The organism is Niabella beijingensis (assembly GCF_020034665.1).
Classification (GTDB): domain Bacteria; phylum Bacteroidota; class Bacteroidia; order Chitinophagales; family Chitinophagaceae; genus Niabella; species Niabella beijingensis.
Genome location: NZ_JAIQDI010000002.1, coordinates 2,422,202 through 2,479,872, shown reverse-complemented (window position 1 = coordinate 2,479,872; position 57,671 = coordinate 2,422,202). Strand labels below are relative to the sequence as shown.

At 44.3% G+C, this 57,671-nt stretch carries 45 protein-coding genes; 34 read left to right on the top strand and 11 right to left on the bottom strand.

The features are described from left to right. The first annotated feature begins 124 nt into the window (after positions 1–124). The 17 genes from K7B07_RS26380 (at position 125) to K7B07_RS26300 (ending at position 27,691) form a co-directional block, all read left to right on the top strand. On the top strand, positions 125–808 hold the full coding sequence (locus K7B07_RS26380) for a FadR/GntR family transcriptional regulator (protein WP_223713546.1): 684 nt from the start codon (positions 125–127) through the stop codon (positions 806–808). 234 nt (positions 809–1,042) lie between these two features. Next, on the top strand, positions 1,043–2,701 hold the full coding sequence (locus K7B07_RS26375; protein WP_223713545.1) for a sialidase family protein: 1,659 nt from the start codon (positions 1,043–1,045) through the stop codon (positions 2,699–2,701). A 1-nt stretch (position 2,702) separates the two neighbouring features. Continuing rightward, positions 2,703–3,653, top strand: a complete 951-nt coding sequence (locus K7B07_RS26370; protein ID WP_223713544.1) for a dihydrodipicolinate synthase family protein — start codon at positions 2,703–2,705, stop codon at positions 3,651–3,653. 46 nt (positions 3,654–3,699) lie between these two features. Beyond that, positions 3,700–4,758, top strand: coding sequence for a galactose oxidase (locus tag K7B07_RS26365; RefSeq protein ID WP_223713543.1), 1,059 nt, complete (start codon positions 3,700–3,702; stop codon positions 4,756–4,758). 80 nt (positions 4,759–4,838) lie between these two features. Further along, positions 4,839–6,239: a sialate O-acetylesterase gene (locus K7B07_RS26360; RefSeq protein ID WP_223713542.1), complete on the top strand. Its 1,401-nt coding sequence runs from the start codon at positions 4,839–4,841 to the stop codon at positions 6,237–6,239. A gap of 38 nt (positions 6,240–6,277) precedes the next feature. After that, positions 6,278–7,504: an MFS transporter gene (locus tag K7B07_RS26355; RefSeq protein WP_223713541.1), complete on the top strand. Its 1,227-nt coding sequence runs from the start codon at positions 6,278–6,280 to the stop codon at positions 7,502–7,504. Positions 7,505–7,934: 430 nt separating this feature from the next. Then, positions 7,935–9,875 (top strand): fasciclin domain-containing protein, encoded by a 1,941-nt coding sequence (locus K7B07_RS26350; RefSeq protein ID WP_223713540.1) that lies wholly within the window; start codon positions 7,935–7,937, stop codon positions 9,873–9,875. Positions 9,876–9,897: 22 nt separating this feature from the next. Then, positions 9,898–13,119, top strand: coding sequence for a SusC/RagA family TonB-linked outer membrane protein (locus tag K7B07_RS26345; RefSeq protein ID WP_223713539.1), 3,222 nt, complete (start codon positions 9,898–9,900; stop codon positions 13,117–13,119). A 24-nt stretch (positions 13,120–13,143) separates the two neighbouring features. Continuing rightward, a complete protein-coding gene (locus K7B07_RS26340) occupies positions 13,144–14,697 on the top strand; it encodes a RagB/SusD family nutrient uptake outer membrane protein (RefSeq protein WP_223713538.1) in 1,554 nt (517 codons plus the stop codon). Next, complete coding sequence (locus K7B07_RS26335; RefSeq protein ID WP_223713537.1) at positions 14,697–16,157, top strand: fasciclin domain-containing protein; 1,461 nt, start codon at positions 14,697–14,699, stop codon at positions 16,155–16,157. The genes K7B07_RS26340 and K7B07_RS26335 overlap by 1 nt, the downstream gene beginning before the upstream one ends. Before the next feature lie 17 nt (positions 16,158–16,174). Beyond that, positions 16,175–18,988, top strand: a complete 2,814-nt coding sequence (locus K7B07_RS26330; protein WP_223713536.1) for a SusC/RagA family TonB-linked outer membrane protein — start codon at positions 16,175–16,177, stop codon at positions 18,986–18,988. A gap of 17 nt (positions 18,989–19,005) precedes the next feature. Next, a complete protein-coding gene (locus tag K7B07_RS26325; RefSeq protein WP_223713535.1) occupies positions 19,006–20,577 on the top strand; it encodes a RagB/SusD family nutrient uptake outer membrane protein in 1,572 nt (523 codons plus the stop codon). Between the two features lie 62 nt (positions 20,578–20,639). Beyond that, positions 20,640–22,547, top strand: coding sequence for an exo-alpha-sialidase (locus K7B07_RS26320; RefSeq protein ID WP_223713534.1), 1,908 nt, complete (start codon positions 20,640–20,642; stop codon positions 22,545–22,547). 60 nt (positions 22,548–22,607) lie between these two features. Beyond that, a complete protein-coding gene (locus K7B07_RS26315; protein ID WP_223713533.1) occupies positions 22,608–23,882 on the top strand; it encodes a sialidase family protein in 1,275 nt (424 codons plus the stop codon). Next, the gene (locus K7B07_RS26310; RefSeq protein ID WP_223713532.1) at positions 23,879–25,339 is read left to right on the top strand and encodes a sulfatase; all 1,461 of its coding nucleotides are present in this window, start codon (positions 23,879–23,881) and stop codon (positions 25,337–25,339) included. Before K7B07_RS26315 ends, K7B07_RS26310 begins: the two co-directional genes overlap by 4 nt. Positions 25,340–25,359: 20 nt before the next feature. After that, entirely contained in the window at positions 25,360–26,541 is a 1,182-nt protein-coding gene (locus K7B07_RS26305; protein WP_223713531.1) for a sialidase family protein, read from the top strand. Then, positions 26,525–27,691, top strand: a complete 1,167-nt coding sequence (locus K7B07_RS26300; RefSeq protein ID WP_223713530.1) for a sialidase family protein — start codon at positions 26,525–26,527, stop codon at positions 27,689–27,691. The genes K7B07_RS26305 and K7B07_RS26300 overlap by 17 nt, the downstream gene beginning before the upstream one ends. 21 nt (positions 27,692–27,712) lie before the next feature. Here the strand turns inward: K7B07_RS26300 and K7B07_RS26295 are convergent, their stop codons facing one another. Next, positions 27,713–29,695 (bottom strand): SdrD B-like domain-containing protein, encoded by a 1,983-nt coding sequence (locus tag K7B07_RS26295; RefSeq protein ID WP_223713529.1) that lies wholly within the window; start codon positions 29,693–29,695, stop codon positions 27,713–27,715. A gap of 729 nt (positions 29,696–30,424) precedes the next feature. Here K7B07_RS26295 and K7B07_RS26290 point away from each other — a divergent pair. The 3 genes from K7B07_RS26290 to K7B07_RS26280 all read left to right on the top strand — a co-directional run bounded on the left by K7B07_RS26290 (position 30,425) and on the right by K7B07_RS26280 (position 33,326). Further along, on the top strand, positions 30,425–30,571 hold the full coding sequence (locus K7B07_RS26290) for a dihydrofolate reductase family protein (RefSeq protein ID WP_223713528.1): 147 nt from the start codon (positions 30,425–30,427) through the stop codon (positions 30,569–30,571). A gap of 143 nt (positions 30,572–30,714) precedes the next feature. Then, positions 30,715–30,888, top strand: a complete 174-nt coding sequence (locus K7B07_RS26285) for a hypothetical protein (protein ID WP_223713527.1) — start codon at positions 30,715–30,717, stop codon at positions 30,886–30,888. A gap of 278 nt (positions 30,889–31,166) precedes the next feature. Continuing rightward, positions 31,167–33,326: a TonB-dependent receptor gene (locus K7B07_RS26280; protein ID WP_223713526.1), complete on the top strand. Its 2,160-nt coding sequence runs from the start codon at positions 31,167–31,169 to the stop codon at positions 33,324–33,326. A gap of 311 nt (positions 33,327–33,637) precedes the next feature. Here K7B07_RS26280 and K7B07_RS26275 read toward each other — a convergent pair whose 3' ends face one another. Continuing rightward, positions 33,638–34,549 carry a helix-turn-helix transcriptional regulator gene (locus tag K7B07_RS26275; RefSeq protein ID WP_223713525.1) on the bottom strand — a complete coding sequence of 304 codons (912 nt, stop codon included), beginning with the start codon at positions 34,547–34,549 and terminating at the stop codon, positions 33,638–33,640. 361 nt (positions 34,550–34,910) lie between these two features. On the opposite strand from K7B07_RS26275, the gene K7B07_RS26270 reads away from it, so the two are divergent. Further along, the gene (locus K7B07_RS26270) at positions 34,911–36,032 is read left to right on the top strand and encodes a serine hydrolase domain-containing protein (RefSeq protein ID WP_223713524.1); all 1,122 of its coding nucleotides are present in this window, start codon (positions 34,911–34,913) and stop codon (positions 36,030–36,032) included. A gap of 61 nt (positions 36,033–36,093) precedes the next feature. On the opposite strand, the gene K7B07_RS26265 is transcribed toward K7B07_RS26270, so the two are convergent. The 3 genes from K7B07_RS26265 to K7B07_RS26255 form a co-directional block, all read right to left on the bottom strand. Then, on the bottom strand, positions 36,094–36,735 hold the full coding sequence (locus K7B07_RS26265; RefSeq protein ID WP_223713523.1) for a DNA alkylation repair protein: 642 nt from the start codon (positions 36,733–36,735) through the stop codon (positions 36,094–36,096). A gap of 252 nt (positions 36,736–36,987) precedes the next feature. Next, positions 36,988–37,350, bottom strand: a complete 363-nt coding sequence (locus tag K7B07_RS26260) for a VOC family protein (RefSeq protein WP_223713522.1) — start codon at positions 37,348–37,350, stop codon at positions 36,988–36,990. A 24-nt stretch (positions 37,351–37,374) separates the two neighbouring features. Then, on the bottom strand, positions 37,375–37,749 hold the full coding sequence (locus tag K7B07_RS26255; RefSeq protein ID WP_223713521.1) for a VOC family protein: 375 nt from the start codon (positions 37,747–37,749) through the stop codon (positions 37,375–37,377). On the opposite strand from K7B07_RS26255, the gene K7B07_RS26250 reads away from it, so the two are divergent. The 3 genes from K7B07_RS26250 (at position 37,727) to K7B07_RS26240 (ending at position 39,201) form a co-directional block, all read left to right on the top strand. Next, entirely contained in the window at positions 37,727–37,948 is a 222-nt protein-coding gene (locus K7B07_RS26250) for a hypothetical protein (protein ID WP_223713520.1), read from the top strand. The genes K7B07_RS26255 and K7B07_RS26250 overlap by 23 nt on opposite strands. Before the next feature lie 361 nt (positions 37,949–38,309). Continuing rightward, positions 38,310–38,738, top strand: coding sequence for a PepSY-like domain-containing protein (locus tag K7B07_RS26245; protein ID WP_223713519.1), 429 nt, complete (start codon positions 38,310–38,312; stop codon positions 38,736–38,738). Positions 38,739–38,943: 205 nt separating this feature from the next. After that, positions 38,944–39,201: a hypothetical protein gene (locus K7B07_RS26240; RefSeq protein WP_223713518.1), complete on the top strand. Its 258-nt coding sequence runs from the start codon at positions 38,944–38,946 to the stop codon at positions 39,199–39,201. Between the two features lie 23 nt (positions 39,202–39,224). On the opposite strand, the gene eptA is transcribed toward K7B07_RS26240, so the two are convergent. The 3 genes from eptA to K7B07_RS26225 all read right to left on the bottom strand — a co-directional run bounded on the left by eptA (position 39,225) and on the right by K7B07_RS26225 (position 43,950). Beyond that, entirely contained in the window at positions 39,225–40,796 is a 1,572-nt protein-coding gene (eptA, locus tag K7B07_RS26235; protein ID WP_223713517.1) for a phosphoethanolamine--lipid A transferase EptA, read from the bottom strand. Further along, on the bottom strand, positions 40,759–41,667 hold the full coding sequence (locus K7B07_RS26230) for a phosphatase PAP2 family protein (RefSeq protein ID WP_223713516.1): 909 nt from the start codon (positions 41,665–41,667) through the stop codon (positions 40,759–40,761). The genes eptA and K7B07_RS26230 overlap by 38 nt, the downstream gene beginning before the upstream one ends. A gap of 192 nt (positions 41,668–41,859) precedes the next feature. Continuing rightward, positions 41,860–43,950 (bottom strand): TonB-dependent receptor family protein, encoded by a 2,091-nt coding sequence (locus tag K7B07_RS26225; protein ID WP_223713515.1) that lies wholly within the window; start codon positions 43,948–43,950, stop codon positions 41,860–41,862. Between the two features lie 518 nt (positions 43,951–44,468). On the opposite strand from K7B07_RS26225, the gene K7B07_RS26220 reads away from it, so the two are divergent. The 7 genes from K7B07_RS26220 to K7B07_RS26190 all read left to right on the top strand — a co-directional run bounded on the left by K7B07_RS26220 (position 44,469) and on the right by K7B07_RS26190 (position 52,841). After that, positions 44,469–45,146, top strand: a complete 678-nt coding sequence (locus K7B07_RS26220) for a response regulator transcription factor (RefSeq protein WP_223713514.1) — start codon at positions 44,469–44,471, stop codon at positions 45,144–45,146. Between the two features lie 10 nt (positions 45,147–45,156). Further along, complete coding sequence (locus K7B07_RS26215; RefSeq protein WP_223713513.1) at positions 45,157–46,443, top strand: sensor histidine kinase; 1,287 nt, start codon at positions 45,157–45,159, stop codon at positions 46,441–46,443. 279 nt (positions 46,444–46,722) lie between these two features. Further along, positions 46,723–47,391 carry a response regulator transcription factor gene (locus tag K7B07_RS26210; protein ID WP_223713512.1) on the top strand — a complete coding sequence of 223 codons (669 nt, stop codon included), beginning with the start codon at positions 46,723–46,725 and terminating at the stop codon, positions 47,389–47,391. 449 nt (positions 47,392–47,840) lie between these two features. Continuing rightward, positions 47,841–50,243, top strand: a complete 2,403-nt coding sequence (locus K7B07_RS26205; protein WP_223713511.1) for a TonB-dependent receptor — start codon at positions 47,841–47,843, stop codon at positions 50,241–50,243. 324 nt (positions 50,244–50,567) lie between these two features. After that, entirely contained in the window at positions 50,568–51,005 is a 438-nt protein-coding gene (locus K7B07_RS26200) for a GNAT family N-acetyltransferase (protein ID WP_223713510.1), read from the top strand. 119 nt (positions 51,006–51,124) lie between these two features. Beyond that, on the top strand, positions 51,125–51,628 hold the full coding sequence (locus K7B07_RS26195; RefSeq protein WP_223713509.1) for a hypothetical protein: 504 nt from the start codon (positions 51,125–51,127) through the stop codon (positions 51,626–51,628). A 472-nt stretch (positions 51,629–52,100) separates the two neighbouring features. Further along, entirely contained in the window at positions 52,101–52,841 is a 741-nt protein-coding gene (locus K7B07_RS26190; RefSeq protein WP_223713508.1) for a tetratricopeptide repeat protein, read from the top strand. Positions 52,842–53,194: 353 nt separating this feature from the next. On the opposite strand, the gene K7B07_RS26185 is transcribed toward K7B07_RS26190, so the two are convergent. The 3 genes from K7B07_RS26185 to K7B07_RS26175 all read right to left on the bottom strand — a co-directional run bounded on the left by K7B07_RS26185 (position 53,195) and on the right by K7B07_RS26175 (position 54,571). Continuing rightward, positions 53,195–53,413, bottom strand: coding sequence for a hypothetical protein (locus tag K7B07_RS26185; protein ID WP_223713507.1), 219 nt, complete (start codon positions 53,411–53,413; stop codon positions 53,195–53,197). A gap of 179 nt (positions 53,414–53,592) precedes the next feature. Continuing rightward, complete coding sequence (locus tag K7B07_RS26180; protein ID WP_223713506.1) at positions 53,593–53,979, bottom strand: hypothetical protein; 387 nt, start codon at positions 53,977–53,979, stop codon at positions 53,593–53,595. A gap of 304 nt (positions 53,980–54,283) precedes the next feature. Further along, complete coding sequence (locus K7B07_RS26175; RefSeq protein WP_223713505.1) at positions 54,284–54,571, bottom strand: hypothetical protein; 288 nt, start codon at positions 54,569–54,571, stop codon at positions 54,284–54,286. Between the two features lie 203 nt (positions 54,572–54,774). On the opposite strand from K7B07_RS26175, the gene K7B07_RS26170 reads away from it, so the two are divergent. From K7B07_RS26170 to K7B07_RS26160, 3 genes are all read left to right on the top strand, one after another. After that, the gene (locus tag K7B07_RS26170; protein ID WP_223713504.1) at positions 54,775–55,461 is read left to right on the top strand and encodes an FISUMP domain-containing protein; all 687 of its coding nucleotides are present in this window, start codon (positions 54,775–54,777) and stop codon (positions 55,459–55,461) included. A gap of 9 nt (positions 55,462–55,470) precedes the next feature. Then, the gene (locus tag K7B07_RS26165; RefSeq protein ID WP_223713503.1) at positions 55,471–56,118 is read left to right on the top strand and encodes an ankyrin repeat domain-containing protein; all 648 of its coding nucleotides are present in this window, start codon (positions 55,471–55,473) and stop codon (positions 56,116–56,118) included. A 343-nt stretch (positions 56,119–56,461) separates the two neighbouring features. After that, entirely contained in the window at positions 56,462–56,629 is a 168-nt protein-coding gene (locus tag K7B07_RS26160) for an ATP-binding protein (protein ID WP_276225298.1), read from the top strand. Positions 56,630–57,671 lie beyond the last annotated feature (1,042 nt).

Sequence of the window (57,671 nt, the reverse complement as noted above, 5' to 3'; positions counted from 1 at the left end):
TTGCCGGCTTTGTCCAGGTACCCTGCACAGCTTCCGGAACACCGGTTGCAGTGGTAAATATTTTTGAGCGGAAAGTGGTTGCCAAGGAATTTTTATTAGTATTATTGTACTACAATATTAAATAATGGCTACAGAACTTACTCCGATCAACAAAAAATCGATGGCTGAACACGTGGAATTCAGCCTGCAAAAATACCTGAGAGAAAATAATTTTAAGATTGGAGATGCATTGCCAACAGAGCTGGAGCTGGCCAACCGGCTTGGAGTAAGCAGGAATGTGGTACGGGAGGCGCTGAGCAAATTCAAGATGATGGGCATCATTGAGAGCAAGAAGAAGGTAGGAATGGTGGTATCCAATCCGGACTTTGTGGGAACCATGGAGAAACTGCTGCATCCGACCATAATGGACGACAGCACCTTGCAGGACCTGTTTGAACTGCGGCTGGTACTGGAGATGGGCATTGCAGAACTGTTATTTGCCCGCATTACCCGTCAGGATATAAAAGAGTTGGAAGAAATTGTTGAAAAAGAAGAAAAGACAACAGAGAAGGGACCTTTCCGGATCAAAAATGAGATCGCTTTTCACGGTAAGCTTTATGATATTACCGGGAATACCACGCTCCGGAAGTTTCAGCTGCTGCTGTTGCCTGTTTTTGAATATGTGATAAAGCTGGAAGGGGATCAGCTCATATCAGGTGCCGTAAACCACAAAGGATTGATCCAGATCTTAAAGAAGGGAACAATAGAAGATTTTAAAAAAGGGATGGTCAGCCACCTGCAGCCTCACTTCGACCGGATCAAGAAATAAGCCCCGGACCTGCATTTCACCTGCCCGGTTAAAAGTGCTGAAAAAAAATTTGCACAGATAAAATAATAGCCTACATTTGTTATGTAGAACATAAGAGCTAAAAAACGAATGCCTGCCGGATGAATAAGACCCGGTTGCCGGATTACCTGCTGACGGTTGCTTTATGAAGGATCGTAAGATATTCGTTGCTCAGTTGTGTTAGAATCGATCGTTGATCCTGTTTATTTTTTTATAATGCTCAGATTTTTACTTTTTGCCGTGTTATTGATTCAGGGTGCTCCGGGCTTCAGCCAGGGTAACCTGTCTGTACAACGAAATTTTATAGTTCCGGTAATAAAGGAAAGATCTTACACCAGCCTTATAAAAGTAGCGGTTACCCCTGGCGAAGACGGGAATGCGTCGTTCCTGAAGCAGGTCGTTCTGGAAATCGGTGCGGCAACCCGGCTGGAAATGCTTGATTCCGTGAAGGTCTATTGCAATACGGATAGTAATTACCTGACTGCAGAAAAAGCACCGCATGCGGAACTGTTCGGCGTTGCTGCCGTTACCCGGGCCAAAAGACGTTCGATCCTTATAAATGGAAACTTCCGCATGGCAAAGGGGACCCATTATATCTGGGTAGGGCTTTCCTTAAAGCCGTCTGCAATAGTGGGCGATAAAATAGGACTACGTGTTTCCTCGGTTTTGATCAATAACAAAAAGTTGAAAGCTGCTTCCTCCCGGTTTGGTATGTTCCGGATAGCCGGTGCCCTTCGTCAGATGATGCAGGATAACGTACATACTTCCCGCATACCTGGTCTGGCTACAGCAAAGAACGGCGACCTGCTTGCCATATATGATGCCCGCTATCAGTCGAAGCGGGACTTACAGGGCGATATTGATATCGGGTTAAGCAGGAGTACGGACAAGGGCAATTCCTGGTTGCCCATGCAACGGGTACTGGATATGGGTGAATGGGGAGGACTGCCCCAGAAGTTCAACGGCGTCTCCGATCCCTGCATACTGGTTGATGAAAAGACCGGGACCGTATTTATAGCCGGCCTATGGATGCACGGAGTGCTGGATGAAAAGGGCCGGTGGATCGAAGGATTAAAAGACAGCAGCACGAACTGGAACCATCAATGGAGGGCGAGGGGGTCGCAGCCGGGCTTTGGTGTAAAGCAGACGGCTCAGTTCCTGTTGATAAAAAGCACTGATAATGGAAAGACCTGGTCGGACCCTGTCAATTTAACAAAGATGTGTAAAAAAGAAACCTGGTGGCTTTGGGCGCCGGCACCTGGGCGTGGCTTCACCATGAATGACGGGACACTTGTTTTTCCGACACAGGGAAGGGATGCTGCTGGAAAAGCATTCTCAACTATTACATATAGTAAAGACGGCGGCAATACCTGGGTTACGGGCAACCCGGCCTCAGGAAGCAGCACTACAGAATGTGCAGCAGTCCAGTTGTCCGACGGAGCGGTTATGCTGAACATGCGCACCAATGCCAATAAAGGCATAACGGGTGCGGGCAACGGGCGGGCAGTAGCCGTTACTCAGGATCTCGGAAACACCTGGACCACCCATAAAACATCCCGGAACGCCCTTCCGGAGCCGGTTTGCATGGCCAGTCTTTACAAACATACCTATCAGACAAAGAAGGGGGACAAAAAAAGTATGCTGCTGTTTGTAAATCCAAATTCCAAAACCAAACGCAATCATATAACATTAAAAGTAAGCGATGATGACGGGAATTCCTGGCCTCCTGAAAAATTTATAGAGCTGGATGAATTTAGCGGAAGCGGATATTCCTGTATCACTTCAGCAGACAATGAAACGATCGGCATCGTTTATGAAGGGAGTCAGGCGCAATTGGTGTTTGAAAAAATTAATATACGAGAAATCACAAAATAAAATGGAGATACAAAAAACAACCGGGCTGCTGGCAGCCACATTTAGTGCATTTGATGCCAATAAAGAATTGCAACTTGATTTAATACCCTTGATTGTTGAACGGTTAATAGCGGACGGAGTGAAAGGTGTTTTTGTAGGGGGCACTAACGGGGAAGGACTGAGCCTTACGCTGGAAGAGCGTATGGCCGTTACAGAAGCGTATATAAATGCGGCCGCAAAAAGGCTGAAGGTCTTTGTACATGTAGGACACAGCTCTATTAAGGAAGCGCAGAAGTTAGCGGCGCATGCGCAGCGAGTGGGCGCCGACGCAATATCGGCTGTAGCCGCTTTTTACTTTAAACCTTCATCTGTTGAAAATCTTGTGGACTGCATGGCGGAAATAGCTGCTGCTGCTCCCGAAACACCGTTCTATTATTATCATATGCCGGCGGCTACGGGCGTTTCGTTAAGTGTGATCGATTTCTTAAAAACAGGAGAGTCGAAAATACCCAACCTGGCCGGCGTAAAATATACAGCAACCACCCTGAATGAATACCAGCTTTGTCTGAAATACAAAGAAGAAAAGTTTGATGTACTATTCGGTTATGATGAATTGTTGCTGCCTGCACTAAGCATGGGAGCGAAGGGTGCCATCGGAAGCACTTATAGTTTTGCTGCGCCGATGTATACGAAGATTATGGATCTGTTCCGGCAGAAAAAGCTGGAAGCCGCTGCTGCGGCGCAGTATGAATGTTGCCAGATGATCCAGGCACTGGGCCGGTATGCTCCGATACCGACTCAGAAAGAAATATTAAAAATGACAGGACTGGATCTGGGAGGATGCCGGCTGCCGTTGACAGCACTTACCGGGGAACAATCGGGGGCGCTAAAGACCTATCTTGAAGAAATTTCTTTTTTTGATAACCTGGGTAATGCCCGGAAAAGAATACCGGGGGATACCTTGGTATCGTAAGTGTATTATGACAAGAATACTGATATGGACCTTTTTATTATTTCCTATGATTTTGACTGCTCAAAATACAAGTCTGTTTACCTATTGGGGAACGTTGGATAAGATTCCTGACACTGTAGGATTCGCCGGTTCTTTTGCAGGTGTTTCCAACCAGGCACTGATCGTGGCCGGAGGTGCAAATTTTCCCGGTAAGGGCGCTCCCTGGCTGGGCACTAAAAAGGTCTGGTATGATGATATATTTGTTTTAAAAGATCCGGCGGGGAAATGGGAACGTGCAGGCAGACTGCCCCAACCACTGGGATATGGGGTTTCCATATCCTCAAAAGAAGGACTGATCATCATTGGCGGCAGTAATGCGTCCGGTCATTTTTCGGATGTATACAACCTCAAATACAAGCAGGGCTCGGTAACTGTAGCGTCACTGCCGTCTTTACCTGTTACACTGGCAAACAGCTGCGGTACACTGGCCGGTGATTGTATCTATGTGTTGGGAGGGCTGGTGGGGCCTGATGACCCCGAAACAAAGCGTCTGTTCCTGTGCCTGGATCTTAAGGATCTTAAAAAAGGCTGGATAGAGCTTCCGGAACTGCCGGGCCCTTCGAGAATGCTGGCTGTAGCAGCAGCTGTTGATCAGACATTTTTTGTTTTCAGCGGTACCACGCTGGAGCAGGGTAAACGGAACTATTTGCGGGATGCATATTGTTATAACAAAACCGATGGCTGGAAGCGCCTGGAAGACATGCCTGCTGCTACTGTTGCCGCCCCTTCTCCTGCATACAGTGACCGCAATGGCATTTATGTTTTTGGCGGAGACGACGGAAGCCTTGCCGGGAGCGATCTGAGGGACCGGCATCCGGGATTTTCCAGGGATATCCTGCAGTTTAGTTTAAAAACGCAACAATGGGAGGTTATCGGAAAGATACCGGTGGCGATCCGCTCCGATGCAGTTGAAGCACCCAACGAAAGCAGATGGGCCCCGGTTACCACAACGCTTGCGGTCTGGAACAATGCACTTATTATCCCGGGCGGGGAAGTGCGGCCGGGAACGCGAACGCCCAATGTACTGACCGTAAAATTAAAGGCGCGGAAGCAGGATCGGGAGTAACGATAGATGCCCTGTTTTGAACTGCGGATTTTTGGGAGGCCATTTAATGAACTGTTTTGATCTGATGTAAAATATATTTTATGAGAAATTCTTTCTTTCTGTTGCTTTTTGTTTGTGCATGTGGTTTAAGATCAAATGCGCGGATTCAGCTGCCTGCTATCATTGGGAATGGAATGGTATTGCAGCAAAAGTCCCTGGTTCCGGTCTGGGGGAAAGCGAAGGCCAACTACATGATAAAGGTGCGGCCTTCCTGGGAGTCGCACACCTATTCCGTGCGCTCCGATAGCCGGGGCGCCTGGAAGGTACTGATCAAAACCCCGGAAGCAGGCGGACCTTACACGCTTACATTCACTGATGATGAGGAAATAACATTAAAAGATATCCTGGTGGGGGAAGTATGGTTATGCTCGGGACAATCCAATATGGAAATGCCGATGACGGGTTACTCCAATCAACCCATACTAAACTCCAATGATGCGATTGCTGCTGCCGGAAACAAATCACTGCGCCTCTTCCATGTTCCGCATGCGGTTTCGCTGACGCCGGAGTATGATTGTGCGGGAGAGTGGGAAACGGCTGCACCGGCTGCTGCTGCAGGCTTCAGCGCGGTGGGCTTCCAGTTTGGAAAAAGGCTGCAGGAAATATTGAATGTTCCCGTAGGGATCATTCAGTCGACCTGGGGCGGCACTCCTGTGGAAGCCTGGATGAACCGGGAAGGCGTTCAGCTTTTTGGAGGCAGAACAATAGCAATACCGGCCGGAGAGGAAAAGCCCGACCGTCTTAAACCTACCTGTCTGTATAACGGGATGATCAGCCCGGTACAGGGATTCGGGATAAAAGGATTTCTTTGGTATCAGGGGGAGGCGAATGTTTCACGGCCGTCGGAATATGCCGCACTTATGCAGCTGATGGTTGAAGGATGGCGGAAGTCATGGCAAAATGATAGTTTGTTCTTCTATTATGTACAGATCGCTCCCTGGAACTATGGTGCGCGGAAAGATTCGACACCTTATCTGAGAGAAGCGCAATACAACGCCCTGTCAAAGGTCCCCAAAAGCGGAATGGTGGTGAGCATGGATAAAGGCAGCGCCACAACGATTCATCCGCCCGATAAAACGACCATCAGCAACCGCCTGCTGTACTGGGCCTTGGGGGATGCTTACCAGGTAAAGGGGATCGCTTACCAGAGCCCTTATTTCGAAAAGATGCAAATCCGGAAGGATACTATAACGCTTGCATTTAAAAATGCAGCCAACGGATTTTATTCTTCCGGTACGGCTATTGCCGGTTTTGAAGTTGCGGGAAAGGATAAAAAGTTCTTTCCGGCTACGGCCCGGATCTTCAAAAAGGCGATCGAGGTCAGCAGCGGATCTGTAAAAGAACCACAGGCGGTACGCTATGCTTTTACCGATCTGGTGGAGGGCAATCTTTATAATACGGAAGGATTGCCGGTAGCGCCTTTCAGAACCGATAACTGGTAACGGACAGCGACTCATTTGCCATATAATACTATCAATTTATGAAGACCAGGAATATAAACCCGTGGGTAGTTGTTGGATTGCTTTGGTTTGTCGGTTTGCTGAATTATCTGGACCGCCAGATGCTGGCAACAATGCGTCCTGCAATGGAAATGGATATCGCTTCCCTGCAAAGTGCGGAAAATTTCGGGATACTGATGTCCGTTTTTCTGTGGATATACGGGATAATGAGCCCGGTATCCGGTGTGATCGCAGACCGGCTGAACAGGAAATGGTTAATTGTTATCAGTTTATTTATCTGGTCGGCCGTTACCTACGGAATGGGGTTTGCAGATACCTTTGAAGAGCTGAAGTGGCTGCGGGCCGTTATGGGTTTCAGCGAGGCGATTTATATTCCTGCTGCGCTGTCACTGATCGCCGACTATCATGGTTCAAAAACCCGGTCGCTGGCTGTAGGTATTCACATGACCGGTTTATATGTAGGGCAGGCACTGGGTGGCTTTGGTGCTACAATAGCGCAGGCCTATACCTGGCACAGTACTTTTCATCTGTTCGGGATCGTTGGCATTGTATATGCATTGATCCTGGCGTTTTTTCTGAAAGAAAAAAGAACGGTTGCCGTGCAGGAGCCCACAACAGGCAATGGCGGGTTTAAACCATTGGGTGGAATCGCCTGGCTGCTGGGCAATCTTTCTTTCTGGGTGGTACTGCTTTATTTTGCCATACCAAGTCTGCCCGGGTGGGCTACAAAGAACTGGCTGCCCACGTTGTTTTCAGAAAGCCTGAGCCTGGATATGTCCGTAGCAGGGCCCATCGCAACAATAACCATAGCCTTGTCTTCCTTTATAGGCGTTATTCTCGGGGGCATTGTTTCGGACAGATGGGTGCAGCGGAATATAAAAGCACGAGTTTATACGAGTGCCGCAGGTGTATTGCTGACGGTTCCCGCTGTAATTATTTTAGGATACGGGCATACGTCATTTGCATTGATTGCTGCAGGAGTTCTTTTCGGGATCGGCTTCGGTGTCTTTGATGCGAACAACATGCCCATTCTTTGCCAGTTCGTTCCTTCAAGATTCCGGGCCACCGGGTATGGACTGATGAATATGACCGGTGTATTTTTTGGAGCGTTTATCACCAGCTTTCTGGGAAAATCGAGCGATGCCGGTCATCTGGGAAGGGACTTTGCATTAATGGCGGGTGTTGTATTGTTTGTGGTGGTACTGCAGCTGCTGGTATTGAAACCCAGGCACCAGGAGTTGCCTTAGTTACCGGAAAAAGTGGATATTTTTTAAGGCGATAAAATTTGGAAAAACTGAAAAAGCGAAATATATTTGTAGAACATTACTACAAATTTGATTGCTGAAGAAACCGGAAAGATTGCTTTTTTTCATAAGAATGCAGTTGGGGGAATATCATCGGGGGCAGTGGATGATCCGGAGTTAAAACAGGGCGTTTGGTAGGTGTGCTACTGTTCCGGTGCGGAACCCGGGAAACCGGCAACAGCCAAGTGTTGCGGACCGGTTGCTCAAGATCCCGGAAAATTTAAAGGAATAAGAAACAGACAGGTAACGACTATTCAAAATTTTGTAGAACATTACTACAAATATGACTGAAAATAAATGACGATTGCTTATTCAGATAGAACGGCCTGTATCGGCTGGTTAAAGGGTTTATTATAAAAGCAAATGGTTGCATATGAAAATGTATAAAGAACTGCTTACGCTCTGGTGCAGCTGGTTCCTGTCGGGTCTGCTGCTGGTTTCGTGCACAAAGGAGCTGAACGAGTATTATAATCCAAAGAGCGCGCTTGATAAGAACATCATTGAGGTGTTGGAAGCGGACGGACGTTTTTCGTTGTTCGTAAGTATGATCGATAAAGTGAAGCTGCGGAAAACCCTGGGCAATTCAGCGATCTATACCTGTCTGGCTCCGGTAGACGAACAGGTACAACTGTATCTTTCAAAACTGGGGTACAACACTGTTGACCAGGTCCCCGAAGCCCTGCTGAGAAAATATGTGAACTATCATTTTATAAACGGGATGTATTATGAGTATGATATCAACAAGATCTATAATGCCGCTGCATCGCCGATCAGTAAAAGCCGCGCAGCGAATTTTACAACACGGACGGAGGGGAATACACCGGGCAAGCACATCCAGCTTTTTTCATCGTCCTTTTTTAACAGCCAGCTGAGTGATTATTTAAGCCTTTATCCCTCCGGTAAAGGGGAGGCTTCATTTGTTGCAGAAGGCGTGGTGATCTCCGAACCGGATATTGATGCCAGCAATGGGGTGATTCATGTGCTGGGCGCACCACTGGAAGTGACCCTGCGGGCAGATGAAGCACTGGCCGCAGACAGTGAAACAACGATCTTCAGCTCCTGGCTGGAAAAGCATGTGCAATACGTATTGGGAGAGAAGGATGAGTTTGGCTGGGTGGATACCACTTTGTATAAATCCTATTCTGTAGGCCGCAACCTGGCGGACGAGGCGACGGTGACCACATTGCTGGTGCCCACCAATGAAGCCATCCGAACATATTTTGAACCGTATATGGGGGCGATCGATAACACGCTCGACTCCATTCCCAAGCCCGTGATGTATTCACTGATCCGGGCTGCGATCGTTGATAATATCTGGTACCAGAGTGATCTTAAACGTATGAACCCGGATTGGCGGACACTGGCGGGATATACACGTATGACGGCCGATGTTCCTTCCCTGATCTCCGGATCGGTCCGCGCCAGCAACAGCGTTATCTATAAAGTAAATAAGCTATTGCTGTCTCCTGAAATGCATAGTGTGATGGGAGGGATCCTTTTAAAATATAAGAAGTTCAGCCAATGGTACTGGATGGTTTCCAATGCCGGCGTGAACGAAGGATTGTACGATATACTCTATTACCAGCACAGTCCCAAAACGATGCTGATACAGTCGGATGAAGTATGGGGTATTCCGCTGGCGGAAGACCTGAACCAGACAGATCTGGAATTAAAGAAGCAGCAATGTAAAGCGGGTATTTTTAATATTGATGTCCGCGCCGACGGAGGCTTTCGCCGGAGGTTTTATCCTACCGGCTATGGCTATGTGTATTATGAGAACGGCCGGTTTTATGATTATACCGGTCATTCCGTTGGGCTCTCGTCATCGGTGCCGGAATGGGAAGGTGCTAACGGAGCGATCTATCAGATCGACGGTTTTCTGAAACCGATCGACAAAATAAGTGATACGCTTACCGTTTACAGCGTAATGAAAAAACAACCGGACCTTTCCCTGTTTACCACGGCACTGGACCGTTCGGGTATCGCCTCACAACTGCAGCTGACGGGCTTTTTCAGCTATACGGTACTGGCGCCTACCAACCAGGCGATAACAACCGCCGGGATCGACGTAGCAGGAATGAGCACCGATGCGGCCCGGACGTTTGTACAGTCATATGTGATCCCCAACCGGTATGTATTTACAGACGGAGAATTTAACGGTCAGATCGCCGATAAGAATAATGCAATGCTGCAGATCAGCGGCGCCTGGCAAACATTTACTGTCAGGAACGGGGCCGGTAAAACGATCACACCTGCTGTTGCCAATATCCAGGGAAATAATGGGGTTATTCATAAAGTGAACAGTGTATTTTAAAAACTAAACGATTGCTACGGCTATGCTTGATAACTTTTTAAGAAAAGGGATACTGATCTTTATCGTGATGCTCTCCGGCTTTATTTCGAATGCCCAGGAAGAGGCCGTTATAAGAGGCATCGTGTATGATAAAAAAGGCAACCGGCCACTTACAGATGTATCTGTAATGCTGGTGAATGCCAATAATCTTGCCCTGAAGGGAAATAAGACCAATGAAGAAGGCAAGTTTGAGATCCGCAGTGCCCCCGGCGCAGCAAGGATCGCCTTTTCCAGTCTCGGATATGAAACGCAGGAATTTACACTTTCTGATAAATCCTTTTTTACCGTATACATGGCCGCCGACAGCGGTGCTATGGATGAGGTGCAGGTGGTGGCAACGGTACAGAAGAAAGCCGACCTGGGCTTTTTATCGATAGACCGGCGTGAACTGTCCAGCGCTATTGCTTCCGTGGATTTAAGTAATGCGGAGAAAAGCCCGGTCACCAGTGTGGATCAACTGTTGCAGGGTATGGCTCCCGGTATACAGGTGGTTTCAGCAAGCGGCGACCCCGGCGCTGCCGCCAGCATCCGGATACGGGGGATCTCCAGCATTTCGGGGATGAATGATCCGTTATGGATCGTTGATGGTGCGGAAATTATCGGCAATGATTATAAGGTGGCGAGTATCACGGATTTTGGATTCAGCCCTATTGGAGATCTGGATCCTTCAGATATCGCATCTATCGATATCCTCAAAGATGCCTCGGCAACCGCTTTATATGGTTCACGCGGAGCCAACGGAGTGATCGTCATTCAGACGAAAAGAGGCAAGAAGGGAAAACCAAAATTTCAATTCAATACCAAATATACCCTGACCGAGGTGCCTCGCACGATCCCGATGTTATCCGGCGACGAACAACGGATCTATTATCTGGAGAAGACAACCGGCGGTATCGATAACGGAACCACCCTGCCTGAACTAAGAGGCGATCTTACCAGGACGGATGCATGGATCTTTAATAACAATACAGACTGGGTAGATGCCATTACAAGAAAAGGTTTTTATCAGCAGTATAACAGCGCCCTGAGCGGCGGGGGAGACCGGCTTAATTATTATTGGGGGCTGGGGTATGCCAATCAATACGGAACTACCAAGGGCACCGGTTATGACCGCTTCAATACCCGGTTCAACCTGAACTATAATGTGTCCGACCGGTTAAAGATCACAGCAGATCTGAACTATACCAATTCCCTTACGGATAAACGGGGACAGGACCATCCCATTACTTCAACAGATATCAACCCGATGCTTTTTGCACGGCAGACCCCTGCATATTTCCCGATTTATTCCAAAAACGGGTTGAACTATTTTGTGGACCGGAATGTGGGCGTTTCATCGCATTCCCGCTATAACCCGCTGGCCATTATCGATTATTCTACTTATAATACCCGGGCAAACCGGTTCATGGCCTCTACCTCCGTGGATTTTAAGATCCTCAAAAACCTGGACTTCAGGAGTCAGGTCTCCACTGATTTCAGGGAGTCTGCCGATGAATATTTTTTGCCGGGATATGCTACGGACGCCATTCCGAATGAAGTGCTGTACAATGCAGGTATGCAGACGGAAGGATACCAGCTGATGATCAATAATAACAACCGCCTGACCTGGTCGGCGATCCGCAGCGGTGATCACCGCCTGACCTTTACGGGGGTGCTTACCTACAATCTGGACCGTGATAATTCGACAGCGCTGGAATATTATAACGGGGCCTCTCCCGAGTTGAAGTCCGCAGATGCCGCGGCCATCATCTCAAGTGCCACGGGTACCTACAGCACCCGTAAATACCTGGGGATGTTTGTTCAGGGGCACTATGCACTAAAAGACCGCTATTTCCTGACGGTTACCGGAAAGTCGGAAGGAGATTCGAGATACGGTGCCGACAACCCCTATTCGGTATTTCCTGCTATCGGGGCAGCATGGGATCTCGGCCGGGAATCGTTTTTGAAAAATGCCAAATGGGTAACGTTTATTAAACCGCGTTTCGCTTTCGGTGTTACCGGCAACCTGCCTAATATCGACAATCTTTATGATATTGCGTACGGTACCGGAACGGGATACCTGGGAGAGACGTATACCTATCCCTCAAAATTTGCAAGCGACAATATCCGGGAGGAACGCACTTCGGAATATAACCTGGGGCTGGACTGGAGCCTTTTTAAAGACCGGCTGACCGGGCAGCTCGATTTTTATTCGCGCACTACCAATAATCTTTTATTGCAGGAGCGGTTGTCTTCGACATTGGGTTACGCCTCGGAATACATCAACTTCGGAACGGTCCGCAACTCCGGATGGGAGCTGGGGATCACCGGCGTGATCCTGAAGGGGGGCGACAACAAGATCCGGTGGAAATCGTTCTTCAATATTGCAACCAACAAAAATAAATTGCTGAAACTTCCTGCATTGTTTGATGAAAATGCATTCAGCGTCAGCCAGTGGGGATTCACCTCCAAACTCCAGGAAGGGGATGTGATCGGTGGCTTCTACGGATACCGTGCGCTGGGAGTGTATTCCAGGGATGAGGATGCTGTCTTGCGCGATGCTGCGGGTCATGTGATCTATGAAGCGGACGGGATCACTCCAAAATACATGCGGTTTGGATCGGTGACGGGTATCCAGCTGAAAGGGGGGGACATGATCTATGAAGATGTGAATGGCGATGGCGTCATCAATGAACTGGACCGTGTGCAGATCGGCGATGCCAATCCCCTGTTCTTTGGCGGCTGGAACAACACTTTTAATTATAAGAACTGGATCCTTACGGTTAACCTGCAGTACCAGACGGGTAATGATATTATCAACGCCACGCGGTTGTCGATGGAGCGGATGCTGTATTCACACAACCAGTCAAGATCCATCCTGTCGCGGTGGAGAAGACAGGGCGACGTAACGGATATGCCACGTGCACAGCCGGATAATGAACACAACAGCGCGGCATCCACCCGCTGGGTGGAGGATGGTTCCTACCTGCGCCTGAAGACAGTATCACTGACCTACAACGCCGGTAAGCGGTTCATCCAGAAACTGGGTTTGGGCATTCAGCAACTGGGATTTTTTGTAACGGGTTATAACCTTTATACCTGGACACATTATAAAGGGCTCGATCCCGAAGTACCCATTACAGGAAGTGTGGCCTTGTTTGGTATTGATAACAGCGCCACTGCTCCCGCGCGGCAGTTCACCGTGGGATTAAATCTTTCTTTTTAAAATTTTGGCAGTCAATTGTACGATATGAATACAAAATTAAAATCAGGTTTACTGGCGGTGGTCCTCGCAATGACAGGCAGCTTTTTGTCCTGCAATAAGATCCTGGAAGTGGATCAGCCGGATAACCTGGTGCACAGTGAATTCTGGCAGAACCGCGACCAGGTCTATGCTTCGCTTGTCGGACTTTATACCTCCATTCAAAGTAACGCTTCCTCTTTTCATGTCTGGGGGGATATCCGGTCGGCCCTGTACAAGCCGGGATCGGGTGATGCATTTACGGCAGATCACCGGCAGTTCCTTTCACAGGATCTGTACCCGGATAACGGCTTGTTGTCCTGGTCCAGCGTTTACAAATCCATCGGCTGGATCAATACGTTTATAAAAAATGCCCCCCTGGCACTCAGTGCTGATCCTACTTTTAAAGAGCCGGAACTGAACAGCATGCTGGGAGAGGCGCATGCTTTAAGGGCATTGAATTATTTTTATCTGGTACGGGCGTTTAGGGAAGTACCGCTTATCAAAGAACCGTATGAATCGGACAACCAGCAGGTAAACACCGCCGCTACTTCTGAAAGCGAGGTACTGGATTTTATTGAATCGGATCTGGAAGCAGCGCTCAACCAGTGCCCGGATACATTTGACGACGCGGACAAAAAGTATGGACGCGTAACAAAAAATGCGGTAAGGGCTTTATGGGCCGATGTGAAACTCTGGAGAAATGATTACCAGGGCGTTTTGAATCTTTGCGCTCCGCTCGATCAGCAGTATGAATCCCTGCTGGTCGGACCCTTTGAATGGTATACCCTTTTCAATCCCGGCAATTCGCCCGAAAGCATCTTTGAATTGCAATACAAGCCTACAGGCCCGGCCTCGCCGTTGTACGGCTGGTTTGCCTATTATTCGGGTCCGGCAACTGCAGGTACGATGTACCTGGCGAACTCCGTGAACGTTCAGCTGGCAAACGAGGAAGTATTGTATCCTACAACATTGCCCGAATATACCAGCTCGGATACCATACGGTATAAGGATTTTTCCGCATACCGCAGGAGCAGTAATGTTTCCGGCAGTTTCGGATCGGGTTGGGAGGTGTATAAATTTTTGGGTCAGGAAGCGTATCAGCAGTCGTACCGCCCGCCGAACGACCGCCGCCTGGTCAATTATATTCTTTACAGGTACCGGGAAATACTTTTTATGAAAGCGGAAGCCTATGCCATGCTGAATCGGTATCCGGAAGCAGAGCAGATGCTCAACCTGATCCGCCAGCATTGTAATATTCCTTTGCTGTCGACCGGCGAATCGGGAGAGGGCGCCGAATTTTTCTCCCGGCTCTTAATGGAGCGGGAAGCAGAGCTCGGTTTTGAAGGAAAAGAATGGTTTGCGGCGGTCCGAATTGCAAGAAGGCCGGGATTCGCAGATGTATTGCTGACAAAATCTGCCACCAATAATTCAATGGGATATTCCTACCAGGTGATCAGGGCACGGCTGCTGAATCCGGAAAGCTGGTTTTTGCCGTACAATAAAACCGAAATAGAGAACAATCCCTCCCTGGTTCAAAAGGAATACTATAAAAACCGATAATGAAAATTATTAAACTTAAGGATATGCACAGGATTTCTGTTTTAATAGGCCTGCTGATCTGCTTGGCAGCATCCTATTCCTGCAACCGGGAGCTGTCCGGGGCACGGTACGATTCCGATGATGAGATCCAGATCATGGATTACATCGATAAGCGGGAAGACCTGAGTGTCTTCAAGGAACTGATCGACTATGTAGGCCAGAGGAACCTGCTAAAGACCGCAGGAGCCTACACGGTATTTGCACCCAACAATGCGGCTTTTAACGCGCTGTTTAAAAACCTGAGCGCGGAAGGCACACCGGTATCATCGGTACAGGACCGGAGCAAAGATTTTTGGCTGAGCTATTTCCGGTACCATTTATTGAACCAGAAGATCAATTCCAATGAATTTGAGTTTGGCCCGTTGCCGGCTCCCACCGTTTATCAGAACAAGTATCTTATTGCTGATATCAGTGATTCATATAATGCGGTCCGGCTGAACAATACAACAACAATTCTGGAAAGCAATATCGAACTGACCAACGGCTATATTGATATCGTCGATAATGTGCTGAAACCACCTTTCAGCAATGTATATGAAACATTAAAACAGAGCGGACAATATAATACGATGCTGGATATTTTTGATGAGACCGGTTATACCCGGTACCTGAAGGACAGCATCATCACGCTTTTTGTGGAATCGGATCAGGCGCTGGCCAAATCCAACTTTTCCAAAGAGGCCCTTCCCGATCTGGAGGAATGGGTGAAATATCATATTGTTCCGGATTCCGGCTATTTTCTGAACCTGATGGCCGGGAAGCGTTTTTATCCGCTGCTGGAACGGCAGGCATTAAGTTTTAATGTGGATCAGTTCGGCCGGTATTTTATCAACGAAGTATACCCTTTCAGTCAGAGCAAAACCTGGGGTATTGACCAGGTTTGCAATAATGGTATTTTTCACACACTGGATACCCTGCTTGAGATCGTGGATGCCGTACCGGCCACCATCCGGTTCAACCTGTATCCGCCCGGCAGTCCCTACGGGGCACAGAATATATTTACCGTGGCGCCTGCTACCATTACCCTCAATACCGGTACCCAAAGCTATCATCAGAATAAGGAGGGAAAGATTGTGGCATTCAATGCCACCCAGGTGGGGGATTATTTTTACATGACTGTGCCGGATGTGCCGGCCGGCAGGTACCGGATCCGGATGATCCACCGGGGAGGAGGTACCCGGGGTAAATACATTGTGATCTACAATAATACCGTCGTTCATGAGATGGTGAATATGGCCAAGGCTGATGGCGCGTTTGAGGAATGGAACTATCTTTCCTATAATAACTGCGGGGAAGTTACGGTTGCCGAAAGATCGGATGTGACGCTTTATTTTGCCTTTGCCGGGTTCGGCTCCAACTCCAGTCCTTCCTATTGCTGCGACCTGCTGTGTGATATGCTGGAACTGATTCCGATAAAATGATTAATTAAACATTGCTAATGAAAGAGAATTCGAACGATCTGAAACTTTTCAAATGGGCAGGCATCTTCATGCTTGTAGCGGGCTCGTGGAGTGCAAATGCCCAGGAGGCCCATCGTGATACTTCGAAGGTGACGGGAATTGATAAACTGGGGATCCTGGATTCGGTTCCGGTGGTAAAACTCCCTGAACAAAATGATGCGATCTCCTTTGCGGAATTATTATCCGGAAATGAGGGCATCCATGTTACGGAGTCCGGTTCCATCGGGGCTGCCCCGCAACTGATGATCAGGGGAATTAATACGGTCAATCTGAGTGCCGGTCCGCAGATATATATTGACGGACTGCCCGTTAAGTATAACAGGTCCCTGACTCCCTTTCTTTCGACATATGAGCCAACCCGGTTCGGATTTCTGAACATTCATGATATCCGGTCGGTGAGTGTATTAAAGGATGCTGCGGACCTCTCTGCCCTTGGCGGAAGAGGAGCGAACGGCGCCGTTTTTTTAGCAACGGACCGCGGTACATTCGGCGGAACCACGATCGATGTGACCGCCAATACCGGGTTTATGCGGGCCCGGTACGATATTGACCATATGGACGGAACACAGTTTAAAAATTACCTGCAGCATTACCTGACGGAGAACGGGGCCACGCCGGAAGAGGTGGCTGCCAACCCGGTCTTTAATCCTGCGCTGACGCAATACAACCAGCAAACGGATTGGATCAGGATGATCGACCGCCCGGCAAGGTATAATGATTATCACATTAAATTAAAGGGCGGGTCTGCAGATGCCAATTATATGTTCAGTATCGGGTACACCGGAAAAGATGAAACACTGGAAGGGGCTAATTTTAAACGCACGACCATGCGCTTTAACCTGGACTACCACCTGTCGCAGAAGTTTGAGATCAGCAATAACCTCAGCTATTCGAATACAGGATCCCGTTACCTGGAAGAGGGAACAGACTGGGGGATACATCCGTTATTTGTTGCCGCATCAAAGGCGCCCTTTTTAGGCAAAGAAGCGTACAACAGTGAAGATGTGCGCACCAACCTGCTGGCCGATGTTGACGTGCTGGGCAAAAGTAACCCCTGGGCACTTGTGGATTGTATGAAGAATAAGAATGAAGAGAACCGGGTAGATGGGGTCATTGCAGCGAAATGGCATATCGACAAGACACTGGTGCTGAATTCGTCGTTATCGGTAGGGTATTATAATATGAAAGAAAGCCAGTACCGGCCTGCGCTGGGTATTGTAGCGGATGAATACCGGATCCGGCAGAACTCCAACCGGAACTCCAGTGAGTTTACGCTGATCTGGAATTCTTTCCTGAATAAATCCGGGCGATGGGCGCCGGCCATTCAATACAATGGTCAGCTGGGCGCCTGGGTAGAGACCTATGAAGATAAGGCGCTTTTTGGCCGAAAGGTGAACGCCGGAACGGATGATTATGAAACCCTGAAACAGGGGGTCGTGGACAGTGCTTCAAATGTCCGCTTCCGTTCCAATCTCAGCCGGTTTTACTTTTCCGGAAATGTAGATCTGTGGAACTGGTTGTATGTTGCCGCGAATGTGTCCGCTGAAGGTTCCTCCAATTTCGGGGCCGGAGGCCGGTGGGGGCTCTATGGCGGCGGCAAATTGCTGCTGGATCTGCTGGACCGTTCCGGACCTCATAATATCGCGCTGCGCGCAGGATTCGGAAGAACGGGGAATTATGATGTGCGGGGTTATTATCAGGATAATTTATATTACTCCGTCAGCTATTTCGGATATGGCGGTGTTTACCTTGGTAATGTTGGCAATGAAAATATACGGCCGGAAGTTACGGACGCCGTTGACGCCGGAATCCGGTTCAGCCTTTTTAAGAAGCGGCTTGAAGTTGATGCGGGCTACTACCAACGGGTGACCGATAACCTGATCACCTACCGCAACTATCCCGTGGAGCTGGGAATGGACCCCCAGTTTGAAAACAGCGGAAAGATCGCTTCAAAAGGAATCGAATTATCGCTGAATGCAAAGGTGATCGATGGAAGCAAGTTTTCCTGGGTAGTTTATGGAAATGCTTCCACGCTGAACAATAAGGTAAAGAAACTCTATAACGGGGATATCATACGAACACTGGGAAATGTGAGCGGCATTGCCCGGGAATCGGAAAGCATCGGCTCGTTTTACGGATACCGTATCAAAGGCGTATTCCGGTCGGCTGCAGAGGTGAACCTGAAAAAATCCGACGGAACCGATTACAAGCCGGGTGACTATATTATAGAAGACATCAACGGGGATGGTAAGATCAACGCAAACGACCGGCAGGTTATCGGCAGTCCGTTGCCGGATCTCTTTGGTGGTTTCGGGTCTTACTGGAGTTATAAACGATTATCGCTCGAAGCAAGATTTACGTTCTCTTATGGTCAGGATATCTATAACAGCTTTAACCAGCAAATGCATTTAATGAGCGATTATTCCAATCAGTCCACCGCTGTTGCAGGTCGCTGGCAATCTGAGTCAGCACCGGGCGATGGGAAACTGAGCAGGGCTGCCTATGGTGATCCGTCTTTTAACGGAGTGGCTTCTGACCTGTGGGTGGAGAACGGAAGCTATACGCGGCTGAAACTGCTGACATTGAGCTATGATGTGCCGCTGAAAAAGAATGCTTCATTTATAAAAGGGCTGAAAGTAAATATAACCGGGGAGAACCTGTTCACGTTCACCTCGTACAGCGGGCTGGATCCGGAAGTGGTAGCTGCTTCGGATGTGTTGTTGCGCGGGATCGATTTTGGTGCATCCCCGCTTCCGAGGTCCCTGATTGTTGGCGTTAAAATTTCTCTTTAAGTGCAAAAACAATTATTATGTATCAGGAACAAATAAGTGCATACAGCAGCAGATCAGCCGGAAAAATGAATGGCATGGCTTGCTTCGGGTATCTCTGTTTTTTTATAAGCATCCTCCTGGGGGGCTGTAAGAGCTTTTACGACCTGGATCCCTATTCGGTAATTAAGGAGGAAGACTTTAATAAGAACCGGGAAGATCTGAATGCCAGTGCTATCGGAATGTATGAGCCCTTAACAAAAGAGGTACACAAATTTTTGTTGTGGGGAGATGCGCGGGCAGATATGGTTACTGCCGGACAGGCAGAGCCGGATCCTTATATCAATGAATTTGTTGCCAATACGATCAGTAAAGAGAACCCGTATACCAGTTATGCCGGTATTTACAGAACCATTGCGCGCTGCAACCGGCAGCTGGAAAAAGTGTATACCGTAGCAAAACTTGATGACAAGATAATGGACCGCGATGCCGGCGCATTTTATGCAGAGGCGCTTTTGCTGCGGGCTTATTGTTATTATATACTGGTAAGAAACTTTGAACAGTTCCCGCTGATCCTGTCCGATCAGGCGGAGAAGATAAAGTATGTGAACGAATCGGGTGATACGGTTATCCGCAAAACGCAGTCGTTACCGGCAGACCAGATCCGGGATACGTATTATTATCCCAAAAACCGCGATGAGGTATGGAACATGATTTATAACGATGCACTGACCGTGCTGGGAATATTGCCGCTGAACTATCAATGGAACCGGAACTCGCTTCCGGCCCAGGAGCGCTATGGCAGGGTATCACAGGTAATGGCGGCCACCTTTGCCGCAGAGCTGGCTTTATGGCTGGGTAAATACCAGGCGGCTTCTGCTTTTGCCAATTCACCGGTAAGGAATTCCAATCATACGCTTGGCACCTCGGGAACCTGGATCAATCAGTTCACCGGCTCTTATGCCTCCCTGCACTCGCTGTTCCTGCTGGGGTATAAGTACAGCAACAGTTTTGAGACGAACCGGTTACAGGAGTTCACCTCCTCGGTTGCCCGGGACGGCGGCAGGTATTATTTAAAACCCTCCCCGGTGATCCGGGATATCTTCTCTTATGAAGGCGGCGATATCCGGACGGATTTTAGTTATAAAGTGATCAACGGGGATACGGTGATCTGGAAATATATCGGGCTGGATAATGTGATCAGTATGCGCCCCGGTTATCAAAGCGATGCCAGCTGGCCTTTTTACCGGAGCGCAGACGCTTTTCTCATTAAGGCGCTGGCCGATCTGATGCTGGAAGATTATGCTACAGCATTCAATTTTGTGAACATGCTGCGGGTAGCCCGGGGGCTGGAGGAGCTGGATCCCGCGCAGACCGACTACCGGAATAAGGAATACATGCTCGACCTGATCTTTAAGGAAAAAGCGCGGGAGTCTGCTTTTGAAGGGAAACGCTGGTACGACCTCATGCTCTGGTCCCGGCTGTCGGGAAAAAATCAACTGGCCGGCGCGGTCGCTTCCAAGTACCCTTCTCCCAAACGTGAGGAAATAGCAACACAGCTTCAGAACGAGGAACACTGGTATATGCCCATCGATCCGCTGCTGTGGAATTAATATAAAGATTTTATGAGAAGCTTTCCGGTAAGGAAGCACTCTGATTGCATAAATAATGATATATGAAAAAGATTGTCAAGTTAGCAGCGCTGTCGTTAACGCTTTTTGGTTTTGTTTTTACAACCGGCTGTTACAAAGAGCAGCATTTTGACTTTCCCGGTCCGTTTGAAGATACTTCATTTGTGAATATTGTGGATTCGCTGCCCTTCCCGTTTGATAAAGACCGGCAGGCCGGCGTATGGCTGATGAAAGATAATGTGCCGGATTTTGGGAAGATCTTGTTCAAAGGCTACACCGATTACAAGGCCATGCACGATACGGTTTCCTGGGTACCTGAGGCAACCGGTATGCGATTGATCCCGCATCGGAATTATTACCCGCTTTCGGATGCGGATCATTTGGGCGGGGACCCCAACAGTTATAAATACAACTGGGCCTATTCCAAATATTTTGTACCGGTAGGGGCCGGAAAAAGCTTCTATATGTATGCCAAAGTTACGTTCGGTACCTTCAGCGGAACCGCCGCAGGGCTGGTGCTGGGTGCCAGCTGGGGTACCGGCGGGGTATTCGTTTTCGGGATGGACGGGAACAGCAGTGTTGCGCCCATGTTCTTTGTAGACTTATACGGTACACTTGGCGCAACCGTAAGCCCGGACCAGGGATGGCCTACTGCCAATGAAGTGATCATACCGGGTGTGCCGGCAGAGATCGAAGTGGTGATCCACGATAACCTTTTTTATATAAAAGTGAACGGAACACTTTGCTTTCTGTTTAAGATCTCAAGAGAAAACCTGTATTATTTTACGCCGCAGATCAGGCCCTGGCGGAATTTTGTAACAGTGCATGATTTTTATGTGGAGAGTTCCGATATGTACACTGTTGATTATGCCCTTCACGAGCACCAGCAGGGTTATGACCGGATACAGGCGCCCGCCCTGGCAAAAGCAGCGAACGGGGATCTGCTGCTTTTTGCAGAAGGACGTTCCGACCCCGCCTCCGCTTATGAGCGGGTGGCACAGAATACCATGCCGGTGGGCAATACGGATATTATTATGAGCAGGTCCACATCGGGTGGCCAGACATGGGAGCAGCAGCTGTCGGTTATAGCCGGTGAAGGTAGTGGTGATACCTATGGCTTCCCGCAGGTGGTAAGTACCTCCGGTGGTAAGATCATTTTGCACTACAGTAAGCTGACCCCGAATTTGCTGAACGGGAATTTTAGTTATCCGGCAGAGCAGCTCCTGTACCAGACGGTGTCTACAGATAATGGTCAGTCGTGGTCGCAGCCGGTAAACATTACCGAATCATTGAAAGATATCAACAGAGGGTATCTGAAAAGCAGCCCGGGGCATGGGATCGAATTGAGATCGGCGGCCTATAAAAACAGGTTGGTAATGCCGTTGATTTATGGAGGTACCTCCATAAAACTGGGATTGTCGGATGATCAGGGCGCCAGCTGGCGGACCAGCCAGCCCGTGGGCGGATCCAATATTACCGCCGGTGCTGTCGTTGAACTTTCCGATTCCAGGTTAATGCTGATCCTGTCGCATGGCAATGCCTCTCCGCAAAGCAAACTGGTTGCTTACAGCAGTGATGGCGGCGAAACCTGGACCAGCCCTGTTCCGATCGCGACAGGTGCGGCAACCTTAAGTTATGGGCACATGTACAGCGGGGCCGCCGTCAGCAACCCGCAGGGTACGGTTTACTTTGCAAATGCGACCGGAAGACAAAAGGATCCTGAAACATTTAATGGTCCGAATTTTGGCATAACGCCGGTGCTTTTTGAAAGTACAGATAATGGGGCTTCTTTTACCTCAACCGGTCCTTTATTTACCAAGATCGCTTACCGCGGTTACAGCGATCCGATCGGGAGTATGGATGCTGTTTTCACAAATGACGGAAAGCTGGTGATCGTAGGTGAAGGAGGTGTGGAAAGTTCACAGGAAGGTATTGTTGTATACCGGAGGTAACCGGTCAGTGATCTAAAAGTATTGAAGAGAATGGGATCCCTCCGCATAAAAATACGCACTTTGAATCTCCGGCTGGCCGGCAATGGTTTACTGGTGCTGGTGCTGCTCTGCAGTATACGGGCCCGGGCGGGCAAACAGCACCCGGCTAAAGACCGGAACCTGCCGGCGTACACGAAACCCATCCGGATCTTTTCTGCAGACAAGGAGGGCTATAATTCTTACCGGATCCCCTGTATGGCCCGCGCAAAGAACGGGAACCTGATCGCTTTTGCAGAAGGCAGGAAATATTCGGTACTGGATTATGGAGATATCGACCTGGTTTATAAAATTTCTCATGACAACGGACAATCCTGGTCAAAGCTGAAAGTAGTGATTTCGGATGGCGAAGGTACCTGGGGGAACCCGGCTGCTGTAACCGATGAGCAGACCGGGCGGATCTGGCTGTTTCTTTCCTGGAATGACGAACGTCATAGCCAGCATGGTGGCCGTTTTAACGGGATGGAATTTATGCCGGTCAATACCTGGGGGCAACGAAGGCTTTTTGTGACCTGCAGTGATGATAACGGAATTACCTGGACCCGCCCGGTTGATTATACCGGAACATTGGTGCCACCGGATTATACCTGGGATGCCGTAGGCCCCGGCATTGGTATCCAGATCGTACAGGGAAAATACAAAGGTCGGCTGATCATACCTGCCGGCAGAAGAAATATTTACAGCGACGATCATGGCACTACCTGGAAGTACCGGCGCATACCCCCGGGTACTTTTGAAGGAACGGTTACGGAACTCTCCAACGGCCAGCTGATGCGCAACGACAGGGGAGTAGGTGCCCGCTGGTCCGGAAGTCATACACGTTTTATTTCCAGGGGAACCCTTGAACAAGGGTTTGCTGCATTTGCGGATGATCCGGATCTGCCGGATCCACGCTGCCAGGCGGCTGTGCTGCGCTATGCGTTTTCACCGAACCTGTTGCTGTTCCTGAACCCTGCACAACATGAGAAGGACGGGACGGCAAACAGATGCCTGATGACAGTCCGGCTAAGTGAGGACGACGGCGATTCCTGGAAATATGCCCGGCTGCTCTATCCGGAAGTGAACGTGGATAGTTTGTGCAACGGGTATGGTGGCTACTCCAGTATGATAAGAACAGCGGATGGATTCATCGGAGCATTGACGGAGTTCAACCATAATGTAAAAAAAGTGCCGGTGGCAGATAAACGTTTCTCCATCGACTTTCACCGGTTTAACCTCGAATGGGTAAGGACCGGAAAAGATCAGCCCTGGCACACAGCCATCAGGCGAAATACAAAAAACAAAGGAACATATTTATGAAACCGGGTTCTTTATACACCTTATTACTGGCATTGATCCTTATGATCAGCAAGGCGGCCCTCTCACAGACCGGCACTCCGCCAAATGTACTCTTTATTGCGGTAGATGATCTGCGGCCTGATCTGGGTTGTTACGGCAACCGGAAGGTGATCACGCCTAATATGGACCGCCTGGCCGGCAAGGGCCTGGTGTTTAATCGTGCTTATTGCCAGCAGGCCGTATGTAATCCTTCACGGGCCTCTGTTTTAACAGGCCTCCGGCCAGATGAAACCGGCGTCACAGATCTGATCACGCATTTCCGGCAAAAGAACCCCGATGTGGTCACATTACCCCAGGCATTTAAACAGGCGGGATATACCGCGGTAGGAATCGGAAAGATATTTCATGGTTCCAGAAATACCCAGGATGAGGCCTCCTGGTCGCGGCCATCGCTGGAAAATCTTTCCGTACGGAGTGATGAATATTTTCTCCCTCCGAATAAAAAGAAAGGGAAGGCCGGGGCTTCCGAGTTTACAGAAGGGGAGGATAATAAATATCCCGATGGTAAAATAACAGATGCGGTGATCAGCGCATTAAGGGAGTTTAAAAGCTCCGGTGAAAAATTTTTCCTGGCAGCGGGCTTTAAGAAGCCGCACCTTCCGTTCTGTGCGCCCCAAAAATACCTCGACCTGTATGCGCAGACCGATTTTTCAGCAATAGCTCACAGACAAAAACCCGGAGGGGCACCGGACATTGCCTTTCATCAATGGCAGGAATTAAGAGGTTATTCGGACATTCCCGATGCCGGCCCCCTGGATGGTGCGACGGAAGCTACATTGAGACGGGCTTATTATGCCTGCATCAGCTATGTAGATGCACAGATCGGAAAGATCCTGGATGAGCTGGACCGGCTGGGGCTCCGGCAACAGACGATCATTGTACTTTGGGGAGATCACGGCTACCACCTGGGGGAACAGGAACTGTGGTGCAAATCCACCAATTTTGAACTGGATGACCGGATCCCAATGATTATTTCGGCTCCGCCTGTTAATGCGAAAGGCGCCGTTACCAATGCAATCGTAGAAGCGGTGGACCTGTATCCCACGCTGACGGATCTGTGCGGTATCCGGCCTTCCCCTACTTTGAGCGGAAAAAGCCTGGTACCTTTATTAAAAGATCCGGAACGGAAATGGAACCAAAAGGCCTACAGCCAGTTTTGCAGACCTTATAAAGCGATCGGCTCCGGCCATCCCACACATATGGGATATACGGTGCGGGATGAAGACTGGCGGTACACTGTCTGGTACCGTTTAAAAGATGATGTCATCGAATCCAGGGAGCTTTATGATATGCAGAAGGATCCCGTCGAAACGATCAATCTTGCCGGGCAGGCAGGCTACAAAAAGGTGGAAGATAAATTAGGACGGTTGCTTGAATCATACAGGAACAAAAATAATAAACAGGTTCTGAATAACTAATAGTAAAACTCATTTGAATTATGAAAGGAAAATTGGTGTTGATGGCAATTGTTGGTGTGGCAATAGCTCTTTGTTCTTATTCCTACAAAGCGGATAAAAAGAAGGCCCTTCAAAAAACCGTTCTCTGGCAGCAGGGAAAAGGCAGGTATAATAATTACCGGATCCCTTCCCTGATCGTATCAAAGAAAGGAACCCTGCTTGCCTTTTGCGAAGGCCGTGAAGGGGGTGACGCGGGTAATATCGATCTGCTGGTAAAACGTTCGGCAGACAATGGAAAAACATGGAGCGACGAGCAGGTGGTATGGGATGACGGCCCGAATACCTGCGGGAATCCCTGTCCTGTTGTGGACCAGGAAACAGGCCGTATATGGCTGGTGCTTACATGGAACTACGGCAAAGACGGAGAGGCCGCGATCATTAATAAAAAATCATCAGCACCACGGATCCCCTATGTTTGTTATTCCGATGATGATGGCCGGACATGGTCGAAGCCCGAAAGTTTGGGTAATACCTGCCGCGATAGCTCCTGGGGCTGGTATGCAACCGGACCTGGTATCGGCATTCAGGTGAGGAACGGCGTTTATAAAGGACGGCTGGTGATACCCGCCAATCACAGCTATGACGATCCTAAAGGCGATCTGCGAAATGGTCCTTTCGGGTATGGGGCCCATGTGCTCTTTTCCGACGATCATGGCAGGACCTGGCAAAAAAGCCAGCCGATCCGGCCGGGCTGTAATGAGAGCCAGGTGACAGAACTTTCCGATGGGACACTGGTGATGAACATGCGTTCTTACAATCGCAAACAATCCCGGGCGATCTCTTACAGTAAGGACGGCGGGTTGACCTGGACACCAATCGAACACGATTTTCAACTGGTGGAATCTGTATGCCAGGCAAGCCTCCTGAATTTCGGACAGCATGAAGGCAAACCGATGCACCTGTTTCTTAACCCGGCTGTTCCGGTGGGCAGAACACATCTGACATTAAAAACCAGTTTTGATGATTGTAAAAGCTGGAGCAACAGCAAACTGATTTATAAAGGACCGGGAGGATATTCTTCGATCACAAAATTGAACAATGGCGCTATCGGGATGTTGTTTGAAGCCGGCAGGAAGAGCCCTTATGAAAAAATGATCTTTATAGCGCTTCCCCCGGCCGGGGTCTTTACACCGGGCACACTCCTGGATGAAGAACTGTTCTGAGCGGCTGTATGCACCGGTAAAAACAGAAGGGATGAAAATGAAATGGTTGTTTGTTGTTTTTTTTATTTGTTTACAGGGCCGCCTGACTGCCCAGGTCTTCGCAGAGTCAGTATTGTGGCCTCCTGGCATCGATTCGGCCTTCCACGTAAAGGAACATTTTGTATACGGACTGATCGAAGCCGGCAACGGCGATGTGCTGGCCTTTGCTGAAGGGCGGATCGGGACAGGGGATGACGGTCCGCATCATATTGTGTTAAAACGCAGCAGGGATAAGGGAAAACACTGGTTACCTTCACAGGTGATCGTAGCAAGCAACAACGGTGAATCCTTCGCTAATCCCACGCCTGTCAGAGAGCGGAAAACCGGTAAGCTCTTTCTTTTTTATGCCCGTAATTTTAACAACGACTCCAGCCGTGTATACACGATCAACAGCAGTGATCAGGGGATTACCTGGTCGGCACCTGTTGAACTGACCCATCTGTTTCAGAAGGATCCGTACCGCCGGCCGTTTCATCTCCCGGGTCCCGGTCATGGGATTACGCTGGAGAACGGACGCATGCTGGTGCAGGTCTGGCACCGGTTCGCCGTTAAAAAAAACATCCGCGAACGCAGGTATGGTGTTTCTGTCTTGTACAGCGATGATCAGGGCAGCAGCTGGAAAAGCGGCGGGTATCTGCCGGGTGTCGATTCCTTTTCGGCAAATGAATCGCGGTTAGTGGCGCTGGGTGGTTCCCAATTACTGCTGGATGCCCGGCTGAGCGAACCGGGTGCTTTTGTAAACAGGGCTCAGTCTTTAAGCAGGGATGGAGGCATTACCTGGTCGTGGCCCATAAAGAGTTCTATCGAACGGTTTACTGCAGTGGACGCGGGACTGACGGCATTTAAACACAAGGGGCACCTCTACCTGCTGTGCAGCCGCCCGCTGGGCCCGGGTAGAAATGACCTCGCGGTCAGTTATACGGCCGATCAGGCGAAAAGCTGGTCAGCGCCCGTTTTATTATTCAAAGGCCCGGCCAATTATTCAGATATCATCGTGCTGAAGGACGGCAGTTTCCTGGTGCTTTACGGGAGAGGCAAACCCCGGTACGCGGCCGTGGCCCGGTTCGACTGGAACTGGCTGATCAGGGAAACAAAACAACTGGAAAAATAATGCCCGCGTATTCCTTTTTTTTTATGGTTCCCGGTTATTTGTTGTAGCCACAACTGTTTTTGAATACGTTTTCTTTCCGTCCTGATCAACCTGGGCGATACGCACATAATATGTTCCGTTTAAATTTACAGTGTCTTTGGATCGCTGGCAGGAACAAACGTTCAGAGTGATCGCCAGTATCAGTAAACAGCTCAGTTGCCGCCGGCGCCTGCGGTTACAGGAACCACCTGCGAGGCTTATTAAAAGTCCGGCGGTAAGCATTAGTCCTGCCAATCCGGTCATAGATTTTGTGAATATATATTTCAACGGTGTATTGGAATCTCCGTTTGGTGCCTGTGATTTCAGTGTTCCTGCAACTGCAAATTTCTTTCCGTCTGCCGAAACCTCAATTTCAAAATGATCATTTCCGTTCTCCGTTAATGTGGTCCAGTTTGCCGTAAGTATACCGTCCGGACCAATAGTTGCGGAAAGGTTCCCGAACGTAACCGGCAGGGCCTGAGAATATTCAACGCTGAAGGTTGCAGGAGTAGGATCTTTCAGGTTTGTTTCATCTATTACGGAATAGGTAAATGCGGTGGAACTGGTGCCTCCCGGCGTATTCTCTGTGGCCTGTATAAACAGTTTTGAAGGATCAAAGTTCTGAATAACATAACCATCCGGACCAATGTCGGTGTCATTTATTTTTACGCCGTCGTAGTACAGCTCAAACCCGTTTGAAGGCAGACTTTCAATAGCCACGGGCTTCCCTGTCCAGCTGGATGGCTGGTCCCCTGTTCCTCCTTCGCTTCCCCGGAACGGCGTGTCGGCGAGCGAAACCGGCTGGCCGGGTTCCGGAGCTCCTGCGATCTGCTTGGTGACGTCGTAACTTTCCGGATACTGTTTGATGCCAAAATTTATATTTGAAATATCTTCGGAGGTATTGGTAAGGTTCATAATTCCGTTAACGGCACCCGGGCTTGCTGCGGAGGAGCCATTTGTATTTTCGCTGACATGACCATATCCGGTGATCTCTGAGCTTGTGATTGAATCGCCGGGTTCTGAATTCCGGGAAGATATAAGAAGCTTCATGCCGATATCGCCGTTTGATGAGGGGATTAACGGAACACCCTCGTCGTTACTAAAAATATAACTACCGTCCTGGGCTACCTGCACCTTGCTGATGATGGTTCCGTCTGCCTTGGTTACATAGGCATATACCGGTGTTGCTGTGCCGTCAATACCGGGCTCCCCGCTGTCCTGTACGCCATTGGCATTGGCATCGCTGAAAACTTTTCCTGATAATGTAATCACCTGCATTTTAATGGTGATATCGTCCAGCACAAAATCATTGCCATTGGTACCGCTCGTATTGTCCGTATTGTAAAAATTAAAATTGAGTGCATTGCCGGCATAACTAAGCGGTAAAGAAAAGGTCACCTGGCGGTTTACCCAGGGGAGCACATTATTGTTAGTTGTTCTGGGTAAGATCCAGCTTCCGGAACCATAGGAGGTACCGCTTGCAACACCATCACGAACCGCGAGACCGATATAGGCTTCTTTGGCGCCGTTTGCAGTAGTTGTTAAAAGGTTGGCGCTCCAGAAATCTATTGAATAGGTAGCGCCTGGTACATCAAATGCTTTGGTACTGTATAAATAATACGTGCCGTTGGCTTCGCCCTGCCGGGCGGGATTGGCATTTATGACCATCATATAACCGTTTACATCTCCTGGTGTATGATCCAGTCGCTGGATGATCCATGATTTGTTGGTGCTGGTGGCCGGTGCGATCGAAGAAGTGGCTACCATGTACTGTCCGTCTGCCGGACCGGAACCTGATGTTCCTGTCAGGGGAGTATAGTCGGTAGTACCGGGTGAAATATTACTTGCCGGTGTCTGGCTCCGGGTATTGGCACCACTGCCGGTATCAAAGGATTCGGTTACAATATTCCTCCATTGCTGAGCGGTGACCGTTTGTCTGCACATAAAAATCATGCATACAAGAAAAAATACAGATCTGGTTGTCATGGTATGGTTTTTAATTGAGGATAAGAACCGCCTTTTGATTAACTTAACCGAGATATCGAAGAGACTCAAACCGGGCAAAGCTTCAGCATTCACCTGATAAATCGACAGGCTTCTGAACCTGCATTTTTTTCATAAAATAACCGGCACGGGATGCGCTTTGATTTACTGAATTATCAACTGTTAAAGTAAAGCAGTTTTGATCTATCTCTGCCTGCTATTTTTTGCTGATTTTATTAAAATACTTATTTAAATCCACTATTTATTGCTAGGGGAAAGCTGGAGCTGATTGGAAACAAAGAAAATTGGATCAGTCATCACCGGTGGTGCTTGCATGTGACTTTCCGTTAGCTGCCTGGTGGCAGGAAGACCTTGAATCGGCTTGAACACTATCTTGAAAATAGTAATCAGTCAATATGAATCGACTTGTTTTCGCAATCGGTAATTATCAATTCAATAATAAATAGAGATCATATGAGAAAAATAATTTCATTCATGCACATATCGCTTGATGGTTTTGTAGCAGGACCGAAAGGGGAAACCGACTGGGTTAGTGTTGATGAGGAAATTTTGATATGCCGGTAAGCGGATAAACGAAGGCGATACCGAATTATATGCACGTATAACGTACCAGATGATGGAAAACTACTGACCTGCTGCGGGAGACAATCCGGGAGCGACCCGACACGTATAGAGCATTCAAAGTAGTATAAAAAAATTCATAAAGTTGTTTTGTCAAAAACAGTAGAAGCGGCAGGTTCCACTAATACAAAATTTATTAGCGATAACCTTTCGGACAGAATAAATGAACTCAAACAGCTGGCAGGTGAAGATATTCCTCTTTTTGGCAGTCCGATTGGGACGCATTCTCTTATTTAACTGAACTTAATGGATGGCTACTGGCTATTTGTAAATCCAGTTATTCTTGGGCAAGGCTTCCGTTTTTTGTTGCTATCAAAGACAAAGTAAAACTATTGGCTACCCGGGGATTTACTTCGGGAGTGGCCGAACTGAGTTACGCTATGGACAGAAAAGAGCAGGGAATCGCTGACAGGCAGGGTTGTCAGGGTAAGGGTGAAATGATTTGGCGGGTTTATATTAAATTTGCAGATCGTGAAAAAGTGTTTTGGGTATATATTGATCCTGTTTGTATTGTTCAGCAGCATGCTGCCTTGCTCTATCCTGGATGGGTGTGAGGAAGCGCAGGCAACCGAGCAGTCTTCTCATCCGGAAAAACACAATGATTGCAGCAACTGCTCGCCCTTTTCAATTTGTTCAGTGTATCATGGTTGTGTTATCAGTCCGGTAAACATCGGTTTAACGACGCCCGGGGTGTATATCATACAGGACTATCCCGATTTTTATATCGGGATACAGTCAGACTACCATTCCAGGCTGTTTCAGCCTCCCAGGATTTAAACGGTCATTTTTTAATAACTGTAATCCTATTTACTAATTTCTATTTTTCTATATAATGAAGAAATTACTGTTTCTGAGCATAGTAATGCTATGTGCTTATGTACCGTATGCTCAAAATGATTTGACGGTATCCATAAAAAATAAAGAAGATAAAAGCCCGTTGCCCGGAGCCACTGTTGCTATTGAACTGCTTCATCAATCAGCCGTTGCTGATAGTTCCGGACAGGCGATCATTAAAAATCTGCCCGATGGCAGCTATGCGCTGATGGTAAGCTTTGTGGGGTTTAAAGAAGCAAAAATTACCCTTGCGCTTCCGCAAACAGCGGTTAAAGAAGTGTTGCTGGAACATGACGGAGAGGAACATGAAGATGAGGAAGAAGTAGTGGTAACCAGTACCCGTATCAGCCGCACCATCGCCAATACACCCACCCGAACAGAAGTGATCTCAGGCGAAGAGCTGGAGGAAAAGGGGAATATGAAACCAGGTGATATCCGGATGATGCTCAATGAAAGCACCGGTATCCAGACGCAGCAAACCTCTGCCACCTCCTTTAACGCCGGCATCAGGATACAGGGACTGGACGGGCGTTATACCCAGATGCTGCGGGATGGCTACCCACTGTATTCCGGGTTTTCAGGCGGGCTTTCCCTGTTGCAGATCGCACCGCTGGATTTAAAACAGGTAGAAGTGATCAAGGGATCTGCATCTACGCTTTATGGCGGAGGTGCCATTGCGGGACTGGTGAACCTCATCTCCAAAACACCGGGGGAACAGCGGGAATTGCATTTCCTTGCGAACGGGACCTCTGCCGGTGGGCTGGATCTGAGCGGTTTTTACAGCCAGCGGTATGGAAAAGCAGGTATGACCGTATTTGTTTCCCGGAACAGTAATAGGGCATATGACCCTGCTGACATTGGTTTATCTGCAATTCCAAAATTTGAGCGCTATACCATTAACCCCCGTTTATTCCTGTATGGAAAAAGGACGACCGCTAATATGGGTGTCACCTATATCACTGAAGACCGCACCGGGGGAAGTATGGATTATATGAAAAACGGGAACCCCGGATTTTTTGAAAAGAACAATACGGACCGGATCACTACCCAGCTGGGCATTGCCCATAAACTTTCAGAAAATGCTACATTACAGTTAAAGAACAGTTATAGCCGCTTTGACCGGCTGATCGCCATCCCTGATTACAGTTTTGATGGTCTGCAGCAATCTTCCTTTTCTGAGCTGACCTGGAACCGGTCCGGGGAAAAAGCAGATTGGGTAATCGGAGCGAATGTTTTAACGGAAGATCTGAAAGAGCGCAAACAGGCGGATTTCCCTTTGAGGAACTATTCTTATGTAACTTATGGGTTATTTGCTCAAAATGCCTGGACAGTTTCAGACCTGCTGGTATTGGAGACGGGGCTGCGCGGAGATTATGTAACTCACCACGGGTTTGAGCTGCTGCCCCGGGTGTCGGCTATGTTTAAAATTGCGCCTGCAATTACCACCCGCGTCGGTGGTGGCTATGGATATAAAACGCCGACCATTTTTACGGAAGAGGCAGAACGGATGCAATTCCGGAACCTGTTGCCGGCAGACATCCACACGACCCGGAATGAACGGTCTGTTGGCGGAAACTGGGATATCAATTACCGTACATCCATCGGGGCAGTGGGTATCAGCCTGAACCACCTGTTCTTTTACACAAAGCTGCGCCGACCGCTGGTACTGGTAACGGGAGATGACGGAACGATGGAGCTTAAAAATTCATCCGGGTATCTGGATACAAAGGGTATGGAGACCAATTTAAGATTTACGTATGGCGATTTTAAATTGTTTGTGGGCTACACGTATACCGATGCCAATACCCATTATACGGGGGTAAAGGAGTGGCTTCCTTTAACTGCCCGGCACCGGCTGAATAATGTGCTGATGTATGAAGTGGAGGATAAATGGAAATTGGGTCTTGAGGCTTACTATTACAGCAAGCAGCAATTAAGTGATGGTGCCACCGGAAAACCGTATTGGATCACCGGCTTTATGGCGGAAAAGCTTTGGGAAGATTTTTCCCTGTTTGTGAACTTCGAAAACTTTACGGATACCCGTCAGACCCGTTTTGGCAGTATTTATACCGGAGCGATTGATCGTCCTGTCTTCCGGGATATTTATGCGCCCCTGGATGGTTTTGTGGTAAATGGAGGTGTCAAACTCAGACTGTAGGCCATTGCTTTTACGGATAAGACATTGAAGGACCCAAAAGCGGATCAATAAAGATCTGTTGATCCGCTTTTTATTGGGCGAATCTCCAACGGGCTCCATCACTTTGAAATAAAAACCGACCGCCTTATAAAACGGTGCCGGTTGGTTTCCTGTTAGTTTATTGGGCCAAATTGCTGAAGGCATTCTGAAATTTTTATGAATCTCCGGATTGTCAGAATGAGGACGGTGATACGGTTGATTTACCGGAAAGGTTCCGGTTATTGCCGGTTGTAATTCTTCTGTCAAAGTAAACCGGGTGACCCGTTTTGAGATCAGAGAACAGATCTGCGAAACTCGATTGGCGAGCTGCCGCTTCTTTTTCGGAAAAATGAGGAGAAATAACCGGCATTTTCAAACCCGAGATGAAAGGCCAGCTCTTTAACAGAAAAGGTGGTGGCGCGTAAAAGGTATCTGGCTTCCTGTAAAATTTTATCATCGATCAGCTCTTTTGCGCTCAGGCCGGAGTGTTTATTGACAATGGCATTCAAATAATTGGGATGTAAATGCAATAACCTGGCGTAATAAGAAACAGAGCGGTTTTTTGAATGGTGCTGATCAACGAGATCGTAAAATTTCTCCAGGGTTAAATTAAAAGAATCGGTTTCGTTGATGTTATTTGCGTCGGTTACATACCTGTCGCATTGTACCAGTAGTTCCAGGATCTTAACGGCGATAAGTTCAAGCTTGTTTTTATGCTGACTATCTTTTTCAATATGAATTTGTTGCAGGATACTTTTCACTTTTTCTGCCTGCTGGGCACTTAGCTTCAGCCAGGGTTTAATAGACCGTTTAAAGATCAACTTTTTCTCAATATGCTTTTTCGGAAATGCATTGTCAAGAAAAAAATCTACGTTAAACATGAGCATGTATCCGGAACAGTTAAGATTACTGTAATTACTGGAATGGATCAGGTTTTTAGGAATGATCAGCAATAAATTATTCTCAAATGGAAACGTGAAATGTCCTATTGATTTTATTCCTTCAGCTTTTTCGATATATGTGATGGCATAGCGTTTTTGCTTATAGGGGGGCACTATCCCGTCAAGTACTTTAATCAATGGCCCTAATGCGTGTATCTGAAAATCGAATTTGTGTTTTAAACGCTTGTCAAGGTCAATAATGCCATCCTTAACATACTTTCGGAACACTATTTTGTATTCCTGTATTATTTGTTCATCAGTCATATAGTTCAGTTCATGAAGTATTCATAAAAATACAGCAGATCGAAATACAACCCCGGGGTTGTATATATAATTTTTTCAGATAATTAGATGATCTGCTAAACAGCAAACACTAGACCACGCAGCAACTGTTATGACCGCACTATGTTGTCGCGTTAAAGCCGTGAAGATGCAGGTATTAAATTGAAAATAAATAAATTAGGTTGGATTGTTGAAGCGGTATCCGGATAAACAGCATCGTTAAAATAAATCGCTTCCACCGTACAAAGCAATCAGAAAAACCCGCTACCTTTATTAGAAGTGATCGATGGCTGGTTCAATCTCAGAGAAAGGGAATAATAGAAATCCCATATAAATAGGTATTATGGAAAAGGCATCTCTTTGGCTGCAGACCTGCTTTCTGATTTGTCTTATAGCTGGTGTGAGATCGACGGGTATTGCTCAGGTAAAAAACTGGAAAGACAAACCCATTTCGGAAGCAACAATAGACGAGTTCCTCAAAAAACAAATGGACTCGCTCCACATACCGGCTTTGTCAATAGCATTGATTAATGACGGTAAGCTTGTCTATCACCGGGCCTGGGGCCTGGCAGATCTTGACACTCATTCTGCTGTAAATGACTCCTCTTTATTTGAAGCAGCTTCGATATCGAAACCCTTATTTGCCTTTTTTGTAATGAAAATGGTGGAAAAAGGATTGCTGAATCTGGACAAGCCTTTATATCAATACCTTCCGTTTCCAGAACTTTCGCACGACAATCGCTATAAACAGGTCACTGCAAGAATGGTATTGAGCCATACAACAGGATTTCCCAACTGGCGCTGGCTGGATCCTGCTACCGGAGACTGGAGCAGCAGGCATAAAATGTATATGCAGTGTAACCCGGGAACATTTTCCTATTCCGGTGAAGCTTATAACTACCTGGCAAGGGTCGTGGCGCATATTAATGGGCTGACACTAAAAAATCTTGATTCCTTGTTTCAGCGGGAAGTGGCGGGTCCCTTGAGTATGAAATATGCGTTCTTTAGCTGGAACCCGCTAATGGGGCAAAACAAAGTGACCGGGTACCAGGGAAACAAGGTGTACCGGCATAAATGGAATGCGGCAGATGCCATGTACGACGATTCTACGGTGTTTGGCCCTGCCAATGCACTTCACACTGAGGCGGTGAGCTATGCCAGATTTGTAACTGCCATGATTAATGGCTATGGTTTGCAGCCGGAATCCATTAATGAAATGTTGAAAATGCAGTCCCGGATTCCTCCTGAACAGGAGGACCACTTTGGCGTTATAAAAGGATGGGGGCTGGGCTTTGCTATCGAGCCTACAGGTCAGGGTGTCAGATATTCGCATACTGGTGAGAATCCTGGTTTCCTGGCTTTTTGTGCATTTTCAAGAGAACAAAAAAACGGGTATGTATTTTTTACCAATGGCGACCAGGGCGGTATACTAAATATACGGTTGCGGATTTTCCTGGAAGGATAAATATCACTGTACGGAACAACAGGAACGATATGCTGCCTTATTTTAAAGAGCCCTACTCTTTTTATTTTTTCAGCTTATCCGCCTGGATGGCTATAAATTTGGGCAAATAATTAGGGGTGCAATTTTTAGCGACTATTTCATCTTTATACAGTCCTGTGCGTTCTCCGAGCGCAACACATCTTGAGCGATATTTTTTTTCAAAAATTCCGATTTGCGCCGCAGTAAAATTCATAGCCCATTGAACTTCCGGCACTTCTTTTTCGATACGTTCTTCAATTTTCGAAAGTAATTCTTCACTGTTAGGCGGCGGAGTTTGTCCCACCCAACGTAAACGGGCCTGATGATACCAGAAAATCCGTCTTTGTAATGAAGATTGACGGTTTTCCCAGGTTTCCATTAATGCAATAGTCTTTTTGTCTTTTGAAAGTTGGTTTGCCATTAACCAATCAATTAATTGAAGTCTTTCCTCTTCACTATGCTGCTTAATGTCGTTATCCAAGCTGTCAATGAGTTTTTGTGAAAGTTGTTTTTTGTCCATAATCAAAAGGGCAAGCTGCCGGGGTAAAAATTGTCCTGTTGACCAAAGTTCCAAAGCCAATTCGTGGTCTTTTTTAATCTCACCCGCCATTTTCCGTAAGTCCCCTAACTTCGTTTTAGCATTGATTTGAGCTACAATGTTTTCAGCTTTTGAAGAAAGTTTCATATTCGCTTTTTGTTTTTCGGGAAAAAATAATGCGGCTCTTAAATAATTGTCTGCTTAACAACCCTCTCTTTTCCGTTAATTGTAAAATATACATTTGACACATTGCCTACCGTTTTTGGCGTGCCACTTCGGTGTTCAATTTTTTAATCCTTCCGGACACTCATATTCTCTCTAAAGAATATACCCTTTCGCATTTCTTCAATCGATAAGAATTAATTGAATCGCGTTAAAAAAGAGGGAATAGCTTTTCAATCACTGATCCGGCCCGCTGGAAAACGTTATCTGAAAACCATAACAGTCATGAAATGTAATTTCTTTTCGTCCGTATTCTGTTTCGGCAACGGTTTCGCTGATCCGGGCTTTACCTTCTAATTTTCCTTGCAAGCCATCTATGCTATCCATTTTAAAATAGAGACCGCAGTTATTCGCATTGGTAATCGTATTCTCCAGTTGCGGGTACAACATAAACACAGCGCTATCCCAGCACATCATAGCCCAATCCAAACCACAACCAGGTTCCTCATGCGTACCAATGCATTCAAATCCAATCCGCTCATACCATGATTTTGCAAAATCGACATCGGGTACACGAACGAAGGGGAGTATCGTTGTCATAACGGTATATTTTGATCCTGTAGTTTATTCTTTCGAGCGCACATCTTCCATGATAAATAGGGCATTTGAGTTAAGGTCGTAAAAACCAAATTCATTGGTTTTCCATGGAGTATCCTGCCTTAATTTATCCGCAGTCACAGTTCCCCGCTTTTGAAATTCCTCAAAAATAGCACTTATATTCTTCATCAAAATTCTTACCACCGAGCCTCCCAGTAAAGGGTCATCTTCTGTACCGGCGTGCCATTGTAAATGCAACCACAAATTATCCCTGTAAAGAATCGCATACATACTGTCTGAAAAGTAGTTCTTGAGTCCCATTTTCTCATTATACCATTTTATATCGCGCTCAATATCGGCGCTGGGCAAAACCGGGATGATGTTTAGAAATTCTGCATTCATACGCCTATATTTAAAAGTTCTTCAGGTATTAATACCTCATATCGTATACAATCCAAGACATGGTCCATTAAAATTACAAAATATTGCTGCGCTGAAAGCAAATAAATCACAAATATGGCATTGGTTGCTCAACGCGGAAAAAGGCATTGCCGAAGTATTACAAACAGCGCCTCAAAAAGCTCCTTATGCAGGTAATTAATATCAGGGTGAGGCATCTGCTTTGGGGCCAATAGCGGCGGGTATTATACAAATACGGAAACCAGGGATTGTCCTGGTGCGATCTCGAATCTCTTATTTTATAAAAGGAAGTAAATAAGACAGCTGAAGGGATTATTGGGTACCTACCTGGAAGCAATGCCCTCAAGTTAATCGATGTCCGCAACTTTAAATCATTTACTTGGCCAAAAAAAAGATTTTTAACAGATATTCAATTTATTGGTATTAATTTTTTAGAGAGAACAAAAACATAATTAAAGCAGGGTTTCTTAACACTACTGGAAATTAAGGATTCAAAATTTCTTCTAAATTGCGTTTGAATATTGTATCCAAAATCAGATACAATGAAAAAGCTCGTATTTCTTTTAACAGCCGCTGCCGGCATAACTGTTGTCAACGCACAAAAAATCCAGGAAAAAAGTATTCCTGCATCTGTAAAATCTGGCTTACAAAAACAGTTCCCTGATGTTAAAAATGTCAAATGGGAAAATGAAGATGGTAATTATGAGGCAGGGTTTAAACAACAGGGAACAAGCTATTCTGTTTTGCTAACATTATCGGGTGATATTGTTGAAACAGAAATAGGCATGAGCGCAGATGCATTAGCAGCACCTATTAAAGACTATGTTGCTAAAAACTATCCCGGTCAGAAAATCAAGGAGGCCGCTAAAATCACGGATGCAAAAGGTGCAGTTACTTATGAAGCGGAAGTAAAGGGAAAGGATTTGATTTTTGATGAAGCCGGAAAATTCATAAAGGAACAAAAAGATTAGTAAAGTAATCAATCCGGCATAGGCCCGAGATAAAGAGAGGCCGTTAAGTAACGGCTTCTCTTTATCTCGAATACTACTATATGGGCTTGTGAACTATGTATAAATATATGACTACGCTCAATTTACATTTGATTTTGCCCCGTTGGCTATTGACCCCTGTTATCATGTTTTGAGTAGTTCTTTAATAGCGCAAACGAACCATGATTTGACCTGCTTTATCAACGCTGCACAAACCAATAGCCCGGTTCTGAATGATTATAACAACCAGGTGGTTGCTGCCCGTATTGAGAGTATAAAGCTGAGGGCTACCTACGGATTTATAGTTACGGGCGAAGGCAATGTCAGTTATGCCCCGGTAATTACCCTGGATCCAACTACCAATTTGGTTATTTACTTCGGAAGGCGATTGACCCTTTTCCGATTCCTTCAATTGGTTTACCCGTTTATGATAAACGGCACATAGAATAACGGGCCTTGTTTCTTCGTTTATTGTTTAAAAATGTTCATGTTTTCACTATAAACGGGACTCTGGATGCTTAAAAAATTTAGAACACTGTGAAATACATTATTTTGCGTCAATTCTTTGTTAGGCTTGAGTTGTTTTGAACTATCGGATAACCAAACTATGAAAGGAATCTCGTACTGCTCTTTTGGTGCAATACTTAAAGGTACACCATGCATGTATAGATTTTTTTCTCCCAAAGATTCTCCATGATCTGAAACAAAAATCATAGTGCTTTTATACCCATTTAGCTGTTTTAAATCTTCAATTACATGGTGTAAGAGATAGTCAGTATAAACAATCGTATTATCATAAGCGTTGACGAGCTCTTTTTGAGAACAGTTTCCCAATTCAACACTATTACAAACGGGCTTAAAAGTTTCATATTGCGGAGGATATTTCTTGCTGTACGTAGGACCATGGCTTGTACTTGTGTGCAGCACAACCAGTATTTTATTTTTTTTACTGGCCAGTATCTGTTCGTTCAGGCCACTTAAAAGGATTCCATCGTAGTTACAACTATCACCTTTACAATTTAGCGTTAACGCATCTTTATTTTGATAATTTTGAATATGAACCGGAGGTTCTCCCCAGTTGGTGGTTCTCCATATAACTTCTACATTATTTCTATATAAATAATTGGGCAAAATCTCATATAGCTCATCGGTATGGGTGTGCTCAAGAATACATTTTACGCCTGCACTGGTGTATGTAGCACAGGAAGTAGCGTCAAAATGAAATAAGTTCGGCGTTTGGGAAAGCAGCGGATTCGTGTTTCTTGAATAACCGTATAAAGAAAAATTTTCTCTTCTTGCGGATTCTCCTATGACTAAGACAACAACTGCTTTCTCGTTGTCTTTGATAGTTGCATTTGGCAGTAAAACTTCTTTTTTGTTTTTTTCGTATTGATGAACATAATGAATGCCGGTGTTTACAAAATAGGACCACGGCATCGCAAGACCCCCCAATTGTTTCGAATTTTTATCAATCCACAGCCAATTGCTTGAATTAACAAATGCCAGTATGATCATAAATAGTAAGGTGAGCGAGGAGGTGATTAAGAATCGCTTCAGCGTTACGCCTGCTATTTTTACTTTAATGATGTAAATGGCGGGAATAATACCCAGTAGAATTATGTACACGATCAACTTAATGGAAAAAAAGCTGCTGGCTTCTCCATAATCGGTATTGAGCACATTGCCCATCATAATTCCATCTACAATGATATGGTAGGTATTGACAAAGTAAAGGGCAATTGCATTGAGGATAAATATTAAAACCAATAAAAATTTTCCAACAAAACGCGAGAGAAAGAATATCAGGTAAAAAACAAAAGCATTTGCGGTCAGCATGAGAATTATTAAACTTATGATTATAATAATACCGTTCAGGCTTTTATAATCAACGTTATCAAAAACAAACGTGTAGAATGGAACATGAAAGAACAGAAAAGTCAAAAAACTCATTAACAATGCAAACTGTGTCAGCTTTAAATTAAAGAGGGGCTTTAGCTTTATATTATAAAACTGCTTTAACTTCAGATTGTTTTTTAGCATAAATGTTGGTTATTTTATATAGTGACACAATCAGGCTGACAAATGCCAAATAAAATATTATCAAATTTTCATTAATTATTTTGTTCATCAGCATAATACAACCGATCAGAAACAACAGAATAAATACCGGGTAGCACTTTTTATTGTTAACCCAGGTAAAAAATTTATATTTCCGGCTGATAAAAATACCTATAAGCCCTGATATATAACCGATAATACTTCCTACGATGACATCGAGCGGATAATGAGCTCCTACACCAACCCTTGTAAAGCCAAGTACCAAACCCATGATGATTACGCAAAGAAAGAAGAGCGTTTTATACTTCAACTTTTGGGGGGTAAATGCAAACAGTAACACGGTAAGTATGGTAAAAATTGTAACGGAGTGTCCTGAAGGCAGGCTGTTAGACCCCGACAATTTTTCCCCGATGATAATAAAGCTATTATTAGTAAACATCGCAGCAGGTCTTGGTACCGCAAATATCTTTTTTAGCGGACAGGAAAATAATGCAGAAACCAGTAAGCCAGGTATTAATGCCTCCCAGATTTTTGGTACATATATAATAAAAATACTTAAGAAAGACAAAAAAATCAGTGCATCGCCAAACTGGGTGAGGTTGAATTGAAGGTTTGGATATTGACCCAGATTATAATTAATAGAAAAGAAGAGGCCCTTTTGAATTTGTATATATCCATCAACACTTAATGCATTTTGACTATACAGTTGCAAAATAATGGTAATTAGCAAAAAAATAGGTAAAATAAACAAAACTGTCTTGAGTCTTGAATAGTTGTTAATGATATTGTTGCTCCGGAGGGCAAATGAATAAATCCAGTTGTTAAAAATTGCAGATCTTTTCTGATTGTCCATATTTATTCGTTGAAAAATAAGTAAAGAACAGAATTAATTTAGAATTAATTTGGAATTCATATAAGGAGCAGTGGTTTAATAAATATCCGTTCTGACCCTTAATGATATGTGCCAGAACGGATTACACAGTATTTAAGTGTAAAATATGATATTTGATTATTTCTGAGGAAAGTTTCTTTAAACGATATGTTTTTAGAATTTAAAGCTCATCCCAGCCGAAAATGTACGGCCTGGCGAAGGCGTCAGTCCGCCCCAGTATGCGAAACGTTGGGTATAATAATGTCTGTCCAGAATGTTTAGCATTCCTGCATTAAAGTTTAATTTTTTAAAGGAATAGCTGAGGGTGGCATTCAGCAAATTGTAATCGGGAATCATCCCATTAAAGCCATCAGGTGTGGGAGGTACTGTATTGGCCGCATCATTATATTGAAGACCGGTATAAGAGTCGTAAACATTAGCAACGAATTGACCTTTTCCGGCATTGATCGCGTATCGAACTCCGGCTGTAACCAGTTTTGTAGGTGCATACGGTAAATAATTCCCCTCGTACTGGCCATTTGCAAATGTTGCTTTCTGAAGGGCACCGGTTACGTAAAATTTTAAGTTCTCAATGGGAAGCACATTAATTTCGGCTTCAATACCTCTGTGAAAACTTTTTCCTGCGTTTTTATTAACCCCGCTTTCATTAATTACCTTGTTATTGTAGTAAAGTAAGTAACCGCTCAGGCTAAAATCCAGCCAGCTGAGGCTTTGCGAGCGGATACCAATTTCATAGCTATTGGAGGTTTCTGCCTTTAACATGGTCCCGGCGGCGATGGTTCCCGGATCCATTGCAGACTCAATCGCCGGTGGCTGATAGCCCCTGGAAACAGTGGTATAGATGCTTAAATTATCGGCAGGCATATAAATCAGCCCCAAAGAGTATATCAGGCTTTCGTTTTTCGATGCGTCGGACTCCGTTCCGGCTATGATGTCCTTTTGATTAAATGTTACATGTGTATATCGTAATCCAGGACTGAACTTAAGCTTTTCAGTCAAAGAGAGGTCATCATAAACATAGGCTTCATAAACATTGGTCGGAGCCTGAATGCCCAGTGTCGCTTTCCCCGTCCTGGCATCTAAATGATCTCCAACGAGGAAATATTTGTTGGTTCGGTCTCCGTGTATCCGGATCCCGGCAAGAAAGCTATTCTTTAGGCCCCCTAAATTCCCGGTATTGTTATAGTCAACAAAAAGGCCGCCTGAGGGTATATTTCTCACTTCTCCTGTATTGGCATCTTTACCGGTTCGATCACCAACCCACCAATCTCTTAAAAAATAACTTCCATAGAGTGAAGCGCTTATTTTACTTACAGAATTTAAGATGCGGGTATAGTTGATACTGGTGCTGAATCTTTTGCCGATAAAAACATCGTGTAAATTCAGCGTTTTTCGATAGTTTTCTTCGAAGTCTGTTTGGGAAATACCGCCAGGAGTACGTGAATTTTCAGTAAAGGCGTTTACATAGACCTTGATTTCATTTAATGAATCAGGCTTCATTCCGAGTTGCAATGTCACGTCATTGGTGTTGAATTTAGAATTGGCGGTTCTAAAACCATCTCCCTGTCTTCTGTTATAGCCGGCATAATAACTCACCTTCCCGTTATTACCGTAGGTTTCCGCACCTGCGTTCAGGCTGTTATAGCTGCCATAATTCGCAAAAACCCTGCTATAAGGCATTCCCTTTCCGGATTTTGTAATAATATTTACAACACCACCGATTGAACCGCCACCATATAACACTGGCGAGGCTCCTTTTATAACCTCCACCCGGTCAACTGGTCCGACCGGCATCATATAATAGGCTCCTAACTGACTATAGCTTTGCCCAATAGGAAATTTCCCGTCAATAACAACGAGCGTATTTCCTGCTCTGTTAGGATCTAAGCCTCTGAGGCCAATACCTGGTTTTATTCCGCGACCGTCTTCATCCAAATAGTTAGCGCCTGGTATCAGCCTCATCGCCTCTCCAATTGATTGCAAATTCAATTCCTCCATTTTCTTTGAGGAGATGAAATTAATGGTGCTGGCAAAGTTTTGTATTTTCTGCTTTACTCCGGTTGAGGTAACTGTAACTTCCTCTAACCGGGCTGAATTCAGACTATCTTTTTTTGCACTTGAAGAATCGTTTACGTTCTGCGCCCGAAGTGTTGAAATGGTAATAACCAGAATTGCAATGGTCAGAATGTTTGATTTAGTCATACGTTTTTGAAGATTGTTTAACAATTGTCCTGTTTTAAACAAGTGTTGTATTATTTAGAAATACTGAGTCTATCAGTTGTGATTTTTCGGCGGCAAAGTTCAATAAAGGACCACTGTGGATGTTTACGGAATAAGGAATTTTTTGAAACAATTGAGTCTGCTGGATGATCAGGTAGTTTTTGATATAGGGGGTGCCCCTGAAAAAGGTAGCGCATTACATAGAGCAGCCATCATAGCTTCTGTAAACAGCGCATGGATTTTTATTCTTTTTTAATGTATAAGAAAAATATTGCTTGAGGGTGCTGGTGAAATTGAATATATAAATGCATGTATATTAGTGTGTTATGGTGTATGTAAGCTGCTCCTGTTTAGAAATATGATTTTGGAATTTGGGGGGCATTGTAGATCCCGAAACAGGGTAGGAAAGGTCCTGCTTACTTAAGAAGCATTGTGAATTGTAGCTGAAGGTAGCAGCATACACATAACCTTCTGGTTATATATGGCCGGCATTGTATCGTTTGTTCAAAATTAATTCAAAATTGGGCTTCTAAATTTGCCGCATGAAAATATTAATTATAGAGGATGAGGAAGAACTGGCGAAAAGTATTGCTGAATATCTTTCTGAAGAGAACTATCTATGTGAATTCGCCGCAACTTTTACTGAGGCAATCAATAAGGTGGGTGTATATAATTATGATTGTATCTTATTGGATATTACGCTTCCGGATGGAAACGGGCTTAAGATTCTTGAAGAACTAAAAAAAGAAAATAAACAGGATGGCGTTATCATTATTTCAGCCAGAAATGCCTTGGATGATAAAATAAAAGGGTTGCAGATAGGAGCGGATGATTATCTTACCAAACCTTTTCATCTTTCTGAATTAACTGCTCGGGTCTACTCAGTTATCCGGAGAAGGAATTTTGCCAACTCGAATATCATTATGCAAGATGAATTGGAAATAAACCTTTTGTCTAAAACGGTTTCTGTAAATAGCAATTTGGTCGTCCTTACCAGGAAAGAATTTGACCTGCTTATCTACTTCATAGGGAATAAAAATAGAGTGATTTCAAAAAGCACGCTGGCTGAACATCTTTCCGGTGATTTTGCTGATATGCTGGATAACCATGATTTTGTGTACGCGCATGTAAAAAATTTGAAGAAAAAATTAAATGATGCCGGCTGTTCCCATTATTTAAAGACAATTTACGGCACAGGTTATAAATGGGTCGATGCATAAACTACACTTTATGAAACCTCTATTAAACAGCATCACAAGACCATTTTTAACTTATGTCCTTATCGTATTTGTGATAAGTATACCGGTTTATTTTTTTGCGATCGATACCATTTGGAAAAGCGAGTTGGATGAGCATAACAGGATCATAGCAGATAAAACGGCGTACGGAGTAAACCGGCTAAAGCTGTCTGATGACCAGTTACAGAATAGCATAGCACTTTGGAACAGCGTTCAGCCTGGAACAGATATCGAACCTGTAAAATATGGCGATCAATTAAAAGATAGCGTTTATACTGTCGATAAACAAAAATTTTACGAAGCGGGGCGCAATATTGACAGATTCAGATGCCTTTCAACTGTTATTTATCTGAATGAAAAGCCGTATCGCTTTACAGCGGAAACAAATATCGAAGAATCCCAGGAGACGATAGCGGTAATTGCTGCAACCACCATCTTTTTCTTCCTTGTTATCGTGGTTGGTTTATTGGTACTAAATAGAAGGCTTTCTTCTGTTGTTTGGAAGCCATTCAGAGAAAACCTGGAAAAATTAAAAACGTTTAACCTCAATAATCAGAAAGAAATTGATTTTGCCAGCTCCGATATCACGGAATTTGAAGAACTAACCGAGTCCATGCGCAGATTAATCAAACAAAACATTTCTGTATTTAGAATACAAAAGGAATTTACAGAAAATGCATCTCATGAAATGCAAACACCATTAGCAATTCTGAGAAACAAATTGGATAATTTACTGCAGGATAAAGATTTGACGGACACACAGTATCAAATTGTTGAAGAAATGCATACTGCGCTTACCCGTAGTTCCCGAATTAATAGAAATCTTTTGCTGCTGGCTAAAATAGGAAATAGTCAATTTGATAATTCGGAGCTCGTTCGGTTTGATATTTTAGTGCAACAGAGTGTGGGGGTACTGGAAGAACATTTTCAGCAGAAGAATATTTCTGTAGCTATGAACGAGCTGCTGCAGGTAGAAGTTAGTGGAAATAGTGGTTTGACGGAAACGCTCATCAATAATTTGCTGCTGAACGCGATCCGTCATACTCCATCGGGCGGATCCATTTCCATTATTCTTGAAAACATCGGTTTTGAAGTTCGGAATTCAGGTGCCGGGCCATTAAGCAGGGAGTTATTGTTTCAACGATTTTCAAAACTATCCACAGGCAGCAGTGGTAGTGGTTTGGGGCTGGCAATTGTCAAAGAGATCTGTACGTTTCAAAAATGGTCTGTTCACTATAGTTTCGAAAAGGAACACCATGTTTTTCGGGTGGATTTTTAGATTGTAGTGGCCTGCATTGAAGCAGGGGCCATGCATGTGTTATGATTCGTTTTATAATAGGGGGATTTCAGGTAGGAATACTTGTTCAGAATTTTACTGAGAGTACATTATCTGCCTTTGTAAAATATAGTAATGTGTAAAGGATTAGAATGGCATGCGACTAATTAGAAGCGGAGCTTTTTTCAGAATAATAGTGAGGTGAAAACTATGATTGTGTATAAATTCTAAATTTCTTCAAAATTAAGATTAAAATTTGGCGTTGAGAAAGATCATGATTGTATGAAAGTATTAGTTATTGAAAAAGATCAGCAACTTGCTAAAAGTATATATGAGTATTTGGGCTGCGAAAACTATAGATGCGAAGTCGCCTGTGATATTTCTGACAGCTGGCATATGATCGAAGATTCCAATTATGATTGCATTTTACTCGATATAGACTTTCCCAATGGTGCTGGATTGACGTTTCTAAAACAGATGCGGAAACAAAAAAAAAGGGTCGGCGTTATTATAGTTTCGGAAAGAAATTCTTTGGAAGATAAAATAACTTCACTCAAGCTTGGGGCGGACGACTATCTTACCAAACCATTTCATTTGGCGGAATTAAGTGCAAGGATAGGAGCGATCATCAGGCGACGTTATATGGACGGAGACGACGCGATAGTATTTAAAGATTTAAAATTAAGTGCCTTAACAAGGTCCGCAACAGTGGGAGACCAGGAGGTGAGTCTGACAAGAACGGAATACAAGATTTTACTTTTCTTAGCCCTCAACAAAGACAGGATCGTTTCTAAAGAGGAAATTGCAGAATACCTTTCCGGTCAATCAGCTATCTATCTATATAACTTTGATGTTTTGTACACACATATTAAAAACCTGAAAAAGAAGCTGCAATTTATGGGGAAGCATATTAAAGCCATTTATGCTATGGGATATAAGTTGTCGGAATGAAATCTTAACATTTAAGTGGTTGTGTTAGGAACTATTTTATCCTGCTACCAAACTAAAAGTTGTGTTTGTAGTGGGAATAGATTTTTCCCCAATTCAAATTTTCTTCTAAATCGATTTGCAGTTTTGTTTTTATAAGAGCTCAAAGATCCTGGATTATATAAGGGGGTACAATTTTAATGTTATCCACAAAATTTATAGTATCAGCCATTGTGTTCAAGTTAAAGACAATGCTTCACTATAAAAGTACTTGGCGAAGGGGGGCAATAAAGAAGCAGGCTGATAAACGTTAGATTAAATCGGAATATCCCGATTGCATGTTTACAGTTTTTAGTAAAAGGCCATACGTATGTCTGTTCAATTGTATCAGGGACTAAATGGGCCTGTGATGTACACAGCGCAGTTTTCTTGCCGTGGGATTGTATTTAAAAATAAGTTAAAAGATAAACAAAATGCGAACGTTCTTTTTCTTTCTATCGATGATGTTTTCTGAATCGACTTTTGCTCAGGTGAATGCAGTAACCATCTCTGGCGCCGTAAAGAATAAAACAGATAAATCTTCGATGCCCTATGTAAATGTCGTGATAAAAGATTCAAAAGATTCATCTTTTGTTTCCGGGACCGTAACAAATGATGAGGGCCGGTTTTCAATTGAGAATATAAAGCCCGGCAACTATATTTTAGAAATGTCATTTGCGGGTTTCGAAACTATAGAACAACCACTATTTATTGGCAGCCTTTCCGAATTCCTGGACGTTCCTGTAGTTGAGTTGGAACAGAAAGTTACAGCTTTGGAAGGTGTTACCGTAACAGCGCAATCAGGAGGCATTGGCAACAAACTGGATAAGAAGACATATTCGGTGGCAGATAATATCAGTCAGAGTGGTGGTTCCGTTTTACAGTCTATGCAAAATCTTCCGGGCATCACTGTTCAGGATGGTAAGGTGCAATTAAGAGGAAACGATAAGGTTACGGTGCTGATAGATGGAAAGCAGACCGCACTAACCGGATTTGGCAGCCAAACTGGATTGGATAATATTCCAGCATCAGCGATAGATAAGATAGAGATTATTAATAATCCTTCTTCTAAATATGATGCAAATGGCAATGCAGGAATTATTAACATTGTTATGAAGAAAAATAAACAAAATGGTATCAATGGAAAAGCAGGCCTTTCCACCGGCTTTGGCGCCCTTTGGGTAAGAAACGAGAACCTGTCAACGATAAGGCCGCAATATACGTTCACTCCCAAAATAAATCCCTCGCTGTCTCTTAATTATAGAAAAGACAAGATAAATATTTTTTTACAGGCGGACAATCTCTATACACATACACTGAACAAAAATGAATTTGTAACACGTATCTATGATGATGGTGCCATCATCAAATCTCAGTTAAAAAGAAACCGGAATACCAATTTTCTTACAACAAAAGCCGGTGTGGACTGGACAATCGATGATCAAAACACATTGACACTTTCTGGAATGTATGGCAGCGAGAAGATCATTGATCGGGGGGATCAACCCTTTTTCAATGGAGATCTGTCATCGCGGTCAAGATTATGGCAATTTTTAGAAGATGAGCTGAAGACAACGGCAATGGCGACCGCTGCTTACCAGCATAAATTTAAAGACGCCGGTCATTTGTTAAATGCGGGCTTCAACTATACATTTCACCGAGAGGATGAAAAATACTTTTATGATAATTACCTGCCGGAATCCAGGGGTACTGATGCCTTTAAACTGTTATCAGATGAGCAGGTGTATGACTTTAACATTGATTATATTAAGCCTCTAAAGTACGGTCGTATTGAAACCGGTATTAAACTTCGTAACAGAAGCATTCCCACGAATATGAATTTTATTCCGGGTGCCAATTCTGTTTTGGATACAAGTGCAGGAGGCTGGGCAACTTACAAAGAGCTGATACCTGCGTTATATGGTAATTATATATTTGAAAATGAAAAGTGGGAGGCCGAACTGGGTTTACGCGTGGAACATGTAAAAATCCAGTATGATGTGAATCCTGACCACAGCACTTACAAAAGCGATGGTTATAATTACACACAGCCTTTTCCAAACTTAAGGCTTGCCTACAAGCTGGATGATAACAATAAGTTCTCTGTATTCTATAACCGTAGGGTGGACCGACCCAATGAGGTAGATATCCGTATTTTTCCAAAATATGATGACGCTGAAATTATTAAAGTCGGAAACCCCGCTTTACGTCCTCAATTTACAAACGCTATCGAGTTAGGATATAAACATAATTGGAACAATAATTATTTATATACTGCGCTCTATCATCGGTTCGCCGAAGGTACGATAACAAGAATCTCAAGTGTCGTTCCGGGAAGTACGTTAATATATGCTATATTCCAAAATGCCGGCAAAAGCTACAACACCGGGATTGAGGCCGTCTGGTCTCAAAACATCACCAATGTATACTCATTTAATCTGAACGGTAATATCTACAGAAATCAAATCAATGCTTTTACTGTGGAGAATTTATATCCCCGGCCTAACACTTTTTCGGCAGATGAGCAAACTGCAATCTCCGGGAATGTGAAGTTAAATAATACATTTAAGTTTTCAAAAGGATGGAATGCACAGCTGACCGCTGTTTATTTAGCTCCGGATATTATTCCGCAGGGGAGGATACTTTCAAGGTTTTCGATCGATGCCGGTTTAAAAAAGGCAGTTCAAAAGGGTAATGGGGAAGTGTTTTTTAATGCAACCGATTTGCTAAATACTATGGTTATTAGACGGCAGATCCAGGGAATGGGGTTTAACTATACAAGCGATGACTACTACGAGACGCAAGTTATCAGGATTGGATATAGTTATAAGTTTTAACCAACAGAAATTGTAAAAGGTGCTATTTGATCCGACAGTAAGGAACGTTCATTAGAAGCTTACAACGATTGAATGTATTATCAATCACTGCCTGGTAGAACAGTTTTTTGTCGTCAGGGAAACCAGCCTTGATTTTATTAAACTGGGTGCGCAATTTAAAAAGATCACGCTGCTCATATAATTGTTCGGGACGCTGTTGTGCAAAAAAATAAGACACAGATGGCAAGATATTATTTCAGTGAGCAGATCATCTAAAAAAATATGAAAATGTAACTTTGAAAATATTTAATACGTTGATAAAACATTACATATATGGTGCCGCTAATGACATTAAAGGTAATAAAAGTTCAAAAAGACGACGGTGAAATTATCAATTTCATGATTAAACATCTGATTGATTTCCCCGGTGAAAAGGTGGATGTTCGCCACATAGAAACGGTACTGAAAGATGACCGGACATATCTTTTGGCCGCTATACTGAATGATATAGTTATTGGATATGCACTCGCTTACAGATTTCCTTCTATATACGCGCCAGGTTATTTAGCCTATTTATATGACATTGAAGTCCTGGAAACACACAGAAAAAAAGGCGCCGGAAGGCTTTTAATTGAAACGCTGCTGAGGTACTTAAAAAGTGATGGTGTAACAGAACTTTGGCTGGGCACAGCAATTGACAATATAGAAGGGCAAGCACTATTCCGTTCGACAGGTGGAATTAAATCAGGGGAGGCTTTTAACGACTTTACCTATGAATTGTGATTTTGTTCAGTATTTTGATATAACTTTATTATACCCGGCGAATGGAAGAACTGATCGCTGTGACTCAGAAAATATTTAAAAGACCTTCTTAAAGTAAAGGACTCTTTAAAATTGCAAGGATGAGTAAAGAAGATGCAAAATACCTTTTAGAATTTTTAAAGCCGTTTAGTGATGAAGTAACTGATATAGTTATATGGCTTAGAGCGTTTGCATGGGATTTGTGCCCGCAAGCCAATGAATTAATTTATGATAATTACAATGCAGTGGCATTGGGCTGGTCACCTACGGATAAGCTGGGTCATACTATTTGTTCAATTGCGGTAGGACGTTCCAGTAATAACGTTCATTTTGGTTTCTATTGGGGTAATGAAATAGCCGATCCCGAAAAACGGCTTTTAGGTCAGGGAAATCAGTACCGGTATATTTTAGTAACAGATAAAAAGACATTTCCAAAGGCATATATAAAAAAACTGGTAAACGATGCCTATGCTAATGCATTATCTAAAGTAACGAGCCCGGGACAACTGATAAAGGGACAGACCATTGTAAAATCAGTGTCGGAAAAGAAAAGGTCTGGGAAGATTCCAAAAACGGGAAAAACAGTATCTGCAAAGAAGAAATAATAACAGGGTATCTGTTGTGAATTACTTTAATGAATTTCGATAAATAACATACTGACTAACTGGACTCTTTTTTTATTAGTTCCTGATAGATCCTTGCCATTTTCAAATGGCCGTTTCGATTTTCCTTTCTTCAACAACGAGAGACTTCTTTTCATATGTACTATTTCTTTTAGATCGTTTGCCAAACATCAGCGCCAGACTCTCCATCGGCTTCGGTCTTCATTTTGTCTGGCTGTTTTTCAGTGCTTGCCACTAACGAAGTGTTATTATCTCACTGTCTTAAAATATTTGTACACAAGGTATAAAAAAATACCCACAAGCACAGGTTCCGATCTGCCGACCGGCGACAGCAAGATATTCCTGAAGAGTGTTATAATGTGAGCTTACTCCCATTGGGAGAGCGATTAAAATATCAGGAACGGGATTTTTAGAAAAAATGCATCTGGTTGTTCAATTTGTTTAGATTTGTGTAATGAAATTAAAAACACCAGTCAGGATTTTATTGATAATCAGTTTTGCAATTGTTATACCTGTTGCGCACAGTCAAAATAATTTGGGAAACAATCTTAAAAAAGCAAAAGAACTTTATAGACAGGGATCTGAACATATTATGAATATGGGCGATCTGGATTCTGCCGTTGTATATTTAACGCAAAGTGTAAAACTTAATCCGACGGATTCAGCCTATCACAATTTAGGTTTAGCGTATTTTTTTCTATCAGATTTTAATAATGCTTTACTGAATCTGGAAAAAGCACTGGAACTTAATCCCAAAAATAATGAAGCTATTAAAGATCGGGGGAAAGTATATTTAGAATTAAAGAAATACGATTCTGCAATAAGCGATTTCACGAAAGCTATTGACTTTAATCCAAGATTCGAAGAGGCGATCGTTCATCGTATTATAGCTTATTCTGAATTGAAACAATATGATTCAGCCATCCACGATTTGACGAAAATTATTGAGCTTAATCCAAATTTGCCTTACTCATATAATAACCGTGCTGCTTTCTACTATACCTTGAAACAGTACGACTCGGCTATCAATGATTACTCAAAAGCCATTGAATTGGATCCGTACAATGTGGATGCCTATAAAGCAAGAAAAAAAATATATGAGCAGTTAGGCAAGAAAGAGCTGGTCGCAGCTGATGCTAAAAAAATAAAAGAAATAGCAGAAAACACTTCAACAATTGAATACAAATCTCAATGAAGCGCCTGGCTTCCGGAATGCGGATTTGCTTTTTTTCAGCCCTGCACTTTCAGATAGTACAGAATAACGAATCTAAAAAATAGAGACCCGGTTTCCGTGCATTTAGAAAAAAGGACTGATCGAAATTAACCAACCCTGTGCAATTTTGGAAGCTACTCTTAATTGTAGCCGAAACCGTAAAATTAAAGAGTCTAATTGCTGAAGATTTTTTGAAGTTTCTAACTGTCAAATTAGTATGCGTTATTTAAAATTACGGATCGACTACTAAGTTTGATGTTATGGAGAAAAGCCCCATGGGATTAGCATTAATAGTTTTAAGTGGTGTATTAGTTCAGTTATTATAAACCCACGCATTACTTTTTTCGTTTAAGCTCATTCAGCGCCTCTGAACCTGTTGGATATAGCAAGCGGTCTCCTTTGATAATTATATCATAGGATCCGCCGGCATCAGCGGGCAACATTTTGTTCCCGATACGTCTGTTAAACCTGTATATGTATCGTATCTTAAGCGCATCCATGTTCGGGTTCGCATGGTATTTTCCTAAATCCCAGTAGCCTATTTCTTCATTCATCAGAAAATTAATAGGTGATTCTTCTGAGTGCCTGGCATGATAGATTTTTGAACGATCCAGTGTTATTTCAGTCGTTCCTCCTCTCGGGGAGTTTGAAGGGACCGTACATGTTCCTATGTATTTTGTTTCTTCAGCCGCAGGTGTACGCGGAAAGGAGGTTGTTTTGTCAAAATTATCGTTTAATAAGAGATCTTATTTATATTAACGTTAGAGGAGTTGGATGAAAGTGTATTTAATGTGATAAATAGTTCAGTAAGGTTTATCCGGTTTTGCCGCACCAAAGCACTGTCTTCGGAGATGGCTGTTGTGTCGGAGAAATACAAGTAGTTGTGTTGCCGGAGTGTTTTCTCGTCAAAATTTACCCGGTAGGAATTGGTGAACCTGCTACGGTATTCGGCGCTCATTTGAATGGGAATAGACTGCTGCGCTGTAAATTTTTCATCGTCGAACCTGTAGTACAGGGTCCTGAGCTTTGTTTTGCAAACGGCTTCTCCAAAGAATGCAATTGTTTGTGCGCCTGCAACATTCAATAGAAACAATAGTGTTATTGTTAGCTTTAATTTCATTGGTATATTTTAAAACCGAAAATAAAAACGGGAATTCTCATTTCTTAGATGAAAATTCCCGTCTTGTAGCTGATCCGGGAAAATTAACGAACCAAATTATTGAAGACTTTCTGAAGTTCTGTGAATTACCGGACTGTCAAAATGACGATGATTGATACGGTTGATTTATTGAAATGTCCACAGTTGTTGCCGAATTTAATAAATAATTTTATCTCTTCCTCGTTTTCCTAAAATCGGCAGGGAGCAGAAGTACCGGCTGTCTGTCAAATGAAGCAGAATACCTCTCCTTTAATTTGTTTTGGTATCAATCCAGCCGAACACGAATAACTGTCCACAGAAAACAAAGAAAGGGTTGTAAAACAAAGTGTGCTGCATCACAAAATAGCAAATGTATTTTCCCCTCTTTAGCAGCTTCCGTTGCACTCATTGGCGGCTGAGAAGCAAAAGAGGAGAAAATACTTTGGCCATGGCTCGCCAACTCGCTTGTGTCGGTGCCATAATTATTACTTAACAAGCCGTCAAAGCCTTTTGCTTTATACACTTCTATCCAATGTGATACAACATTGTAATGAAGTCCTAAAAATAAGCTCAATCATCTAATTCCTATATTGAAAGGCGGCTTTGAGATATACTACAAAAATTCTTTTTTGTATCATCGAATGAGGATAGGCAAAACGTTCGTAACTTAGTTTATCAAGCTCGGCTTCGATGACTTGTAAAGAAACGGTGTGCATATTTTGTCGTTGTATGATATTTTAAAGCGAGTGTACCAGTTAGTAAACTAAACATGATACAATGAATAAGAAAATAACAATCCAATCACTTTATTCCATAACAATAATACCGTGTTCTGTTATACTATTAATCCTTGTAATGATTGCTGGCTCTTGTAGTACAACCAAGCCAAAACATTTACTTAAATCAGATATTGGTGGACTGCAAGACAGCCTGTTGGTGGACAGAGATGGCAACAAATATTACATAAGAAAAATGTTAGATAATAATCACTGGATGACAACCAACTTGAAACTAAATATCCCTGGTTCTTATTGCTACGGTAATGCAGATAGTAATTGTGAACGCTATGGACGTTTATATACGTGGGAAGCAGCCCAAAATGGATGTGCCCTGTTAGGTGAAGGATGGCGGCTTCCTACTAATGATGAATGGCAGAAATTGGCTGTATTATATGGTGGTTTCACGGCAGATTCGATTGAAAACCGAAAGAAGGCATACAGTGCATTGATGATTTCAGGGAATTCCGGATTCAATGCTGTATTAGGTGGAGGTCGAGACACTGACGGCGGATATCGTCGCATAGAGGCTCATGGGTTTTATTGGACGGCAACAGAAAATGATAGCCTTAGGGCTTGGTATTCAAACTTTGGAAAGAACTCCCAGTCTCTTTACCACCAATATGGAGGTGAAAAAAAAGACGCAAACGCTGTCCGTTGCATCAAGAGTATTGGTACATTAAAATAAATATCAGCAATGGAAAATCTGGATAGTAAAATGTTAGAAGCGGCTTTAAATGGCAATTTAACCACTGTTGAAGAATTGGTTTTGAAAGGAGCAAATATTAATTACATTAACGCATCGGGAAATTTTGCTGCATTTTCTGCTGCCTGGGATGGTAATACAAAAGCGCTGGATTTATTTTACAATTTAGGAGCAAAAATATCATTTGAAAATGCTAACCTGCTTTGTAACGCAGCCTATAATGGCAAAGTAGATTCAGTTAAATGGTTATTAAATAAAGGTGAGGATGCTAATTTTTCTTTTAAAGATACAGAAGAAAATGCCTTGCATTATACAATTAGCAAGACAAGTGAAATGGGTGAAAGAACAGAAATCGTAAAGATTTTAATAGCCGCGGGTACAGATGTTACTAAAAAAACTACAGCAGGTAAACCGACCCTTTGCTTTATGCGTGACGCTTACCTTAAGGGAGAATCACCGTTACATAGAGCTGCGGCATTTGGAAATGTATCTATTGTAAAAATGTTGTTGGAGGCTGGTGCTGACCCTTCCATGAAAGACGCAAATGGTGATACACCTATTTCGTGGGGGAGCTGGTATTTGAGAGACGCAGATATATTACGCTTGTTAGTTTATGAAGGAATATCTAGTATTCATTAATCTGTTACTACAGACAACTTCATCAATTTACAACCAAATAAGACGTACAAAAAACATCATACAACATTCGGTTTGCTGCTATGCTGGCTGACGGAATAACAATAGTCTGTTGTGCTACTATCAGCTATTATCGGGCTGACCGAATTCTATTCAGCATTTGTTGTTATCTTCATCATTAGTTTTTCAATCAGCAGCGGTTCCGGGCTGGACATTATAAAATACCAGCACAGCAGCAAGCCCTGCTCGTTTTGTCACTACAAAATTGACACTCTTGCTTCTATTTTTATTATCACTTTTTTATCCATTGTGAAGTATAATAGAAGACCGTCATGGCAAAAGCGCTTTGATAATCACGTCCCAGGTTCCGGTAAACAAGTGGTATGATATTATTGGAGAACAGGCAATAGCCGATGCTATAATCGACAGGGTTGTACACCACGCGCATCGCTTGGAGCTCAAAGGAGAGTCACTAAGAAAAAGAAGAAAACCTACAGATGAAATTATCTCCTAAAATTGTAACAATAAATGCTCAAAAAGAGCTCCAATGAAATAAAAAATAAATCATTTTTTGAACCATCTCAATATGCATGAACTGAAAAATCTTCGCCAGCAAAAAAGGTGGTCAATTTGCTCCGGCATCACATGGTCAATTTAATCGGCGCACGCAAGGAAGATACTGGAAGAATGATTATTTCCTTAAACGGCCTATGGAATATTGCGGAAGGAAACAAAAACAGCATTCCTGCAGATTTTTCCAAGACAGTTGCTGTACCGGGATGAATAGATGCTGCTAGACCTGCATTTACTAATGTTGGCCCCATAGTAAGCAATCGGAGATCTGTACTTCAAAAAGATTCTTTACGTGAAGCGTTTTGGTATCGGCGGTCTTAAATCAGCCTATTCCAGAGCTGTTTTATTGAAAACAACTCTTAGTTGAATATTAGTCGTTCAATCTCGTTATTAGAAACTAGTTTGCATGCCAACCTTTTTTCATGAGTTTTAAATACCGCTTCGTTGATTTGCCATGAAGTTCGACAAGGCCCAATCGGCTTTAAAATACGCACCCGGTAACTGGTTCTTACCAAGATAGGATTTTATGGTGATTATTAAATTTTTTCTGATAGTAATCTGGAGGATAAACAACAAGGAAGATATTTTCTCTAAAGTAGCTGCCGGGTATTCACTGTGAATCAAGGTAATGAACTGTCGGATGTTCCTATGAATTTTTTTGTTCTTTGATGTAGAAGCCGAGTTATGTTTGCTTTGTGGACATAGGGAAGAAGTATTATACTGTAAACATTGTAAAGCTAGCTACCTATATTCTCAGGTTGAATATGATGAACAGGTAGGACTCTGTCCACGTTGCGAATATCTTGATGGATGTACGGCGGCCAATTTTGAAAAATATTAGAATTGCGTTCGTCTATAACTGCTTTGCTACGAATGCGGTTTAGGCATCTAGACGCCATAACACATTGCCGCGCCAGCGTCTGGTAATTGGAATGTTATGGTGAATAAATTGGCCAATTCGGAGAGCTTTTATAAGTTTTTTG

Bases quoted from the DNA above. Each gene is read 5' to 3' on its own strand.
- K7B07_RS26200 (WP_223713510.1), top strand. From the start codon at position 50,568: ATGACATTAAAGGTAATAAAAGTTCAAAAAGACGACGGTGAAATTATC.
- K7B07_RS26325 (WP_223713535.1), top strand. From the start codon at position 19,006: ATGTATCAGGAACAAATAAGTGCATACAGCAGCAGATCAGCCGGAAAA.
- K7B07_RS26215 (WP_223713513.1), top strand. From the start codon at position 45,157: ATGAAACCTCTATTAAACAGCATCACAAGACCATTTTTAACTTATGTC.
- K7B07_RS26275 (WP_223713525.1), bottom strand. From the start codon at position 34,549: ATGACTGATGAACAAATAATACAGGAATACAAAATAGTGTTCCGAAAG.
- K7B07_RS26370 (WP_223713544.1), top strand. From the start codon at position 2,703: ATGGAGATACAAAAAACAACCGGGCTGCTGGCAGCCACATTTAGTGCA.
- K7B07_RS26320 (WP_223713534.1), top strand. From the start codon at position 20,640: ATGAAAAAGATTGTCAAGTTAGCAGCGCTGTCGTTAACGCTTTTTGGT.
- K7B07_RS26360 (WP_223713542.1), top strand. From the start codon at position 4,839: ATGAGAAATTCTTTCTTTCTGTTGCTTTTTGTTTGTGCATGTGGTTTA.
- K7B07_RS26365 (WP_223713543.1), top strand. From the start codon at position 3,700: ATGATTTTGACTGCTCAAAATACAAGTCTGTTTACCTATTGGGGAACG.
- K7B07_RS26310 (WP_223713532.1), top strand. From the start codon at position 23,879: ATGAAACCGGGTTCTTTATACACCTTATTACTGGCATTGATCCTTATG.
- K7B07_RS26285 (WP_223713527.1), top strand. From the start codon at position 30,715: ATGGACAGAAAAGAGCAGGGAATCGCTGACAGGCAGGGTTGTCAGGGT.
- K7B07_RS26340 (WP_223713538.1), top strand. From the start codon at position 13,144: ATGAATACAAAATTAAAATCAGGTTTACTGGCGGTGGTCCTCGCAATG.
- K7B07_RS26270 (WP_223713524.1), top strand. From the start codon at position 34,911: ATGGAAAAGGCATCTCTTTGGCTGCAGACCTGCTTTCTGATTTGTCTT.
- K7B07_RS26210 (WP_223713512.1), top strand. From the start codon at position 46,723: ATGAAAGTATTAGTTATTGAAAAAGATCAGCAACTTGCTAAAAGTATA.
- K7B07_RS26380 (WP_223713546.1), top strand. From the start codon at position 125: ATGGCTACAGAACTTACTCCGATCAACAAAAAATCGATGGCTGAACAC.
- K7B07_RS26165 (WP_223713503.1), top strand. From the start codon at position 55,471: ATGGAAAATCTGGATAGTAAAATGTTAGAAGCGGCTTTAAATGGCAAT.
- K7B07_RS26245 (WP_223713519.1), top strand. From the start codon at position 38,310: ATGAAAAAGCTCGTATTTCTTTTAACAGCCGCTGCCGGCATAACTGTT.
- K7B07_RS26330 (WP_223713536.1), top strand. From the start codon at position 16,175: ATGAAAGAGAATTCGAACGATCTGAAACTTTTCAAATGGGCAGGCATC.
- K7B07_RS26230 (WP_223713516.1), bottom strand. From the start codon at position 41,667: ATGGACAATCAGAAAAGATCTGCAATTTTTAACAACTGGATTTATTCA.
- K7B07_RS26305 (WP_223713531.1), top strand. From the start codon at position 25,360: ATGAAAGGAAAATTGGTGTTGATGGCAATTGTTGGTGTGGCAATAGCT.
- K7B07_RS26185 (WP_223713507.1), bottom strand. From the start codon at position 53,413: ATGAATGAAGAAATAGGCTACTGGGATTTAGGAAAATACCATGCGAAC.
- K7B07_RS26280 (WP_223713526.1), top strand. From the start codon at position 31,167: ATGAAGAAATTACTGTTTCTGAGCATAGTAATGCTATGTGCTTATGTA.
- K7B07_RS26255 (WP_223713521.1), bottom strand. From the start codon at position 37,749: ATGAATGCAGAATTTCTAAACATCATCCCGGTTTTGCCCAGCGCCGAT.
- K7B07_RS26180 (WP_223713506.1), bottom strand. From the start codon at position 53,979: ATGAAATTAAAGCTAACAATAACACTATTGTTTCTATTGAATGTTGCA.
- K7B07_RS26205 (WP_223713511.1), top strand. From the start codon at position 47,841: ATGCGAACGTTCTTTTTCTTTCTATCGATGATGTTTTCTGAATCGACT.
- eptA (WP_223713517.1), bottom strand. From the start codon at position 40,796: ATGCTAAAAAACAATCTGAAGTTAAAGCAGTTTTATAATATAAAGCTA.
- K7B07_RS26220 (WP_223713514.1), top strand. From the start codon at position 44,469: ATGAAAATATTAATTATAGAGGATGAGGAAGAACTGGCGAAAAGTATT.
- K7B07_RS26345 (WP_223713539.1), top strand. From the start codon at position 9,898: ATGCTTGATAACTTTTTAAGAAAAGGGATACTGATCTTTATCGTGATG.
- K7B07_RS26265 (WP_223713523.1), bottom strand. From the start codon at position 36,735: ATGAAACTTTCTTCAAAAGCTGAAAACATTGTAGCTCAAATCAATGCT.
- K7B07_RS26260 (WP_223713522.1), bottom strand. From the start codon at position 37,350: ATGACAACGATACTCCCCTTCGTTCGTGTACCCGATGTCGATTTTGCA.
- K7B07_RS26350 (WP_223713540.1), top strand. From the start codon at position 7,935: ATGAAAATGTATAAAGAACTGCTTACGCTCTGGTGCAGCTGGTTCCTG.
- K7B07_RS26355 (WP_223713541.1), top strand. From the start codon at position 6,278: ATGAAGACCAGGAATATAAACCCGTGGGTAGTTGTTGGATTGCTTTGG.
- K7B07_RS26295 (WP_223713529.1), bottom strand. From the start codon at position 29,695: ATGACAACCAGATCTGTATTTTTTCTTGTATGCATGATTTTTATGTGC.
- K7B07_RS26335 (WP_223713537.1), top strand. From the start codon at position 14,697: ATGAAAATTATTAAACTTAAGGATATGCACAGGATTTCTGTTTTAATA.
- K7B07_RS26190 (WP_223713508.1), top strand. From the start codon at position 52,101: ATGAAATTAAAAACACCAGTCAGGATTTTATTGATAATCAGTTTTGCA.
- K7B07_RS26195 (WP_223713509.1), top strand. From the start codon at position 51,125: ATGAGTAAAGAAGATGCAAAATACCTTTTAGAATTTTTAAAGCCGTTT.
- K7B07_RS26170 (WP_223713504.1), top strand. From the start codon at position 54,775: ATGAATAAGAAAATAACAATCCAATCACTTTATTCCATAACAATAATA.
- K7B07_RS26250 (WP_223713520.1), top strand. From the start codon at position 37,727: ATGTTTAGAAATTCTGCATTCATACGCCTATATTTAAAAGTTCTTCAG.
- K7B07_RS26300 (WP_223713530.1), top strand. From the start codon at position 26,525: ATGAAGAACTGTTCTGAGCGGCTGTATGCACCGGTAAAAACAGAAGGG.
- K7B07_RS26375 (WP_223713545.1), top strand. From the start codon at position 1,043: ATGCTCAGATTTTTACTTTTTGCCGTGTTATTGATTCAGGGTGCTCCG.